Annotated in this window: 36 protein-coding genes, 1 other RNA gene and 1 pseudogene (2 of these 38 cut by a window edge); 14 read left to right on the forward strand and 24 right to left on the reverse strand. The window is 42.2% G+C overall.

What is annotated here, in order from left to right:
• On the reverse strand, window positions 1–60 hold the 5' end (the start) of the coding sequence (locus tag H6G97_RS09080) for a hypothetical protein (protein ID WP_190940299.1). The gene continues 207 nt to the left of window position 1, outside the view; the window shows 60 of its 267 coding nt (coding positions 1–60); its start codon is at window positions 58–60; its stop codon lies off the left edge, out of view.
• A 140-nt stretch (window positions 61–200) separates the two neighbouring features.
• A pseudogene (locus H6G97_RS09085) lies at window positions 201–2,168 on the reverse strand (sensor domain-containing protein).
• 468 nt (window positions 2,169–2,636) lie between these two features.
• Between H6G97_RS09085 and H6G97_RS09095 the strand changes: the two are divergent.
• Window positions 2,637–3,182 carry a PEP-CTERM sorting domain-containing protein gene (locus tag H6G97_RS09095; RefSeq protein WP_190940300.1) on the forward strand — a complete coding sequence of 182 codons (546 nt, stop codon included), beginning with the start codon at window positions 2,637–2,639 and terminating at the stop codon, window positions 3,180–3,182.
• 277 nt (window positions 3,183–3,459) lie between these two features.
• Here H6G97_RS09095 and H6G97_RS09100 read toward each other — a convergent pair whose 3' ends face one another.
• Window positions 3,460–5,622 (reverse strand): PhoX family protein, encoded by a 2,163-nt coding sequence (locus H6G97_RS09100; RefSeq protein ID WP_190940301.1) that lies wholly within the window; start codon window positions 5,620–5,622, stop codon window positions 3,460–3,462.
• A 649-nt stretch (window positions 5,623–6,271) separates the two neighbouring features.
• Window positions 6,272–8,611, reverse strand: coding sequence for a PhoX family protein (locus tag H6G97_RS09105; protein WP_190940302.1), 2,340 nt, complete (start codon window positions 8,609–8,611; stop codon window positions 6,272–6,274).
• A gap of 445 nt (window positions 8,612–9,056) precedes the next feature.
• Here H6G97_RS09105 and H6G97_RS09110 point away from each other — a divergent pair, with 445 nt between their 5' ends.
• The gene (locus H6G97_RS09110; protein ID WP_338421642.1) at window positions 9,057–10,001 is read left to right on the forward strand and encodes a glycosyltransferase family 2 protein; all 945 of its coding nucleotides are present in this window, start codon (window positions 9,057–9,059) and stop codon (window positions 9,999–10,001) included.
• Between the two features lie 327 nt (window positions 10,002–10,328).
• Here the strand turns inward: H6G97_RS09110 and H6G97_RS09115 are convergent, their stop codons facing one another.
• From H6G97_RS09115 to H6G97_RS09130, 4 genes are all read right to left on the reverse strand, one after another.
• On the reverse strand, window positions 10,329–10,604 hold the full coding sequence (locus H6G97_RS09115; RefSeq protein WP_190940303.1) for a ubiquitin-like small modifier protein 1: 276 nt from the start codon (window positions 10,602–10,604) through the stop codon (window positions 10,329–10,331).
• Between the two features lie 95 nt (window positions 10,605–10,699).
• Window positions 10,700–12,004 (reverse strand): threonine synthase, encoded by a 1,305-nt coding sequence (gene thrC / locus H6G97_RS09120; protein ID WP_190940304.1) that lies wholly within the window; start codon window positions 12,002–12,004, stop codon window positions 10,700–10,702.
• A gap of 385 nt (window positions 12,005–12,389) precedes the next feature.
• A complete protein-coding gene (locus H6G97_RS09125; protein ID WP_190940305.1) occupies window positions 12,390–13,556 on the reverse strand; it encodes a GNAT family N-acetyltransferase in 1,167 nt (388 codons plus the stop codon).
• 123 nt (window positions 13,557–13,679) lie between these two features.
• Window positions 13,680–14,420: a RibD family protein gene (locus tag H6G97_RS09130; protein WP_190940306.1), complete on the reverse strand. Its 741-nt coding sequence runs from the start codon at window positions 14,418–14,420 to the stop codon at window positions 13,680–13,682.
• Between the two features lie 293 nt (window positions 14,421–14,713).
• Between H6G97_RS09130 and H6G97_RS09135 the strand changes: the two genes are divergently transcribed.
• The gene (locus H6G97_RS09135) at window positions 14,714–16,843 is read left to right on the forward strand and encodes an ATP-binding protein (RefSeq protein WP_190940307.1); all 2,130 of its coding nucleotides are present in this window, start codon (window positions 14,714–14,716) and stop codon (window positions 16,841–16,843) included.
• Here H6G97_RS09135 and H6G97_RS55895 read toward each other — a convergent pair.
• From H6G97_RS55895 to groL, 7 genes are all read right to left on the reverse strand, one after another.
• A complete protein-coding gene (locus H6G97_RS55895; RefSeq protein WP_422394175.1) occupies window positions 16,739–17,053 on the reverse strand; it encodes a transposase in 315 nt (104 codons plus the stop codon). The two genes, H6G97_RS09135 and H6G97_RS55895, sit on opposite strands and share 105 nt — an antisense overlap.
• Window positions 17,054–17,082: 29 nt before the next feature.
• Complete coding sequence (locus tag H6G97_RS09140) at window positions 17,083–18,147, reverse strand: Gfo/Idh/MocA family protein (RefSeq protein ID WP_190940308.1); 1,065 nt, start codon at window positions 18,145–18,147, stop codon at window positions 17,083–17,085.
• Between the two features lie 101 nt (window positions 18,148–18,248).
• Window positions 18,249–18,968: a ribonuclease III gene (rnc, locus tag H6G97_RS09145; RefSeq protein WP_190940309.1), complete on the reverse strand. Its 720-nt coding sequence runs from the start codon at window positions 18,966–18,968 to the stop codon at window positions 18,249–18,251.
• Window positions 18,969–19,085: 117 nt separating this feature from the next.
• Window positions 19,086–19,513: RNase P RNA component class A (gene rnpB, locus H6G97_RS09150), an RNA gene on the reverse strand.
• A gap of 45 nt (window positions 19,514–19,558) precedes the next feature.
• Window positions 19,559–20,254, reverse strand: coding sequence for a hypothetical protein (locus H6G97_RS09155; RefSeq protein ID WP_190940310.1), 696 nt, complete (start codon window positions 20,252–20,254; stop codon window positions 19,559–19,561).
• A 64-nt stretch (window positions 20,255–20,318) separates the two neighbouring features.
• Window positions 20,319–21,461, reverse strand: coding sequence for a magnesium/cobalt transporter CorA (gene corA, locus H6G97_RS09160; RefSeq protein WP_190940311.1), 1,143 nt, complete (start codon window positions 21,459–21,461; stop codon window positions 20,319–20,321).
• 279 nt (window positions 21,462–21,740) lie between these two features.
• The gene (gene groL / locus H6G97_RS09165) at window positions 21,741–23,423 is read right to left on the reverse strand and encodes a chaperonin GroEL (protein ID WP_190940312.1); all 1,683 of its coding nucleotides are present in this window, start codon (window positions 23,421–23,423) and stop codon (window positions 21,741–21,743) included.
• A 157-nt stretch (window positions 23,424–23,580) separates the two neighbouring features.
• Here groL and H6G97_RS09170 point away from each other — a divergent pair, with 157 nt between their 5' ends.
• Window positions 23,581–24,663: an MraY family glycosyltransferase gene (locus H6G97_RS09170; RefSeq protein ID WP_190940313.1), complete on the forward strand. Its 1,083-nt coding sequence runs from the start codon at window positions 23,581–23,583 to the stop codon at window positions 24,661–24,663.
• Window positions 24,664–25,191: 528 nt separating this feature from the next.
• On the opposite strand, the gene fabG is transcribed toward H6G97_RS09170, so the two are convergent.
• Complete coding sequence (gene fabG / locus H6G97_RS09175) at window positions 25,192–25,938, reverse strand: 3-oxoacyl-[acyl-carrier-protein] reductase (RefSeq protein WP_190940314.1); 747 nt, start codon at window positions 25,936–25,938, stop codon at window positions 25,192–25,194.
• Window positions 25,939–26,592: 654 nt separating this feature from the next.
• On the opposite strand from fabG, the gene trxA reads away from it, so the two are divergent.
• Window positions 26,593–26,910 carry a thioredoxin gene (gene trxA / locus H6G97_RS09180; protein ID WP_190940315.1) on the forward strand — a complete coding sequence of 106 codons (318 nt, stop codon included), beginning with the start codon at window positions 26,593–26,595 and terminating at the stop codon, window positions 26,908–26,910.
• A gap of 217 nt (window positions 26,911–27,127) precedes the next feature.
• Complete coding sequence (locus H6G97_RS09185) at window positions 27,128–27,295, forward strand: hypothetical protein (RefSeq protein ID WP_190940316.1); 168 nt, start codon at window positions 27,128–27,130, stop codon at window positions 27,293–27,295.
• 212 nt (window positions 27,296–27,507) lie between these two features.
• Here the strand turns inward: H6G97_RS09185 and H6G97_RS09190 are convergent, their stop codons facing one another.
• The 3 genes from H6G97_RS09190 to H6G97_RS09200 all read right to left on the reverse strand — a co-directional run bounded on the left by H6G97_RS09190 (window position 27,508) and on the right by H6G97_RS09200 (window position 31,269).
• Window positions 27,508–29,433 carry an iron uptake porin gene (locus tag H6G97_RS09190; protein ID WP_190940353.1) on the reverse strand — a complete coding sequence of 642 codons (1,926 nt, stop codon included), beginning with the start codon at window positions 29,431–29,433 and terminating at the stop codon, window positions 27,508–27,510.
• Between the two features lie 335 nt (window positions 29,434–29,768).
• Window positions 29,769–30,029 carry a hypothetical protein gene (locus tag H6G97_RS09195; RefSeq protein WP_242054862.1) on the reverse strand — a complete coding sequence of 87 codons (261 nt, stop codon included), beginning with the start codon at window positions 30,027–30,029 and terminating at the stop codon, window positions 29,769–29,771.
• Window positions 30,030–30,477: 448 nt separating this feature from the next.
• A complete protein-coding gene (locus tag H6G97_RS09200; RefSeq protein WP_190940317.1) occupies window positions 30,478–31,269 on the reverse strand; it encodes a DUF1868 domain-containing protein in 792 nt (263 codons plus the stop codon).
• Between the two features lie 165 nt (window positions 31,270–31,434).
• On the opposite strand from H6G97_RS09200, the gene holA reads away from it, so the two are divergent.
• Both holA and H6G97_RS09210 read left to right on the forward strand, forming a co-directional pair.
• Entirely contained in the window at window positions 31,435–32,424 is a 990-nt protein-coding gene (gene holA / locus H6G97_RS09205) for a DNA polymerase III subunit delta (RefSeq protein WP_190940318.1), read from the forward strand.
• A 109-nt stretch (window positions 32,425–32,533) separates the two neighbouring features.
• Window positions 32,534–33,016, forward strand: a complete 483-nt coding sequence (locus H6G97_RS09210; protein ID WP_190940319.1) for a DUF4168 domain-containing protein — start codon at window positions 32,534–32,536, stop codon at window positions 33,014–33,016.
• Between the two features lie 43 nt (window positions 33,017–33,059).
• Here the strand turns inward: H6G97_RS09210 and H6G97_RS09215 are convergent, their stop codons facing one another.
• The 3 genes from H6G97_RS09215 to H6G97_RS09225 all read right to left on the reverse strand — a co-directional run bounded on the left by H6G97_RS09215 (window position 33,060) and on the right by H6G97_RS09225 (window position 41,238).
• Window positions 33,060–33,671, reverse strand: a complete 612-nt coding sequence (locus tag H6G97_RS09215; protein WP_190940320.1) for a helix-turn-helix transcriptional regulator — start codon at window positions 33,669–33,671, stop codon at window positions 33,060–33,062.
• 629 nt (window positions 33,672–34,300) lie between these two features.
• A complete protein-coding gene (locus H6G97_RS09220; protein WP_190940321.1) occupies window positions 34,301–38,686 on the reverse strand; it encodes a PAS domain S-box protein in 4,386 nt (1,461 codons plus the stop codon).
• Window positions 38,687–38,877: 191 nt separating this feature from the next.
• Complete coding sequence (locus H6G97_RS09225; protein WP_190940322.1) at window positions 38,878–41,238, reverse strand: glycoside hydrolase family 31 protein; 2,361 nt, start codon at window positions 41,236–41,238, stop codon at window positions 38,878–38,880.
• A gap of 941 nt (window positions 41,239–42,179) precedes the next feature.
• On the opposite strand from H6G97_RS09225, the gene H6G97_RS09230 reads away from it, so the two are divergent.
• The 3 genes from H6G97_RS09230 (at window position 42,180) to H6G97_RS09240 (ending at window position 47,359) form a co-directional block, all read left to right on the forward strand.
• The gene (locus H6G97_RS09230; protein ID WP_190940323.1) at window positions 42,180–43,709 is read left to right on the forward strand and encodes an FAD-dependent oxidoreductase; all 1,530 of its coding nucleotides are present in this window, start codon (window positions 42,180–42,182) and stop codon (window positions 43,707–43,709) included.
• Between the two features lie 844 nt (window positions 43,710–44,553).
• Window positions 44,554–45,384 (forward strand): squalene/phytoene synthase family protein, encoded by an 831-nt coding sequence (locus H6G97_RS09235; protein ID WP_190940324.1) that lies wholly within the window; start codon window positions 44,554–44,556, stop codon window positions 45,382–45,384.
• A 373-nt stretch (window positions 45,385–45,757) separates the two neighbouring features.
• The gene (locus H6G97_RS09240; protein WP_190940325.1) at window positions 45,758–47,359 is read left to right on the forward strand and encodes a serine/threonine-protein kinase; all 1,602 of its coding nucleotides are present in this window, start codon (window positions 45,758–45,760) and stop codon (window positions 47,357–47,359) included.
• Window positions 47,360–47,848: 489 nt separating this feature from the next.
• Here H6G97_RS09240 and H6G97_RS09245 read toward each other — a convergent pair whose 3' ends face one another.
• Entirely contained in the window at window positions 47,849–48,166 is a 318-nt protein-coding gene (locus H6G97_RS09245) for a hypothetical protein (protein ID WP_190940326.1), read from the reverse strand.
• Between the two features lie 1,387 nt (window positions 48,167–49,553).
• Between H6G97_RS09245 and hetF the strand changes: the two genes are divergently transcribed.
• From hetF to hemB, 3 genes are all read left to right on the forward strand, one after another.
• Complete coding sequence (gene hetF / locus H6G97_RS09250; RefSeq protein ID WP_190940327.1) at window positions 49,554–52,097, forward strand: cell division protein HetF; 2,544 nt, start codon at window positions 49,554–49,556, stop codon at window positions 52,095–52,097.
• A 659-nt stretch (window positions 52,098–52,756) separates the two neighbouring features.
• Window positions 52,757–56,284, forward strand: a complete 3,528-nt coding sequence (metH, locus tag H6G97_RS09255; RefSeq protein ID WP_190940328.1) for a methionine synthase — start codon at window positions 52,757–52,759, stop codon at window positions 56,282–56,284.
• Between the two features lie 163 nt (window positions 56,285–56,447).
• Complete coding sequence (gene hemB, locus H6G97_RS09260) at window positions 56,448–57,476, forward strand: porphobilinogen synthase (RefSeq protein WP_190940329.1); 1,029 nt, start codon at window positions 56,448–56,450, stop codon at window positions 57,474–57,476.
• Window positions 57,477–57,490: 14 nt separating this feature from the next.
• On the opposite strand, the gene H6G97_RS09265 is transcribed toward hemB, so the two are convergent.
• On the reverse strand, window positions 57,491–57,671 hold the final stretch of the coding sequence (locus tag H6G97_RS09265) for an RNA-guided endonuclease TnpB family protein (protein WP_190940330.1). 1,031 nt of this gene lie beyond the right edge of the window; the window shows 181 of its 1,212 coding nt (coding positions 1,032–1,212); its start codon lies beyond the right edge, outside the window — the gene reads right to left on this strand; it ends in the stop codon at window positions 57,491–57,493.

The raw sequence follows: 57,671 nt of genomic DNA on the forward strand, positions 1-57,671 counted from the left end.
AATAGTCGCCATAAACATGGGTGTTATAGCCCTAATTATTTCTGGGGTGAGAGATTTCATAAAAGTAAGTTATAGAATTGGTTCTGTTCATGAGGTAAATACACAGCGTCAAATTCTCATTCCAGAATTGTGAACCAATTTAGCTTTAACCTTGACTATGACAAATAAATCAAAAAATCCCTTAACGTATCTTAGACTCATCACCACTGAGGATTTGTCATAATTAATTCCGCCGCCTGAGAGCTATCTAGTGGATGGGAGAAAAAATATCCCTGCCCATATTCACAGTTCAAGTTTCTCAACAGTGCTAGTTGCTCTTCCGTCTCCACCCCTTCGGCGGTCACATCCACACCTAATTTGTGTGCCAATGTAATAATTGTCTCAACAATATTTAAATTTTCATAATCAATAATGCCCCGGCTAACAAATGAACGGTCTATCTTCAACTAATTAATTGGAAAGTCGTGGAGACGACCTAATGAGGAATAGCCCGTACCGAAGTCGTCAATTGCCAGCTTAATTCCTAAATTTCTCAGTTGCTTTAGCCTGATGATGGCTTTATCGTTGTGTTCCATAATTACGCTTTCTGTAATCTCCAGCGTCAAACTCGCTGCGTCTATTCCAGTGTCTTCTAGGACTTTATTGATCTGCGATAGCAAGTTTTCTTCACTGAACCTACTACTACAAAGATTGACACTAATACTCAAGCGCCACTTATCCAGATCCCCAAAGACAGAGGATAATTGCTCTTGCCACTGCTGTATCTGACTACATACCTCATGCAAGACCCACTGCTCAATAAGGATAATTAGCCCGGTTTCTTGGGCAGTTGACATGAAATACTCTGGCAAAACAATGCCGTGTTTTGGATGTAGCCAGCGTACAAGCGCTTCAAAACCAATTATTCTGCCACGACTAAGTGACACTATTGGTTGATAATAAATGCGAAACTCTTGAAGCTCAATGGCTCGGCGCAGTTCGTTAACCAACTGCAAGCGTGTCATTGCTTGAATATGCATATCTGTGTCAAAAATCTCATAGCACGCCCTGCCTTGTGTCTTAGCTCGGTACATGGCAATATCGGCATCACGCAAGAAGTCTTCTGGTTGTTCACAATCTTTTGTGCTTAAGGCAATGCCAATACTCGCTGTAATAGAAACTTCTTGCTCGCCTAGAACTACCGGAAGTGCCAGTTTCTTTTGTATTCGCTCAACAACCCCGATCACTTCTACTACATCTTTAATTCCCACCAGCAAGATGATAAACTCGTCTCCTCCGAGGCGTGCAGCTATATCTATAGAACGCAAGCATTCTTGAAGCCTTTGAGCAACGGTAAGCAGTAATTCATCTCCACATGTGTGTCCTAGGCTGTCGTTGATCAACTTGAAGCGATCTAGGTCTACAAACAAGACAGCAAATAAATAATCTGAGTGCCGTTTGGAATAATTGACCGCATGTTTTAAGCGGTTCATAAATAAAGTGCGGTTGGGGAGACCCGTCAGTACATCGTGAAAGGCAAGATGCAGCAGTTGTGACTTGGCTCGTTTACGCTCTGTAATTTCACTCAGCAATTGCTGATTTGCTTTCGCCAGTTCCTCTGTGTGTTTTGCCACTTGTTCTTCAGCTTGTTTAGCTTCGCTGATATTACGCAGCAACCAACGCCAGCCTACCAACTTTTCTTGTGAATCATACACTGGAGATACCCTGATACTAGCAGGAAAGGGTGTACTGAAACGTGGCTTTAGGTCAATTACGCAGTCCTGCATCTGCTGCGAATTATTTATCAGGGAGCTAAATATCTGGCGGTCTTGTTGAGCAATAAACACAATTAATGGTTTACCTACCAGATATTTTTGGCGCACACAGAGCATAGTTGCTGCTGCATAATTAGCCTCTAGGATCTTCCCTGCGGTATTAGTTACCAAATAACCATCTGGCGCAAAATCGAATAATTCTTGGTAACGCTGGCGTTCTTTCTCTGCTACCGCTCTTGTTGCCTCTAGCTCTTCGGAGGCAACCAATAGTTCTTCCACTGCTATTTGGAGTTCCTCGAAAGCCACTATCATTAGCTCTTGTTCTGAGTTCGGTTCAGTTGCAGTGCGCTGCCATATTCTCCGTACCCGTGAGCGCAATTCGTTTATCTGTTGGCTAAATTCATCTACGTCCATATTGCTCAAGCTGCAAAATTAAGAACCGTGGGCGTAAGTGGTTATACTATCAATGTATAAGAAGTATACCCATCTATAGCAGGATATAGTTTTCTTTAGGATAATGTGAAAGATTTAAAGCCCTAGAGAAGTTTGTTGTAGAGAAGTGTTATTGAAGAATTCAGGAGTCACAATCAAGACGCGTAAAGCAGGCAGACTTGCTAACGCTACACGCTTTTTTATTCAGAATTCATGCTGAATTTTAACTCGTGACTCCTGAATTCTGTTTGGAATTCACCTTCAAATATCAACATAATCTGTTATAAACATTAAAATAAGTTTACACAAAATTTATATAGAGCTAACAAACTTAAAGGTTTAACGAAGATAATCTTTTGTTTGCTATTTCTTAACCTACATACATTGGTTGAAAGCTTATTTAAGTGAAATTACAAAATTATTCATTTTTTAGCTTCGGAGCATTTTCTGATGAAATTAGCCAAAAATATTAGCATTGCTGCTTTTGCTGTTGCTATCTCGGTTGCTGCTGTTGGTAAACCGACGCAAGCTGCCTTGGTTAATTATGGTTTCACTGTAAATGCGACATCTGGCGATAATCCCGGTCAGTATTTCGGCTCTTTTCAATACGATGACTCAGCCTTAACCAATACAGGTCTTGAGACATTAGGAGTTGAAAATGGATTAGCAGTTGCATTCAACTATTTAGGTACTAATTATACACAGGTAGATGATACTGATTTCGACAGTTTTCCTATAGCCAGCTTTAATAATGGCGAAGTTTTGGGACTAAGCTATTTTGTTGCAGACCAGTTTGCGATCGGGAGTGATCCAAATACTCCAGATGTAGGAGGAAACAATTTTTATCTCATTGACCAATCTGTAAACACAACACAGGTAGGTACTGTAAGCTACGCTAAAGTACCCGAACCGTTAGCTGTTGGTGGTACGGCTATTGCTGCTGTTATGGGATTGTGGATGCAACGTAAGAAGAGAGCAACGAAAGTTGTAGGTTAATAACTGCAAGTAATATCATATCAGCTCGATTAATCAAGTAGGCGTGATATAAATCCAATAAAGTACTCTTCACCTCTGATGTGGTCTGAGAAAAGGGTAAGAGATGAATTTAAACCCTTCCCCTTTCTCTTTACCCTTTAACTGAGAAGTATTTTAAGCAAACAAATCACCTTAATCCTCACCCATGTTTAGGGTTAAGGATCAAGGTGATTTAAAACTATTTAAGATACTGTAGCGACAAAGGAGCGATCGCTAAATAAATCTGTTCCTATCGTCTTTAAAGACCACCAACAACGCCACCATCATTACGGGTAATTACTACCACTGATGAACGTGGGCGACCTGATGGGCCATAACCTTGACTGTGAGGCCAATTGCTGGCGAGCGTGGGATTCGAGGCATCCCCGCGATCGCCTGGGTGCTGGATGTTGATAAACATCGCTTTGCCATCAGGTGTGCTGGTAATACCAGTTACCTCACAATCCGTAGGGCTAGTTAAGAAGCGCCTAACTTGTTTGGTGTTGGGGTCAGCACACGACATGGTGTTGCTACCGATGTTTACTAAATCACCGATACCATCGCCTGAGTGGTCGGTCTGAATCCAAAGGCGACCGAAGTCGTCGAACCACAAACCATCTGGTGAACTTAAATCGTCACCTTTAATGTTGCCTTTGAGATTTGGTTCGGGTCTAGTTTTGTCGCCAGCTTCAAAGAAAATATCCCATTTGAAAGTTGTAGCCGTAACACTGTGTCCATCTTCGCGCCAGCGAATGATGTGACCGTAACGGTTGTCAGGGCGTGGGTTGGGAGGATTCACAGGAGGACGCGCACCACCTGCTGCTGTTGTGCCGTCTGGCTGGTTGGAGGAAACTGGAGTTGTGCCCCGACGATTATTGTTGGTCAATGTGCAGTAAACTTCAATCTCCTTATATCCGCCGATGCGAGGACGTACAGCAACCCACTCTGGGCGATCCATCATAGTTGCGCCGACGCGATCGCTAGCTTGTCTTGTCTTGATAAGTACCTCAGCTTGACTTCTGAAACCATTTTCTGGTGTCAAACCACGCTGACCGTAGACTAAAGGAATCCACTCACCAGTACCATTGTCATTAAATTTGGCAACGTACAGAACACCGTTGTCGAGCAAATCACGGTTAGCAGAACGATTTCCGGGATTGAAAGGTTGGGTACAAACGAACTTGTAGATATACTCGTTGCGCTCGTCGTCACCTTGATAGAAAGCAACACGGTTTTTGTCATCAACAACAACTTGAGCGCTCTCATGCTTGAACCGACCAAGAGCAGTGCGCTTGACTGGTTTGCTTTGTGGATTGTAGGGATCAATCTCGACCACCCAGCCGAATAAATGGGGTTCAAGTGGGTTGGTGCTGGCATCGAAGCGTGGATCAACCTCCGGCCAGCGATAGCTAGATGATGTTGAAACGCCGTACCGATTTTGTCCTGCCAGGATATCAGACTTTTCGATGCCTGGAATTGCAACTACATCTCGTGTAGGGTTGGCAAAGTAGCCGTTCCAGTTCTCTTCACAGGTCAAGTAAGTACCCCAAGGAGTGTAGCCATTGGCGCAGTTGTTGAGCGTACCATAAGCGGTATAGCCGTCGTTCAGTATCCCAGTGTCAACAGAGCCAGTTGGCTGAATTGAAAACTTCTTCGACTTTAACAGTGCATTGCCAGCCGCAGGCCCCGAAACTCGCATCTCCGTGTTGCCCGTAATGCGGCGACCATAAGGCGAATTGCGATTGAAACTCCACTCATTACCCTTTTTGGAAATTTCTACAACAGACACGCCATGAGCAGCCTGAGACTTGCGTACCTTGGCAATAGTGACTACATCCAGACCATCGGGATGCAAAATTGATTCTTGGGTATACTCATGGTTGACGCACAGTAGACCAGTATTGATGGGCTGGTTTAAAAAGCCTCTTAACGATCTTGTTTGTGAACTTACTGTCCGACCAACAACCTTCCCTGGCTGTAAAGGGAAGTAGTACATCCCGTCATTGTGCATACCAAACTGCTTTTCTTGAGCAGCTGCATCTTGGGAGACATCTGCTAACCAAGTCGGGCCACCAGGTGCGATCGGATCTCCCCAAGCAACTAATACTTTAGCTGTATAACCTTCAGGAACACTGACAAGATCCTTTTGCAGGAGTCCTGTAGCTGGGTTGAGTAAATTCGGTGGGATGCTCTTAAAGCCTATGCCAGCAAATCCCGTTCCTTTGGGAATTGGAGCTGCATCAACACTTTGGAGAAAGCCACCGATAGAAACATCGCCCATAACAGTTAGCACCGATGTACCTACAGCAGTCATGATGAACCGCCGCCGACTCAAACTAACGCGGTCAATCACATCACGAATTGACTCGTTACCGGATGTGTTGAGGGTCAAATTGTTTCTAGGGTGAAAGCGTCCTTTCATTCTTTGTTCTCCATTTAAGACTTAAGAGGTTGCTATTCAGTCCATCTCTCAATAACATTAGTAATTTGGTAAATAAAAACTTTATATATTTACAACAATTACTTAGATATTTCTTGAGATTTGACACATTTTTAACAGCCAATAAATAGCAGTGAATAACAAATTAAGACTGGCTGATGCTGCTTACGCAGATTAAAAAATCATATTTTCCTTAATTTAAGTACTAAATATTAACATTAGGTTATATACTGATTAATTTGAATTTATCAACAATGTTTTTGATGAAAATAGGCTTTTGATAAATAAGTAACAATTTTTTCATGAATACGCATGGTCAGATGAAACCGAAATTTCAGCAAGCGATAATCGTAGGATGAACGCTGCCAAAAATATAAAGTTAAGGTTTTCGCCAGCAATAGACAGGCTTTATTCTCGAAAATTGATTTATAAAAAAAGATGCAAGATGTCAGGCTAAACTAACATCTTGCATGAGTCGTAACAACCGCTTAGTAATTCATTACTCAGCTAATACCTGAAGTCGTCTTTAGACGATTTGTAAATAGTTTGAGTCCACTCAATTGGACTTTAGCTAGCATTGCGCTCAAAGTGCAAAACGAGCTAGGATGTCAATCAAAAATAAGGTTTTAAATTAAATAAACCTGTTGCGAGGATTTTTAGGGCGGATACCAATTACAGATGGTCGGGGAACACCTGTAGATTGTTCCTTACCACCATCAGATTTTGAGATATTACTCGGCCAACTACTGCCACGAGGTAAACTCCGAGTTTGATTGAATGTAGTACCATTCAAATCTAGTAATTCAATGCTGCGACTCAGCATTGTGCCATCGTTAATTGGACAATCTTCACCAGGATGTTGTATTGAAATAATCAGTGTATTTCCAATAAAAGTTGGCCCTGTCATTTCACAACGCACTGGCCCATGAGCAAACGGTGTTACTTGTCCCGCATTAGCACCACTAGTAGGGATAAAAAATAGCCAGTTATTACCAAATACTCCTGTAAAATCAGAAACGTTACCACTAGTAGTGTGATCGATTTTGGTTTGCTTACCTTCAGCACCAACATCAAAACCATTGTGAGTGTCGGTAGACATATCTGTAACACCCCAAACATTTCCCTGATTGTCAAACACTAAATTATCGACATTAGCAAAACCAGCACCATTAACAGACCCGGCTTCGCCACCTTGGGCAAATCTCTGCCACCGGAAGGTTAAACCTGTTGCATCGGTACTATCTTCAATAATCTTGTACAATCCTCCTGATTGCTGCGTTGCGTTCGCATCCGTGCTTAACTTAGCAACTTGAAAAATTCGGGAATCAGGATAACCATCGCTTCCCGGCGCACCATCGGTATAAGCAATGAAAACTTCTTTGGTCGTTGGATGCACTTCTATATCTTCAGGACGTGCTGTGGGAGTTCCGCCAACTAAGTTTGCAGCCAAAAAAGCATCACTAAGTACAGCACCTTGGGTAGAATAAAAGTCAGATAGCTTTTTATTTTGATAATCAGGTAGTGCTTTTGCTTCGTTAGTGCGATCGCATTTAAAAGTACCACCATCTTTGGTTTCACCTGCAATGCCATTACGTTTCGGTAGCGGTAAAAGTCCTTCTTTTTGTACTTTCTCCAACGCAGCAAATTCTACAGAAGATAGAACTGTCGGCGTAATGGGATTGGTAGCAGTAGTTAAGAGTAACGGTATCCATTTACCTGTACCGTCTGGATTGTAACGGGCAACATACAAAGTCCCGTTTTCCCATAAGCTACTGTTAGTTTTACTGCTGGGTGAAGAAATAGTGCTGGTACTGACAAATTTCCAAGTGTGTCCCCCGCGTCTGTCATCACCCAAGTAAGCAACTAATTTCTTACCTTTTTCAACGCGCAGGGCAACATTTTCATGGCGAAAACGACCTAACCAAGTGTGTTTCCGGGGACGAAATTTCGGATTTTTCGGGTCAATTTCGACAATCCAGCCGTATTTTTCGCCAACCAAACCAAAAGTCTTGCCAATAGTTTTCTCTGTGTAATCGGTCTGAGTACCATTAGCTTTGACTGCTTCTGTAACGCTATTTTGGAAATTCTCTTCCGCAGTTAAAATCGTTCCCCAAGGAGTTTTACCACCAGAACAGTTGAAGGCAGTACCAATAATTTTGTTACCCAATTCATCAGAAGAAAGATTAAAAACTTGGGTTGCAGCTGGGCCAGTTCCGATTAAATAATTTTTGTCACCTTTTTGGTGATTGCGACTTCCCCAAGCAGTGATATTTTTGTAATCATCATTGCGTTGGCTATTGATTGCCAACCCAGAAAGACCATGAATGCGGCGATTTTTGGCATCTTTAACCACAGCAAAACGTTTGTTGGCGTTACGGCGAGAGATGCGGACGATCGAGCCGCCTTGATTATATAAAAATTCTCCTTCAACTTCAATATTTTTGCTGGAGGGTAAAGCCCAACCAATTACATTTTCAAATGCGTCGGGTAGTTCTTTCAGATCAGAGGAATCTCCCACAACTAAAGTAGAAAATGGAAAACTAACGTATTCATGATTTACCCATAAATACCCGACATCATTAGTTTTTCTCAGGGGAATAAAGCCAGTAAAATCATTGTTGTAACCAAAGTAATCATCCTTGTTAGAAAAGACGCGATCGCCCCAACTGACAATTACATAACGTTCGTAGTCTGGCGGCACTACCACATCATCAATAACGTTATAGCTACCTAACTTAATATCCGCAGCTGCATCGACTATTTCTCCTTGACCAATTCCTGTTGGCAAGAAATTTTTCTGCTGCTGATAAATTGGTAGGGGATGTGGTAAGCGTACAGGTGTAAAGGTAAGTGGCGCGGTTTTTATTTCTGCACTGCTGACAACACTGTTTAGGAGTTTATCTCTCAAAATAGCAGCACCAGCACTGCCGACAAAAAATATTAAAATTTCTCTACGACTTAATTTAGACATCAAACTTTCCTCTGATGTGACAGAAAAAATTTAGTAGAGGGAACTCCAAGAAATAATTTACTACTACTTGTAGGGTGGGCATCTTGCCCGCTCAGTTTATATGGCGGGCGAGACACCCACCCCAGAAGAAATAATTAAATATTTTTTATTTGTAAGTCCCAGAAACAAATTCTATTTAATTAACATAAAAAGATATTAATTTTAGGAAAATCGCTGTATTTTAAATTTTTAATGACAAATTAAAGATAAATTGCCTTGTTTATACACGCATAAATAATTAGTTAGGTACTAATTCTAGTTTTTGAAGATTAAGCTTAGATTATATATTGATTAACTCCAAATTATTAAACCTTCCATTCTACGCAACCAGAATCAGCTAAGGAACAGTGTCAGCGCCCCATCTGTCCTATCCTGGAGATGGATAGATAGTGTTGTGGGTGAGACTGTGTTTTTCAGCGTTGTGATACCGACTTATAATCGCCAACCGATTTTAGAAAAGTGCCTCCGCGCCTTAGAGGTGCAGGAGTTAAGCCAGGGAAGTTTTGTTACTGATTACGAGATTGTCTTGGTGGATGATGGTTCTACTGATGGCACATTGGAGTGGTTAGCAGCACACAAAGAGGAGTTTCCTCATGTGCGCTGGTTTCAACAAGATCATGCTGGGCCGGCTGCGGCTCGGAATTTGGGAGTAGAACAGGCACTGGGAGACACAATTATCTTTATTGATAGTGATTTAGTAGTGCTGAAAAATTTCTTGCAAGCTCATGCTAATGCATTATTGCAGGGACAGGAGAAATTGGGGAGCGATCGCTTCTTCACTTACGGCGCAGTTATCAATACTTGCAATTTCGACAATCCAACGGCTGAACCCTACAAAGTCACAGATTTTTCCGCAGCTTTTTTTGCTACGGGAAATGTAGCAATCTCTAAACATTGGCTAGAGAAAGCCGGACTTTTTGATACTAGCTTTCAACTCTATGGCTGGGAAGATTTAGAATTAGGTGTGCGCTTAAAAAAACTAGGTTTGACACTAATTAAATGTCCAGAAGCCGTAGGATATCACTGGCATCCAGCATTTAAATTAGAGCAAATTCCCCGATTGATTGACCAAGAAATTCAACGCGGACGTATGGGAGTTTTGTTTTATCAAAAGCATCCTACATGGGAGGTGCGAATGATGATTCAAATGACTTGGCTGCATCGCTTACTTTGGGGAATTCTTTCACTCAATGGCACACTGAATGAACGGACGATGGCTCCTTTATTGCAATGGCTAATTAATTTAGATAAACCGCAATTAGCTTTAGAAATTGCCCGAATTTTCCTCAACTGGTACAACGTTAAGGGTGTTTATGAAGCCTATGCTCATATTAAAATGAGATCCTCGTAGTCTTTGTAGGTTGATTATTCTTGATGTACTTGATTATAATGCAATGTCAAAATGTGAAATAATCAGCAACAAAAAAGACGGGGGTTAGCCCGTCTTTTGTATAATAAGTAAAAACATCTTGGTAATTTCTGCAATATATCAGGATACTTTACTTGCCATCTGCCAAATTGCCAACTACTTATTAATAAAATACCAATATTACTTTTTATTTTATTGGATATTCTTAGCCGCTAAAATTTTTGGGCATTCCCAGCCGAAGACTGGGAACGAAGTAATCTTTCAAGGGGTTGTCTAGTCAGGCTTCTGGTGTATTTTGTGTTTTCTGCATTAACCACCAGCGACAGCTGGGACAATACTTACTTCGTCGCCATCTTTAAGAGTTGTGTTAATACCATCTAAATGGCGGATATCTTCGCTATCTACGTAAAAATTTACAAATCGACGTAGCTTGCCTTCTTCATCGCACAACCGCGATTTAATACCAGGAAAGCTTTGTTCTAAAGATTCCAACAATTCAGCAATGGTGCTACCGCTGGATTCTAGAGTAGCTTGATTATTAGTAAAACTCTGAAGAGTCGTAGGAACTAAAACTTTTACAGCCATAGAAGTACAAAGTGAAGAATGAGGAGTGAGGAGCTAGGAATAAACTTAAGAGTTATAAATCAAAAAACTTATAACTCTTAACTGATAACTCTTAACTAAACGAGAACTTGTTGCCATTCCAAGCGATCAAGAGTACGCGATCGCTCTAAGGCACGTTCAAAACTATCGAGTTTGGCATCAATAGTCAAGGGTTCGCCAACGTAGCCTTGAATTGCCTCTTGGGTTTTTAAACCGTTACCAGTGATGTAAATTACGGTAGTTTCATCTGGATCAATTTTGCCAGCTTCTACCAATTTCTTCAGCACGGCTACAGTTGTACCACCAGCCGTTTCGGTGAAGATGCCTTCAGTTTCTGCCAGTAGCTTGATGCCATCAATAATTTCTGCATCATTGACTGATTCAATGTTACCACCAGTCTTCTGAGCTAACTCTACAGCATAAATGCCGTCTGCTGGATTGCCGATCGCTAGCGATTTGGCAATTGTATTCGGTTTAACTGGCTTAATAAAGTCGCGTCCTTCTTTGAAGGCTTGGGCGATGGGTGAACAACCTTCAGCTTGAGCGCCGCTGAAACGGACTTTTTTGTTTTCTACCAAACCAACTTCTATAAATTCTTGGAAGCCTTTATAAATTTTGGTAAACAGAGAACCAGATGCCAAAGGAGCAACAACATGATCCGGTAGTTCCCAACCCAGTTGTTCCGCAACTTCAAAACCTAGCGTCTTAGAACCTTCAGAGTAATAAGGACGTAGATTAATGTTGACAAAACCCCAACCATGTGTGTTGGCAACTTCTGAACAGAGGCGATTTACTTGATCGTAGTTACCCTTGACGGCCATCAGCGTGGGACTGTAAATCAAGCTACCGATAATTTTACCGGCTTCTAAATCTGCGGGAATAAATACACAGCAGTCTAAACCTGCATGAGCTGCGATCGCAGCTGTAGAATTTGCCAAGTTGCCAGTGCTAGCGCAAGAAACAGTAGTGAAACCTAACTCCCGCGCTCTGGAGAGAGCGACTGACACCACCCGATCCTTAAAACTTAGGGTGGGCATATTAACGGCATCATTTTTTATATAAAGCTTATTTAGACCCAGGCGACGGGCAAGACGGTGAGAACGAACCAACGGTGTCATCCCCGTTCCCACATCTATAACATTGTCAGTTGCGACAGGCAAAAAGGGGCGGTAGCGCCAAATTGAATTAGGCCCGGCTTGAATTGTTTCACGAGTGACAGTTAGACGCAGAGCATTGTAGTCATACTCAACTTCTAACGGCCCAAAACACAACTCACAAACATTACTGGCTTTGAGTTCATATTCCGCACCACATTCCTTACACTTCAAGGCTTGAAAGTAGGCAGTGCTGGCTTTGGTTTGGGTTGTGATTGCCTGAGTCATAAACTAGCTTTCCCTGTTTTGTCTGTCACTGTCGCCTGATACTAACACGAGCAAAAATACCAGTCAAACATACCCGATAAAAATTGTCGGGTATAGGTAGTACTGAAAGGAATGATCCTTGTAAAACTTTAATATCAGTAATTTCTGTATTGACATTAGAGATATGAGCCAAAATGAATGTAGGGACGTAGCACTGCTACGTCCCTACAAGGGTTTCAGGCAACGAATAATTAATTTCTGGAGATGTCTATTGAGCCAAGATCGGTGTAAAGACGTAGCTAGAGGCTAAAAACCTTTTTCTATATAGCTTTCAGCTTTTTTCCTCTCCCGTTTTACCCAAACAGAGTAAGGCTTTGGCAAAAAGTAAGCGAGAAGCTTCGTAGAGCTAGCTAAATGGTAAATCTGCATTAATTGCCTCAATCTCCTGCTGTTCGAGTTGATTCACTTCCTTAATATAGGGACGTAAAATTTGTCCTAAACGATTATTGTAAAAGCGGTGCAGACTGTGATTAGGCATAGCGGGGAAACCACGGCGTTTTTTATGGCGGCCACCCGCGCCAGGATCAAAAATTTGGATTCCGTTAGCGATCGCCCACTCAATTGGCGCATAATAGCAAGCATCAAAATGTAAACAATCTATTTCTTGAAAACTTCCCCAATAGCGTCCATAGAGTTTGTCACCTTTAAACAAACAAAACGACATTCCTAAAGGATGAGAATTATCTTGTTCACTATATGCGGCGAAAAACAAGACTCGATGACGATAATCGGCCTGTAGCTGCTCAAAAAACCGCTGTGTGAGATACTTGCTACCCCACCAGCCAAACTTATCACAGGTGTCAGCATAGAACTGGTACATCAAGCGAAACACAGACTGAGGAATTTCATCGCCAGTCAAAGGTTGTAATCGTAAACCTGCTTTTTCCACAGCTTTGCGTTCCCGCTTAATATTACGGCGCTGATTGGCGTTAAACACCTTTAAATAGTCATCAAAAGTTTTAAAGCCAGCATTTTCCCAGACATAGCTGTGGTGCAGCCAAGTTGTAAAGCCATGCCGTTCCAGCATCGGACGCCATTGGGGATCGACGTAGAGAAAATGACACCCAGAAATTCGATTTTTTGAGCAAAAAGTGTCAATTTCATGCACCATCAGCGCTGTAATTTCATCCTCATCTTCTCCTGGGGCGATTAAAAATCTATAGCCTTCAGCAGGAGTAAATGGTGTCATTCCCAGCAATTTTGGGTAATATTGGACTCCGATGCGATCGGCTAACTCTGCCCATTGGTGATCGAAAACAAATTCACCAGAACTATGTCCTTTAAGATAAAGTGGCGCAGCAGCAATCAGCGTTCTATCTCGCCACAATGTCAAGTGATTTGGCAACCAACCAGTTTTAGCCGTAGTACTCTGGGAGGTTTCGAGATTATTTAGCCACTCCCATTCTAAAAATGGCGTTTTGAGTGGCATTGCCAAAGCATTCCAGGCATTTTGGGGTACTTCAGCGATTTTGTTCGTCCAAACGACAGAATAGCGAGGCTTAAGTTGTTCCACTTTTTAGGGACTGGGGACTAGAGACTGGGGACTGAGGACTGGGGACTGAGGAGTAGGAGAATAAGGAGAATACACCATACCCGATGCCCAATACCCAGTACCCAATCCCTTATTTAGCGTAATCTAATCTACTGGTCGTTGCAGGCGATAGTGCAAAAACACTTCTTGCTCAACTGTATGAACTTCTATAAGTTGCAACTTGGGAGCTAAATCGGGTAAAAATCCTTTCCCTTCGACGGGCGTGGGTGCAGTATTACCACCTAAAATCAGCGGACAGATAGTCAGCCATAATTCATCAATTAAATCTAATGCCAGTAAAGAAGCTACTAATTCACCTCCACCCAAGATGACTAAGCGTGTTATATGTATAATGGCTAGATGCTTCAAGGCTGCGAGAATGTCAATTTCTCGCGTTGGTGTTTCAAAAACCAGAATCTGCTCAAATTCTGGAGGGCACTTCTGTTCTTCGGTTCCCAGAGTTGAGGCAAGCGTCTGTAAGCGTCCTTTCCATGAAAGCGCTCCTGCTGTTGTCGTGAGTAGCCAGCGTCTAACTGGTTGCTTAAAAAAGCGAATTTCCGGATTAAGATTTGCAGAGCTTGTAATCACTATATGAACTGGCTGCGGAGGCTTCCCTTCTTGCACCCGATGTTGCACCAGAGTTGGATCTGTAACGGTAAGCGTTGTTCCGTAGGCACTTAAAGTACCAGCACCAAATAAAACGGCATCAGCGGCAGCAATTTGTTTTTCTAAGTGGGCTTTATCAACCTTGGAACCAAACCGAGCAGGCGATCGCCTAAAATCTGCTATCTTGCCATCTGCACTCATTGCTAAAACAACTGTAGTATTAGGACGATGTTGCAACATTAAATTGATTTGATAGTTTTATCATTTTTTTACTAGTATGTAGATTCTCTAATAAATCTATGCTTATAAGCTACTCTTTCGCTATTCCACCACTGTATTTGTATGCAACACAAGTCGCTTTTACATTTACTAAACAAGGGTTTTGGTATACTACGTTTCTTTTTAAATTATATCAATTTGTTATTTTTAAACATTGAAAATAAAACTCTCATAAGTTAATAAAATGTCTCATCTAGCTCGTCTAATTGCATATCTTCGCTGTAGTGGTTTGCAGGTGCAAAGTGAGACACTTGATGACTAATTCCCGCCAATCTTCCTTTCGTCGAATTTTAGTAACGAGAATATTGCTTCTGTTTGTCCCAGTTTTACTTATAGGCGAGATTGTTGCCTTGAATAAGGCACGTTCTAGCATATTAGGAACTGCACGTCAAAATTTAACAGAAAGCGCCATCAGTAAAGGGGAGAGAATTGGAGATGCGATCGCTATCTTAAAAGCTAATTTGCTGAGTGTAAGTAAAACGACGATGATTCCGTCGGGTTCGCCTATACAAGAACAAGAAATTCTCACGCAGTTTAGGCAACAACTTCCAGCAAGTATTGAGTGTATCCAATTAACAAATCTCCTAAACCAGAAAATAATTGCCAGTAGCTGTGGGGATCAACCTATCAAAGAAGTGACATCACCTTCGTCTAATGAAGGAATTGATGTCAAAACAATCTTTCCCTCAAAGACAGGAAGAACTGGCAAAAGAAACACACAAAATCAACTGCAAGTAGTGTTATCTGCACCAGTCTCCGATAACCGAAAAAACTCAGTTTATAGATTAAGTATTCAGTCTGCATTGTACCAACAAACCAGAAATGCGCCGGGATCGCTCACAGGCGCTATGGTAGTGATTGCTGAAGATGGCACAATTTTGGCGCACCCATTCACAGAGTGGGTGGGAACTAATATCAATCAGCACCCTTATGCTTCTCAGTTCAAAAGCATAATTAAAAATGCCATCGCCAGACGAAACGATTCGATAAATTTGTCTTTTACAGATGGCAAAGAATTAGTAGCTGGCTATACAGCTATTACAAATCCACTTAGTCAACAGCAGCAGGAAAAATGGATAGTTTTAGCTGTTACTAGTGTCGAAAATGCGCTTTTTGGTTTAGAGGAAATAAAACTAATTCTCATCGTTTTGACAGTTGGGTTGATTGGTGCAAGTTTGTTAGCATCTCTATATTTAGCTCCTTACTTGGCACGCCCTGTAGAAGAACTGCGAGATTACGCTCTCAATATTCACTCTCACCACGCTGCACAACCAGTTCCACACAATTTTCAAATCCGGGAATTCAATCAACTGGCCCAAGCCTTAGATCAAATGGTAGAACGGCTCAAAGCTGGGTCAGAAGAACTAGAAATAGCTTGGAAAGAAGCAAAAACCGCTAACCAGATTAAAAGCCAGTTTTTGGCTACGACTTCCCATGAATTAAGAAATCCATTAAATATTATTATTAACTGTATTCGCCTGGTTGAAGATGGCTTATGTGATGATCGGGAAGAAGAAATGGACTTTCTCAAGCGTGCCGATGAAACAACGATTCACTTGCTAGGTATTATTAATGACTTACTCGACATTTCTAAAATCGAAGCAGGTAAGCTTTCAGTTGTTTCTACACCTATTGACCTCCGACAAACATTGTTAGAGGTGATTAATTTACAATCAGTTAATGTTCAACAAAAAGGCTTACAGTTGAAATGTGAGTTAGATCCCCAACCGATACCAATTCAAGCAGACGCGGCAAAACTGAAGCAGGTACTGATTAATGTTATCGGCAACGCCACTAAGTTCACCGACACAGGAAGTATCAGCATTAGTACAGAGATTCAATATAGTGGTGGTAAATCTCAGGTAGTAGTCGCTGTTAAAGATACAGGTATAGGCATTGATCCAACTCAACAGCACAAGCTATTTCGCCCCTTTGTAATGGTGAATGGCACAACTACGCGCCAGTTTGAAGGTACTGGATTGGGATTAGCAATTTCACGAAACTTAATTGAACTCATGGGAGGCAGCATTACTCTTGAAAGTGCGGGGCTTTATCAAGGTACAACACTGAAAATTACTTTACCTTTGATTGATATCTCGCTGTTAGCTGTTCCCAAGAAAGAAGAAAATGTAGGGGATCTTGACTTTTCCTCTGAGAATGAGGGCGTAAAAGCAAGCAATTACCCTAGCCAACAAGAGTCTGGGGTAAGTCCTCCTTTGGGGAGCAATAAATCTGTGAAAGCAGGGGTAGACAAAGAGATGTTGCCGAAGTCCCTGGTGTTACTTGGGAAGGAGACTTGTGAGATTCGTCTTTCGCCGTTGCAAACTATCTTGGTAAGTCTTCCAAAAGGGGGAGTTTGTGCGAATGGGACTGTCAAGAGGTAAGAGACTTACAAACTCACAGTCCCATTTTTTCAGGGTATCCGTGATTATTTCTCTGAGTTTTTTTAGGATCTCTGCGTCGATAGCTTTTCTCCGATATACAACCAATACGATGTGAGCGTTAAGTTTGTAAATAGACCGTGAAGAAGCAGTAAGACTCGTTGGTACTTGTACCAAAAAGCGTGTTTCTGAGAAACAAGAATCTCCCGCCACACCGTAACCTTGGCGGCATAGTGTCAAATTCAAGAGTCACTGAAACTATCGTTTAAAAAAACAGGTTTGCCACCTTGCTCAAGAGATGCTGTTAGAGCAGCAAGAATTTCTACTAACTCAGTGCCTACCCAGCCAGATGAAACCTCTGAGGGAGTATTGTTAAGAATAGAGGCAACAAAGCGATCGCAAACTCGCGCCAATGGTTCCCCTGGCTCTAATTCCAGCACCACCTGCTTTTGATTAACAGGAATAAATTGATTACCCTGCTGTTCAAACTCCCCATGTAGCAGGGTGAGAGGTGATGATAGTGACATTTCATCAAAAATCAAACTGCCAAGGCTCCCGACAATCCCCAATCGTCGCTGTTTATCAGGATTCAGCCAGCAGAGGTGAATATAAGCTTGAAAGCCATTTGGGTATGTTAGTGTCAGCCATACTAAATCAGCTAGTCCTTGAGATGGGGAGTAGGTCATTTCCCCACTCCCCTCCCCTTGTAGCCACACTGTACCCGTCGCTTGTACTTTCAGAGGAATTTGACCCAGCCAAGCGTTAAAGATAGCAATATCGTGAATTGCTAAGTCCCATAGCGCATCAACATCTTGCCGGACAGGCCCTAAATGGGTGCGGGTGGCGTAGCCATAGCGTAAATCACCTAATTTACCCGCCTGTACTACAGTTTTTCCTCGCTCAACTGCTGGGTGAAATAAATAAGTATGGTCAACCATAAGTATTAAATGATGCTGCTCTGCCAACTGGCAAAGTTCCCGACATTCAGCGGGATCGAGAGTTAAGGGCTTTTCAGCTAAAACATGGTATCCCTGTTGAAGAGAGTCTTTAATTAAAGCATAGTGGGTGGTAGCTGGAGTTGCGATCGCCACTCCTATCAACCCTGGCACTTTCTTTAACTCTTCCCATTGTGTTGTTAATACAACATTATTATCTAAGTTAAACTGCTGCTTTATCGCCACTAATCGCTCTGGATGCGGGTCTATTACAGCAACTACATTTACCAGAGGATGTGCTAAGAAATTTCGCAGCAGATGCACTCCCCAACGCCCAACTCCGATGACAGCAATTTTAATTTGATTTGTCATTAGTTATTAGTCATTTGTCATTTGTCATTAGTATGCAAGGGACTAGGACAAATGACCACTGACAATTAACTGATTCTCAGTTTATTAGCCGTATTTTTGGTTTAGGGTATTTCCGGTTTAGGAATTGCTAAAAAAGCTACCTTAGCCGCGGCTTGTTCAGCAGTTTTGATCGAGCGCCCTTTACCAACTCCTAGCTTGTTTCCGTGCAGCCACACTTCAGCCATAAAACGTTCTTGATTGCGATGCGGTTGACTGACTTCCACAACCCGATACTCTGGTAAAACTTTAAATTGTGCCTGAGTCCATTCTTGAAGAGCAGCTTTGTAATTAAGTCTGGCAGGATCGAGGCGAATTTCTGTTGCTAGTTGGTGGAAGTGGGGATCTAGCCAAGAGCGGATCAATTCCAGATTTTGAGTACTTAAGTAAAGCGCACCCAAAACTGCTTCAAAAGCATCTGCCAGTCGTGACTCTTGACCAACTTTATCGGCGGTAGCACTGCCAGCGACTAGTAAGTATAACTCTAAACCATAAACTCTGGCTAATTGGGCGAGGATGCGATCGCTCACCAACACCGAACGAATTGCCGCAAAATCCCCTACTGGACAATCAGGATAATTTTCCCATAACACAACAGCCGACACCAGCCGCACCACAGCATCGCCAACAAACTCAAGTTGTTCATAATTTGCCGAATCAGAGACAGTGGGATGAGTTAGCGCTAAATCCAGCAGTTCCCACTTTATAGGTGCTTCTAGGGGCAAACCTAATTTTTGGATTAAACTTTCGAGTTGCCGCTGACGGCGTGGATAAGCAAGGGGCATTACATGACGAGGGGGAGGGGGCAGGGGAAGCAGGGGAGGCAGGGGAAAAATACTAACTTCTAACTTTTGTACAGACGCGATTAATCGCGTCTCCTAACTCAGCATAAAAAAGGGGGGGGAGAGAGCAGGACATAAGCCGGGTTCTGTTCTCTTGCGAGGGCAGTTATCTATCTGGGACGTTTGTTACCAAACGCCTCAAGCGGCTCTCATTGAGCGGAACTGGTAAAAGACCAACCGTAGTTCCTATCGCCTTGCTCCCAACCGGGGTTTACCGAGCCAGCACCTCTCGATACTGCTGGTGCGCTCTTACCGCACCTTTGCACCCTTACCAGATCAATTAAAAATGTAAAATTAAAAATTAAAAATTGATTGCTCATTTTACATTTTTAATTTTTAATTTTTAATTGTCCTGGCGGTATCTTTCTGTGGCACTATCCTCACGATCGCTCGCACTGGACGTTATCCAGCAAGTTTGGTCTTTCGGGAGTCCGGACTTTCCTCAAACCAGTAACTATGACTGATCTGCAACCGCCTGCGCCTACTCTCTCCTTAGATCCAGTGTACTGTTGACGTAGCATGTTGACATGGCATTACTTTTTTTTATTCCAAGGTAGAGCGTAAGTCCAAGGTAGTTTCCTGACTGTGAAAGGACAATTGATAATGCTAATGGGAGGAAAATCACGACCTGGGGCTAGACCTAAACGTACCTCAGATATCCTTAGTACCAGTTGCAGCGAAAAGTCCAACTCTTTTTTTCTGTTAATAAAATCGTTGTATAACTTTTTTTGACCTTTTTGTAGCCCGTTGATATCAATTAATGGTTTTTTAGCTGAATAGGTTCCAGCTACTTGATCGCGCTCGAATACATCTTCTGCTGTCACCGTTTCCGAAAGTGTTTTTTTAGGCGCAATCAAGCTAGGACTTTGAGGTACTGCTAAGTCGCGGGTTAAGTCTGGTGATTTCCGAATTACGCGGCGCGATTGTTTGCTATGTTCAACGACTAAAGAGCTATTGTCCCAGTCAACGTATACGGCAACATTATCCGATTTATTTTCAATGCTAATTCCTAAATCTTTCAAATCGTCAATTGGGTATGAGGATTTGAGTTTAAAAGAAATCCCAATTTTATCGTCGAGGTTGTTTTCTTTTAGTTGCTCATCAACGATCCCTTTTTTAAACTCAAACTTAATTTGATCATCAATGGATTCAATCATGCGGTTAAAAATGTATGAAACACCGATAATATAAATTGTCAAAACTACTAAATTCTGGTCGCTACTCTTCATCACTCAGAATCTTAACTCCCGGTGCTAATGAATATATATCTGACTCATAGCTCATCTACAATTTTTAATTTTGCTTGATTACTACAGAATTTTGTAGCCAGCCTCTTCGCCAAAAAAAGAATAGTAAACCAACTGCGATCGCTAACATTACTGCCCAGCAAAGTGGATAACCCCAATACGAATTTAGCTCAGGCATATTATATGGCGATTTTTCAGTATTGAAATTCATACCATATATTCCGGCAATAAAAGTTAGTGGAATAAAAATTGTTGAAACTATTGTTAGTACCTTCATGATTTCATTCATTTTATTACTCACTGCCGAAAGATATACATCCATTAATCCAGATGCTAGTTCTCGGTAAGTTTCCACCATGTCCATCACTTGCACCGTATGGTCATAACAATCTCGCAGGTAGATTCGCACTTCTTCACTAATCAAATCGGGAGCATCTCGAATTAAAGAATTAATTGCATCTCGCTGGGGCCAGATAGCACGACGTAGTTGCAGTAATTCTCGCCTAATTTGATAAATGTTTTGTAGTGTTTGTGGAGTAGGTTTAACTATTACTTCCTCTTCTAACTCTTCGATTCGCTCTCCATAAAGCTCTAGTACTGGGAAAAAGCCATCAATAATCGCATCTAACACGGCATAAGCTAAATAATCGGCTCCCTGTTTGCGAATGATCCCTTTGCTTTTTTCAATTCGCGATCGCACTGTTTCAAAACAATCATTTTCTGGTTCCTCTTGTACTGTTAGCAAATAGTTTTTCCCTAATATCAAACTCACTTGCTCGCTGTGAAAACCACATATTCTTTCCTTCGGTACTACCATGCGGGCAATGAATAGCAATTGGTCTTCATAATCCTCTGTTTTGGGACGCTCTGGCACATTAACTATATCTTCTAAAACTAGAGGATGTAATTCAAAAACCTGACCTAATCGTTGTAGTATTTCTTGACTGCCTAAACCTTGTACGTCTACCCAAGAAATCGATTCCCCATCCAGATATGGGATACATTCTTCTGGAGTTGCTATTTGTTCACGGATAAAATTAGTTTGGTTATAGTCAATCAAGAAAATTATCGGTGGTGGAGCATCTGCATCAATAAAAATGGTTCCAGGTACAGCCCCTGGTTGATGATAGAACTCATCTTCATACGGTCTTGTGATTAATTTGGGAAGGCGACTCAGTTTTCGTGCCATGCAATATTACCTAATAGTCATTAGTCATTTGTCATTTGGAAATAACAACGGAGATAAAAATAACTTACACGTTATTTTACAAAAAATAATATAAAGACGGTAGTTTCTAAATTATGCAATTATTTAGGTTACTAATTTAATCATTAGTCAGATTTAATTTCACGAATCTTAATTACGAATTGGTATAGCATATTGCCTCTGAATCAGCAATGCTACAAAAAAACAGTTTGCCTTAGTAAGACAAACTGCTGAAAAAATATTTATCTGGGTGAGCAGAAGTTAGAACATGCCCATGCCGCCCATGCCACCCATGCCACCCATGCCGCCCATACCGCCCATGCCGCCCATACCGCCCATATCAGGGGCAGCAGCTGCGGATTTCTTCTCCGGCTTTTCAACAACGATCGCTTCGGTAGTTAAGACCAAACCAGCAATGGAACCAGCGTTTTGCAAAGCTGAACGCACGACTTTGGCAGGGTCGATAATACCAGCAGCAATCAAGTCTTCAAATTCGCCAGTAGCGGCATTGTAGCCAGTGTTGATGTCGCTCTCACGGACTCTAGAGACGATTACAGAACCTTCAGCACCAGCATTGTCTGCTATTTGGCGCAAGGGGGCTTCTAGCGCTCGTTCGACAATATCAGCCCCAATTCTTTCTTCGTCATTTTCTAGGGTCTTTTTAATCTCTTGTACCTTCTTAGCTAAGTGAATTAGAGTTGTCCCACCACCAGGAACAATACCTTCTTCCACAGCAGCTTTAGTAGCGTTCAGCGCGTCTTCAATCCGCAGCTTACGGTCTTTGAGTTCGGTTTCGGTTGCCGCACCCACTTTAATCACTGCCACACCGCCAGCGAGCTTGGCGATGCGTTCTTGCAGTTTTTCTTGATCGTATTCAGAATCGGTTTCTTCCAACTGTCTGCGAATTTGACCAATTCGCTTTTGTACTTCTGGCTTGGTGACACTGCCAGCGACAATTGTGGTGCTTTCTTTGTCAATGGTGATTTTACGGGCAGTTCCCAGCGCTTCTAGAGCAGCAGTATCCAGACTTAAGCCGATTTCTTCAGAAATCAACTGTCCATCGGTGAGAATAGCAATATCTTCTAACAAAGCTTTGCGGCGATCGCCAAATCCAGGCGCTTTAATTGCAGCTACAGCTAGTACACCCCGCGCTTTGTTCACTACCAAAGTTGCCAAAGCATCACCCTCGACATCTTCAGCAATAATCAACAAGGGCTGACCAGAACGGGCGACTTTTTCCAAAATCGGCACTAAATCTTGAATGCTGCTGATTTTTTTATCTGTCACCAAGATTCGGGCATTTTCAAACTCGACGATTTGCCGTTCGTTGTTGGTGACGAAGTAGGGAGAAATATAACCCCTGTCAATCTGCATCCCCTCAACTACTTCTAGTTCGGTGGTTAGAGATTTAGATTCTTCAACGGTAATGACACCATCTTTGGTGACTTTTTCCATTGCTTGGGCTAACATTTGACCAACTTCTTCATCGTTACCAGCAGAGACAGTGGCAACTTGAGCGATCGCACTTCCTTCTACTGGCTTGGCTATCTTGGTAATTTCTAGTACCAATGCCTCAATAGTTTTGTCGATCCCCCGTTTCAAGCTAACTGGGTTACTACCCGCCGCGACGTTCTTCAAACCTTCTCGAATCAAGGCTTGTGCTAAAACTGTTGCGGTGGTTGTACCATCCCCAGCGACATCTTTCGTTTTTGAGGCCACTTCCTGGATGAGTCTTGCACCAGTATTTTCCAAAGGATCTTCTAATTCAATTTCCTTGGCAACAGTGATACCATCGTTGACAATTTGAGGTGCGCCAAATTTTTTCTCTAAAAGGACATTGCGACCTTTGGGCCCCAAGGTGATTTTTACGGCATCGGCAAGGGCGTTAACACCCCTTTCTAGAGCTCGCCGCGATTCCTCGTCAAATGCAATAATTTTCGCCATGTTTTATTTCTCTAGCGCTTCCATTAGACAATTTAGCACTCACAGCGCCAGAGTGCTAATCTCCCAAGCGGCTCAACTTACAAATGGAAATAAAAAAATTGATTAATATACAGGTGATGCTCATATTAGATACAGGCAGTAATGCTTGAATTGGGAGATGAATCTAGACAACTCCCTTAAGTTCCTTGGTATTGCCGAACCTAGCGGCACCGGCTGGTTGGCAGTAGTATTTACGTTCCTCTTGGCTTGGCTAGTAACTTGGCGTTTAATTCCGACAGTACGCAAATTCGCCTTGCGGGTAGGTTGGGCTGATCAACCCAACGCACGGCGACTCAACCGAGAACCTTTACCCAACGCAGGGGGGTTGGCTATCTACGCGGGTGTAATTGCCGCGCTGGTATTAGCTAGCCTCTTACGACCTATCGAACTGCAAACCGTATTGGCTCAGGTGCTCACTATTCTGTTAGGGGGTTCTATATTAGTCCTTGTAGGCTTTATTGACGATCAGTTTGGCTTACCGCCCTCTGTTCGATTGTGGGCACAAATTGTCACGGCACTGTTGCTGGTAGCAAATGGCATCAGCGTCAAAGTCCTGTTTGGCACGCCCATCGACTCGTTCCTGTCCATATTGCTAACAGTACTATGGGTAGTAGGGATTACCAATGCCATCAACTTGATGGATGGCATGGATGGGTTGGCAGGAGGGATCAGTTTTATTACCGCCATGAGTTTGTTAGCTGTTGCAGCTCAATTTAACAACCGTGCAGCGGCAATCTTGGTACTCGCAGCCTTAGGAGGTGCTGCACTGGGCTTTTTACGCCATAACTTTCATCCTTCACGAATTATTATGGGTGATGCCGGAGCATACTTTTTTGGCTATGTGCTGGCAGCAACTAGTATTTTAGGCAAACTGCAACAAAACACAATTTATGCGCTAATTCCTACGGTTTTATTTCTGCTGTTACCAGTGTTAGATACTACTCAAGTATTTGTGCGACGGCTATTAGCAGGAAATAACCCTCTGAGTACTCCTGGCAAAGACCACTTGCACCACAGCTTACTTGCTTGGGGACTCTCCCAGCGCCATGCTGCGTTCACGCTTTGGTCAATTACCTTAGTTTTCAACTTGCTGGCGATGAGAATACAAGGTATGAGTTTGGCTGTGATGGTGACTACCGCTAGTAGCATTATTATTCTTTTGGGCTTTACTATCTGGCAAAGGATACGTCAACAGCCTTAATTGCTTGTAGGGTGGGCATTGCCATGCCAGCCCTACTATGGTTTATTCTCCGCATGGAAGCGATATTTACGAGAGCTAGTACACAAAACCTATAACAATACTTGTCGGTTAAAAGAGAAAGGGGAATGGGAAAAGAGAAAGAAAAAACCCTTAACCCTTACCCAAAACTAAACTTTGAGTTCAAAATGCAAAACCCGAGTAGTATTGAAACCTATAAAACTTGAGTAAAGCTTACAAAAAAATTTATTCAACTATAAAGCATATTAAATTTACCTGAATTGGCGGGTTTCGGGGAAAAGGGGAAAGAAAAAACCTTTAACCTTTACCCTTTCCCCAAATCCAATGCCGAGTTAAAAATGCAAAACCCGAGCAGTATTGTAACGCACCCTACTGGTGTAACACAGCTAAAATAGTGCAATTAAAAATCTCTGGAAATTTGATTTGAGAAACATAATCTAATTTTTCTATTGCAACATTTTAGCCTTGCCACGCCATGACAAAAATCATTAACTCCTAACTCAGCATTATTTACGCCATGACCATGCCACCATCGACGTTAAAAACTTGTCCAGTGACGTAGGCGGCGGCGGGATCGGCAGCGAGGAAGCGCACCATCCCAGCGACTTCTTCGGGTTGACCGAAGCGGCCGAGTGGGATGTATTTGAGAATATCTTCGGGGTTGTTGAGATCGCTGGTCATATCGGTGGCGATGAATCCAGGGGCAACGGCGTTAACGGTGATGCCACGAGTAGCTAGTTCTTTGGCAACGCTTTTGGTGAAGCCGATTACACCAGCTTTGGCGGCGCTATAGTTTGATTGCCCTGGGTTGCCCATTTGCCCCGCAACGGAGGTAATGTTGATAATCCGCCCTGATCGCTGCTTAAGCATGATTTTACTGACGGCGCGTGTACATAAGAAAACACCAGTTAGATTTAGGTCTATCACAGCTTGCCAATCTTCTGGCTTCAAACGCAAAAGCAGGGTATCGCGGGTAATACCTGCGTTATTGACTAAGATATCCACACGGCTAAACTTTTCCATAACGGTGTTAACTAATGCGTCTACTTGATCGCCTTTAGAAACGTCTGCTTGGATAGCGATCGCCTGACCTCCCGCACTTGTAATTTCTGTAACAACTGCCTCAGCAGCTGCACTGGAACTGGCATAATTGACAACTGCGATCGCTCCTTGTGAGGCTAATTCAATTGCGATCGCACGCCCAATTCCTCGTGATGCACCTGTAACAATTGCAACTTTATCTTGTAATAATGTCATTCAATGTTCCTCAATCTTAGAAATACCGCGCTAATTATCTTATGGTGATTTCGGGAACATCTGAATATTGTCTGAATAAAATCTAACTCTTGCGGGATGACAATCTTGCCGTCATGTTGCAAATTAAATAGCTAATAGATAAAGTTATACGTCGTATTTAGCTAAATATAGCAATTCCAAGCCATTTGTGAAAAATAAGATACCCCACTTCTTAAAAAAAGTCGAGTATCTGGGCGTTGCAATTCTCACAAATCAAATAGCATTGTTATATAACTTGAATAACACGAATTAAGGTTTTACTATAATTAAATATCTATAGTTATTTGTCTGTAAATGGATGAATAACTTGAAATAATATATTCGCTTGACAGGATAGGCTAAGAACTTTTACAGCTAGTCTCTTCGTAAACATCACTCTTGTGAACGTCTCTATAATTATTTGCCTGGTCAGGATAGGTTTAAATACATATCTAATACAGATGCATAACCTAAAATAAAATACATATTTTATTATAATTATTTAAGATTGTGGGCTAGAAATCAGTTTATATTAACTAATCTAATCTTTTCCCACCAAAAACCCATGAACCTATACCGCTTTTATTTTCTAAGAATTACTATTGAAACAAACAATTGAAAATCGGTGTGTGTCACATGGCAACTAAAAAGCAATTTAATAGCTTTGAAGAGATGCTATCTGCTTCTGATGTACCTGTATTAGTAGATTTTTACGCTGACTGGTGTGGCCCATGCCAAATGATGGTGCCAATTTTAGAGCAAGTCAATATCCAACTTAAAGATCGCCTGCGGATTGTCAAAATCGACACAGAAAAATACACAGATTTGGCTACTCAGTATCAGATTGCTGCTCTACCAACTTTAGTACTATTCAAGCAGGGTCAGCCTGTGGATAGGATAGAGGGAGTAATGCAAGCACCGCAGTTGGTGCAATATCTACAAACAAAAGTTTAAGCTAACACTTAAAATTTGAATTTTAGGTGCCAGAGGCGCGGAATATCGCGTCTTTTTTAGTAGGGTAGCACAGCTAGCTGTTGCCCTACGAATCACTGTGTAAAATCTTAAGTAAATATTAAGCATATCTACTTATATGTCTAGAGAAAGTAGTTTAGAAATTGAGATGGCTATATTGTATAGATATAACAAAATATCTTGACAAGTAAAGCAATATATGGATTACAAGCAGCAAAGACCTGACAAAGCTTATATTTGGGTGAATATTGATTTTGACAAGGTTAAATATAGAATAGATGCGGTGACTTGCCAAATTGAGCGGGTTATACAAAAGCACCAAATTTCAAATCAAACTGGTCAATCAGGCAAAAGAAATAATTACTAATTATGTCTTTTGCCTGATTGACACTCATTTTCACGAGTGTTATTTCTGCGAGGATATCTGCTTGCTAATTATGCTGTGAAAACGTGTGAGGAAATTATGGGATGGCTATTTGAGAGTGTAGCTAAGGAGGTTGTAAGAGAAAGCAGTAACGGAAGTAGCTAACTTGTTTGATTATGTTTTTGGTACGTCAGCCGCTCCCTACTCTCAATCTCTTAAAATGTAAAAGTAGTTCGAAGTACACCTACAGTCGTAGTCTCATTGTTGCTGTTACCTTCTGGGTTAAAGAGAACAAACGCACCAGGGGTAATGCTGATATTATCGGTAACTTGAAGGCGGTAATAGGCTTCTAAATGGTAAGGAGTCGCCCGATTCTCGCCTGCGGGGGTAAGTTGAGCAGAACCACCAGTATCACTACGAAAAAGCGGCTGACCAAAAAGAAGCCCGGCACTGTTCCCTGACTTGAATAAATCTTTGAAGTGAACTCCCGCCATCCAACTTGTAAAGGTGGTGGAAGCATTCACGCTATTTGAAGCAGCATCAACAAATAGTGCTGCACCGTAGCCAGATAAGGCTATCTTGGGAGACAATCGCCATGTTACCGTACCCCCAACAGAGTTGAGTGTAACCGGTGTTTCTGCTCCAACCCCTGCTAAAGCACCGATATCACCACTAATTAATCCTGTACCCAAAATATTGATTTCGTGATAACTGTGGGCATAGTTTAAACCAATATCCAGAGCAGTACTTGGCTTGAAGGTTAACTGTGTGGCAATAACACTACTACCACTAAATAAACCTGCTCCCAAAGGTGTAGTAGAAACTCCTGGTAGTCCCTGAACCTCACTTGCAGATTTTTGGCTTAAATTAGCATTTGGATTGCCGTATAAAGCTCTTAAATCCAAATTTGGCGAAATGTTAAAAATAAATCCCGCCGCCGATGCTAAACCAGTACCCGAAGTCCCACCAGAAATCCGTACCACAGGATTCAAGCCGCCAAAACGAGAAATTGACTCTTGTCCTTCACCATAAAAAGGCGTAATTGCTGGGAAAGCATCTGATGTTTCCGCCGCAGTTCCCGCAAACAAGGTTAATTTATTAGCGACGGGAAAGATATACACCAATTTGTAAAGCTGAACACTGTTTGCGCCAACACTGGACAAAGTATTGACATTTAACCCCGGAAATTGTGGCTCAAAACTGGTACGAGCGCTACTTGCACTTAAAATCGGCGAAGCTAATCCTAAATTTTGTTGCAGGCTACCTTGTCCATCGGCTCCACCCAAAAAATTATAGGCTTGCAATCCAGTAATCAATAAATCTTTACCAGTAAAGCTAGTGGTGAGATTTAACCGCACTCTATTGACTAGGATGATGTTCGAGTCGCTGTTATTAGGAGCGCCACCGCTAGCACCAACACCAGCAATAATTACCTCTCCATTAAGTTTAGTGGTCGTAGAAAACTGATTTGCCTCTAGTTCTGCTGTGCGAGCTTCTACAGCATCTACTCGACCCCGCAATGTTGCCAATTCCGCCGCAAATTGTTCTTGTAGTTTCTGCAACGTGGCTAAATCTTCCTTCTTGACCAAATCACCAGTTGCAGTGGCAATCAGTTCGTTGATTCGGTCTAAACAAGCATTTAAGCCAGCAGCAAATTCATAGCGAGTCATCGCCCGATTACCGCGATAGGTTTGATTGGGATAACCTGCGATACAACCATAGCGCTCGACTAAAGATTGGAGTGCCTGAAAAGCCCAATCGGTCGGCTGTACATCAGACAACTGGGATACGGATGTTACTTGTGCAAGTTTGTATGAGGATGGAGATGAACTTGCAGATTGTGGTATGATTGGCTGCCAAAATTTAACAGCAGAATCTACTTCTAAATCTTGATTTTTTTGCTGTTGATTGACTGAAGATAAATTTTTTTGACTCTCATTAGCTATCAGCAATTTACTGGAGATATTATTCGCTAAATTGCTTTGATGAAAATCATTTTTCTGATAGCTGTCATCATCTTGATTAACAACTACGTTTTTATCTGCAATTTCTAGACTAGGAAGGGCTTGCACAGGTGATAACCCGGCAATTAAACATAAAAATCCCATCCCACTAGCAGAAGCTAGTAGATATTTTGCCATCATAACTCCCAACACCTATAAAATAGTGCAAAAATTAATTGCGATTTCAAAATAGATTGATAAGTAAATTTAAAGTAGATTTAGCAAGAGAATCTTGTTAACTTTAAATTTTGCATTTCAGGATTTTTCTGAATCTGCTTACCAGGAAATCAGCTTATATCGCAAGTATTAAATTATAGTAAATACTATTTTTAGAGAGAATTAACAATAATTATTATTGATAGTTTCTATAGTTACTATTGTAAATACTAAATGGTTTGTGAACAGTATGTTCCGTAGGATGCCTGATCCATAAGCCTTCCAAATTTTCTCTGTTCAAATTTAAAATCGAATTGCTATATTGACAAAATAATAACCATGCCACCAAAGCTTAAACCGTTTTCATCTGGTGCAAAGATTGGTTTTGTGAACAGAAAGCTTGCCCATAAATTTCTGTGGCTGGAAAGGTCAGTAATAACTTCTTCGCCATCAAACTCATTAAACCGACGCTGCCAAACCAAGGCAGCAAAGAGTTCTTGAGGAGAATAGGATTCCGCAATCGATTGGATTTTGCCTAAATCAAGCATCACATCTACGGTAAGTAATATTTTTAACAAAACATTTGTAACTACCCTTGCAGTTTATTTACCCAGTGCCTGCTATTCTTATAGTTACTTCGGTCTGTCATAGCAGATAGATTATCCTCGATAATGTTTTTATTTATGAGCGCTCATATACCATCGTGGTAATATGGGTGCTTTTACTTTATTCAAACAGAATAAAGGTGTCAGCCGTCAGAATACAAGAAGAGTATTCTGTACGACTGATGGATAGCGGATAGATTTTTCCCTAGTTTTAAAACCTGTCAAAAAGAGGAAAAGGGGCAGGGAGCGGGGAGCAGGGGGAAACCCTATAAATTCAGGGGATTGAAACCCTTATAGCAGAGGAATCATGAATCCTCTCCCAGCTTTTGGTTGGACAGGAAGCCTACAGTGGCGCTTTGCGTCACTGTAGGTAGTTCACTAAACCCAAATTTAATGTTGCTTAGATGATACGCAAAGCAGGTCAAAAATCTAAAATTGGCCAGTCTGGTTCACGATAATAGCGTGTCATGTTGTCAAACTTTCGCAATTCGACGCGATTGATTAAAAATTCTGGCAAATTCAATAGCCATTGTTCATTCAATTGAGAAAGCATTGTACTGAAGCCTGTGCGGTCTAAGTCAGATGAAACCTCCCCAAAATAGGCTAATGTAACATGGGCTGTGAAATGATAATGCTGCTCAATACCCAAGGCAATTAACTTGGGATTTTGATAAATTGTTCGGCGAAATTTAATAATTTCCTCGTAACAGCGTTCATCTTGGGGTACTAAACAAACGGCTATAGCTCTTGGCATGAGTATCAGCCCCAGTATTTGCCATTTAATCGGATGACTCCTGTTTGTCATCAATTGTTGATATTGCTGAAATATTTCGGCTAAACAAGAGTGTAACTCTTCGTCAAATTTGGGATTTTTTTCGCAGGCATGAAGATAAGCACTGTCCCAAATTAAATCTGCTAAAGTCAAATGGAAGCTAGCAGAAGGTACAGGTACAATCAAATTACGGTTTACAGGCAACTGCAAAAGTTCCTGTTGGTAAGTCTGTAATTTGCTATAGAAAGCAGAGTTTTCTGATTCTTCTTCTGCCGCAGGCGGGGTAATTAACGTATATCCAGGAAAGGATGCTGCTTCTCTCAACCCAGAATTTGGCTGAAATTTAGAAGATTCCTGAATATGCTGGACTTGGGATCTGTAAGTTTCTGGCAGCGTCAGTCGCGCTAACCGATTTAAGTAAGTTTGATAGTTGTCGTCCAATCTTCATAGCCTCACGCTCTCACTTGATAGATTTTAGGGAAAATTACCCCGATTAACAGAATGATTTCAAAAGTATTTAATTTTTGGGAGGGGGGCTGGGGGAGAAGAACTATTAATTATTGATAATGCCCCATGCCCAATCCCTATCTACTAAGAGGTTTATCTATGCCAGTTTATGTTTACTGGGGTGAAGATGATTTTGCTATGGAAAAAGCGATCGCTATGCTGCGCGATCGCGTCCTCGATCCCCAATGGATAAGTTTTAATTACACTGCATTTTCCCCAGATCAGGCTGATGCTGCCATTCAGGGGTTAAATCAGGTCATGACACCCACTTTTGGCGCTGGTGGGCGCTTGGTATGGCTGATAAATACTACTCTTTGCCAGCACTGTCCAGATAATGTGTTGGCAGAATTGGGGCGATCGCTACCTGTGATTGCCGAAAATTCATTTTTATTACTCACTAGTCGTAACAAGCCAGATGAACGCCTCAAATCCACGAAATTGTTAAAACAGTTTGCCACTGAATTCCGAGAATTCCCCCTCATTCCCCCTTGGAAAACAGAATTACTGGTGCAATCTGTTAATCAAGCAGCCCAGACTGTAGGCGTAAAGCTGACTGCCAATACTGCTCAGTTGTTGGCAGATTCTGTAGGCAATGATACACGGCTTCTCTACAATGAATTAGAGAAATTGCGGCTATATGCCCAAGGTAATAATAAGCCTTTAGACACAGATACCGTTACCAAGTTAGTAAGAAATACTACTCAAAATAGCTTACAATTAGCAGCAGCAATCAGAACAGGAGATACACCTAAAGCTTTGACAACACTGGCAGATTTGAGCAATGCTTCCGAACCAGGATTACGGATAGTTGCCATGCTGATTGGACAATTTCGCACGTGGCTGTGGGTGAAGATTATGATGGAAAGTGGGGAGCGCAATCAACAAGCGATCGCCCAAGCTGCTGATATCGGTAATCCCAAACGGATCTACTTCTTACAGCAAGAAATCAGGCTGCTTTCTGTGCAACAGTTAATCTCTTGCTTACCTCTACTACTAGAGTTAGAAGTGAGTCTCAAGCAAGGATCATCACAAATGTCAACACTCCAGACTAAAGTAATCGAACTTTGTCAAGTTTGCCGAGGAAAGTGACAATCAAATATAAAAGCTTGATGTATTGAGCAGTTGCTGGAACTTCCAACTCCGAAAATAATTCAAAGTCCTTATAATATCCCTGATGTAGTTTTGTGTCACATACTATATGAAGAAAATTTCCGATTTATTTTCCCGTTCCAGCCGAAAGCGAATTCTTTGGCAATCATTCTTTTTCGGCGCGATCGCTTCTGCTAGTCTGATTTCTAATTCTTTTTTATTGAGTTCAAAAGCTGACGCTCAAACTCCAGCACCAATAGTTAACAATACTGAAATTAACAGTTACGCTCAAGCTGTACTAGCAATGGAACCAGCCCGTCAAAATGCCTTTGAAGAAATTAAAAAACTTATTGGCAACGGAGAAATTCCTAAAATTGTTTGTAACGATTCAAACAGCATAAATGGTCTTCCCCGGAAGGCTCAAGATATCGCGGTAAATTACTGTACTCGCTCTCAAAAAATTGTCGAAGATAATGGTTTAAGCATTGATCAATTTAATAAAATTACTATAGAGTTACAAAACAACAATATGTTAAAACGGCAGGTTTACAACACCCTATTACGCTTGCAACAGACTCCTGAATCTCCGTAAGGAGAAGGATTAATTAAATAGATTCTGATTGCAGTAATACTATTTAAGCTACAAGATATGCTTGTCGTTTGGTGTGAATATTTTTCATGTGCTTTTTCACTGTATTGATTGTGATGTAAAGCTTAGTGGCAATTTCTTTGTAGCTGTAGTTGTTTCTATAGAGAAACCAAATTTCAGCTTCTCGCGGTGTCAAGTCAAATTTTTTAACTTCAGTGATTGCTAAACTTTTCAAAGACTCATATTGATTTTCGATAGTCAGTAATAAGCAAGGCACTTGAAACCCATCTATATGTAGCAGTCTTACCTTGATACGAAAAACATTTGACTTATCAACTACAATTTCATCCGACAGAAGGATCAGTTTATCAGAAAACAAATACCCACTGCTAAGTAACGATTCACAAAGATTCCAGATGACTGGCGGTACAAAATTTTGGTTGAAATTGCCTTGCTTGAATTGGCAACATAGGCGAAGAGCAGATGCATTAGCATGAATGATTTCACCTGTTTGGCTTAAAATTAATATCCCCTCTTCTAAGCCTTCAATCACTTCTTGTAAAAAATCAGCCCGCTTCGAGTCATGTAATTCAATAGCATCTAGCTGTTGTAATTCAACTACTGTTTCTTTCACTAATGTCTTTGTTAAAGCAATCATAGGAGGTTTATTAATGTATAAAATATTGTTTATTGGTGAAATTCATAATATTTGAAATATGCGCTATCTATTTTTTACATAATTAATGCGTTAAGGAGATTAAAAGGCAAACAAAAAGTGTCTTAACAACGTTATGCAAGGAGTGAATAGTACAAACTAATTACGCTCGCTAAGGGAAAGGAAAGTCTAATTTTTACAATTAATCTCCTAAAGTACCTAAGTTCCAGTTGATGTAGCCTAGTTGAATTGTTTTAGGCTACATAATTTAAATACAACTCTGAAATTGCCTATTTCGGAAACCTCATTGAAGATGTTTCTGCTCATATCTCCGTAGCTATGTCGACCTCTTTTTTAAGAGCTTAAAAGAGGAAAAGAGCAAGTTTTTTAAGAGAGGTTAAGGGAATATTCTCGTAATAAACAAGCTAGCCGAACTATATTGAAGCCGCTGATACTAAGTACTCATCACCCTAATAGACAATAATTATTTACATTGAAATAAAAATACACACATCAATATTTATATAGTGTAGGTATTCACCAACTACGCTAAATTGCAAATAAAAAAACTGCTTTTTGGTGAGGGACTTGCAAAAAATAAATTATCCAAAATTTCCCAATACCCATTCTCTCTAAGTCCGTCCCACAAGGCTGGCGACTACTGTAGCTAACTCAGCAGCTTCAATAGGTTTAGGTAAATGTAGCTGATAACCTTCTTGTATAGCTCGCATCCGATCTTCTGCGTTAGCATAAGTTATCAACGCGGCGGCGGGAATATTCCCCCCTAGTTCTGGTAGTTGCGATCGCACTTTACGTATCAAAGAGTAACCATCTTCCTGGGGCATACTGATGTCGCTAACTAGAGCATCTGGCTTCCACTGTGTAATTACTTGCAATGCTTCTTGAACTGATACTACAGCTTTAACTTCGGCTTGGCACTGTTCGAGTACTGTGGTTATGAATTCACGGGTATGGGCTTGATCATCTACCACTAGCACGCGCACGCCAAGTAGAGAAACAAAGGGAGAGGCACAAGGATTGAGGGGTACAGGAAGAGGCGGGGAAGCACTCTTTAAAAGCGGTAGTTTGACTGTAAACGTCGCTCCTTGCTCTTTACCTGGACTATCTGCGTCGACAGCCCCACCATGTAATTCTACTAAATGACGGACGATCGCTAATCCTAACCCTAATCCACCGTATGTTCTAGTACTAGAACTATCAGCTTGACGAAAGCGATCAAAAACGCAGGGAAGAAAATCAGGACTGATACCAATGCCTGTATCAACCACCTGAATTTGGGCATATTTATCCGTTGTCTGTTGTTTTTCTTGTCCAATGACCACTGACAATCGCACCTCTACCCTTCCGCCGACGGGTGTGAATTTGATGGCATTGGATAGCAGATTCCAGATGATTTGTTGCAAGCGGTCGAAATCACCAGAAACTAAGAATTGAGAATTTTCGCCCAGCTTGCTGTCCTCTGAGTATTGATTAGTTTGAGATTGTGCTTCTGGAAATTCTAGATTTTCATGATTAACTCCTAATCCCAAATCGGAATTTGGCGCGAAAGTTACCACGGGGAGTATCCCTGGTGGCGCATTTCGCGTTTCTTTTGAGGGAATGAGGGAAAATCTCAAATCGATTTCCTTAGACTGGGCGGCTAGACTAACAGTGTCAATGGCTGACTCAATTATCGGAGCTAAATTACAAGTACTGACATTGAGGCGTAACTTGCCCCTAATCATCCGCGATATATCCAGCAAATCTTCAATTAACTGGGTTTGCGCTTTAGCATTGCGTTCAATTGTCTCCGTAGCCCTGGCCATTTGGATATCACTGAGCTTGCTTCGTTGTAATAATTGCGCCCAGCCAAGGATGGCATTGAGAGGCGATCGCAATTCGTGAGATAATACACCCAGAAACTCATCCTTCATGCGGTTGGCCTGTTGCAACTGCTCTGTTTGTTGTTGCAAAGAAGCAATTAAGCTAGCCCGTTCCATTGCGATCGCTATTTGGTCGCAGACTGCTTGCATCATCCCCTTTTGATTCTCGGTGAAGCTTAACAGAGTGCGGCTGCCAAAACAAAGAGTGCCCAACAGCCGTCCTTGGGCGAGCAATGGGTAGGTATAATAAGCAGTAATACCTAACGAGCGAATCAATTCTGTTTGCGGGTCAGTGGATTGCTGTACATTCTCTACAGCGATAGGATGGCGTTTTTGGGCGGCAGCACCACAAACCCCTTGGCCAAGTGCTAAACACTCAATTTCCTTTACCATCTCTTGGGTAATGCCAGTGTAAGTTCCTAAGCGCATTACCTGAGAGTTATCCTCAACCAAATAGTTAAAGTAAATATCTAAATCAATTTGGTCTCTTAGTTTTCGGTAGACGCTATCGATTAGTGCTACTGGTTGCTGACTCAATAGTAAATCGTTAGCTGTATCAAATAGTAGTTTTAGCCTTTTGTAACCTAACGAGAGTGCTTTTTGTGCCTCCTTGAGGTTGCTGATTTCTTGGAACACCAAAATACAGGTAGCCGGATGACCATGCATTGCTGGCAAGGTATCAGCAAATATTAATAGAGAACGCACACCACCGGGAGTATGCCAGTCTACCTCCACTCCATTCAGGCGTTCGCCACGGGCAACCCGCACTCCTGGCATAAGTTCATTGGGGATGCGATCACCAGCCGCATTTGTGTAGTGATAAACTGTGTGATACTCTGCGGCTGGTACACCTTTGGGAAATTCGCCCCCAGCTAATTCGTTAGCAGAGCGATTGGCAAAAGTTACCCGCCCTGTTCCGGGTTCGATAAATAGCAACGGTCTTGGCATCAGATTTAACACATCCTCTAGCCATTTTTGTTGATTCCAGAGAACTTCCTCTGTTTGCTTGCGCTCCGTAATATCTAAAAATGCACCAACGCTTCCTCTGGTTTTACCCTCTTCGTCAAACAGGGGTGCAACGTACTCCAAGAGCTTGACGATTTTGCCATTGTCATGAACTACATCAACTTCAAAATCCAAAACTTCAACACCATGAGCAGCAGAGTACTGCATTGGGAGTTCTTCTGTTGAGAGTTCCCTTCCTTCTTGGTAGATTTTAAAACTTGTTGGTTTTTCGTCCAACGCAGCACTGAGGGAGGCATTTGTATTTGGGGATATTCCTAACTGTTTGGCAAAAGAAGGGTTGACTTTGATATTTTGGCATTCTGGATCTTCAGCAATACCAATTCCAATCGGAATTACTTCCAACAAAGTTTGTAACTCAGTAATGCGGCGCTGTAGATTCCTATTTAGTTGTAATATTTGTTCCTTGGCCTGTTTTTGTTCGCTGATGTTGCGAGTTACAGTTGCTAAGGCAATTGGCTCACCTGTCTTCTTGTCTGTAACAGTGAAGATGTTGTAATCAACTGGTATCGGTTTACCTGTTTGAAGATGGCAAAAGCAGAATTCTCCCTGCCAGCGCCCTTGTAAAAGCACAGTTGGCAGTATATGTTCTTGAAAATAGGGTTTGTCTTTGGGCATGACGTAATCTAATACTGCCTTTTGCCTCACTTCTTCAAGGTTGGCAAGCCCTACCAGTTTTTGACCTGCATCATTTATGTAGAGTAATTCACCCTCAAGAGTGGCAATACTGATAAAGTCAGAGCTATTTTCTACCAGCGATACTAATTTTTGTTGCTCTGCTTCTGCTTCCTTGCGTTCGCTTAAGTCGAGAACAAACGCTACTGACTCTTTCCGGTTTTCTCCTAGTAGCACGTAACCAACTAAAACCGGGATGCGGCTACCATCCTTGCGGATATATTCTTTTTCGTAGGGTGTACAAGCAGCGTTGGTATTTTCTTGTGCTTCAGCAACACTTCGCTCATCCAAGTATAGATACTCTGATGGTGTGATATTGCTCCAATTTAACTTACCTGCTAACAAATCCTCCCGTGTGTAACCAATCATCCTCAGAAATTCGTCGTTTGCCTGCTCGATACCGCCAGATACGTCGCCAAACAGAATGCCGATAACGTTAGCATCGACAAAACTCCCCAGTTTAGCTTCGTAGGTTCTCAGTGTTTTTTGAGCGTAGTCGCGTTGATTGCTAAGACCTTCAATAACCGCCGCGCTTTGCCAAATTAAAATAGTAAAAATTACAATCAGGACGATCGCAAATATCGATATTGCAAACGCCGGATCGTATTGTTCTGCTCGTTGACCTTCAACAATTACCCAGCCTAATACAAAAGGTACTGCGATCGCAGCAACTAATAAACGACGTGCAAGTAAGCCACCGTAAGTATCACTTGTAACTACTTTCATTAACCCCTGTTCTGTCCGCGCCCATAAAAGGCCCATACTTAGTAAGCTGAACAATACCGCTGTATGTAAGGTCATTGAGGTTGTATAAGGGGCAAGTCCATAGAGAACTTTCACTTTGTAGACATAGCTCATCAGTGCTTGAAAAGAAATTAAGGTAGCTATCAGAGTAATAATCTGGGCATACCAATAACTGCGGTGGGTTTTTGGATGAATCAGAAACTGTAGGGCGACGCTGATTAGCATCAAGTTTAGTGCTGTGTTCGCCCCCATTCGCCCCGGATGCGATATCGCTATACTAGTTGGCACACGAAACACCAACTCATCAATACCAAGATTCCAGCCGAACAGATATTGACAGAGTGTGAGTGTCGCAATTGTGGTGACAGCTATTGCACAGACGCTGGAAATTAAAATAGAGGGAAAGTGGGGGGAAATTTTTGAATTGTTTTTTCCTGTTCCCTCCTCCTTGCCCTTTTCTTTTAAAAATAGCCACAGCGACACACCACACAGCAAAAAACACAGCGCTGTGTTGACTTTCATTGTGGCAGGACTATCGTTAAAGCCGCGCTTGAGAACTTCAATGTCAAGCCACCAGCCAACTAACACCAAACTGCCAACCATTATAGAAATTGCACTTGCGACTTTTGCCACAAGTAAATTTGTAGAGATTTTAAATCTATCTTGCAGCCGCAAGCGGTTAACATTTAACATTTAGTGTTCTCTAACCGCATCTATCTAGCGTAGTAAACTTTTGTATTTCTTACGGGTTAATCATTAATACTATTTGTATTTTATGTTACCTATTGACTTGGTTTTCATCTATCTCTGTGCATATTTTTTTAGCACAATCAATTTTGAGTAGGAAATAATGGTGGCTCAAACAACCACCTTTGCGAGTATTTTCAGAATTGCAGGCTATGTCGCTTACCATCATCCTGAAAACGCTGCTCTCCAACACCAACAAGTTCTACAATTACTTCACGCGGTGGAGGTGTCCATTCCCCAACTCTGGCTCCAATTTCCACTACTGTTTGATTAGAGTCAGTAAATACGCTGATATTTGCTAGCGAAAACTTTTTATCTTGATACTTGTTTGTTTGTCCATCATCTTCAAATAGTTGATATTCGTTATTACCAGGCCAAATCCGTAACCGGATCTCGTCTAGTGGGGCTTGATCAACGTATTGCTTGACAGGTTGCATAGGAACGATCGCACCACCACGGACATACAGTGGCATTTTTTCCAGTGGTGCATGGGCCAGAATGTGAATCGGGCCTTCATAGCGATCGCCAGTCCACCAATCATACCAAGTGCCAGCGGGTAAGTAGACAGCTCGATGCTCAACTCCAGGACGGTAAATTGGTGCAGCCATCAGCGACGCACCTAGCAATACTTGATCGTAGAGGCTATAGGTTTTCGGATCGTTAGGGAAATGGTACAATAATGGTCTTAAAATCGGTGCGCCCGTCGTTGCCGCTTCCCAAAAAAGACTATAAATGTAGGGAAGTAGCTGATAACGTAGATTAATGTATTCTCGACAAATATTTTCAACGCGATCGTCAAATACCCAAGGTTCATGACGAGCAGTAGACATTGCCGAATGACCGCGCATCAATGGGTAAAGCATTCCTACCTGCATCCACCGAGCGAATAATTCAGCTGTGGCGTTACCAGCAAACCCGCCAATATCGCAACCCACAAACCCCACACCCGAAAGTCCCATATTGCAAAGCATCGGCAGAGACATTTCTAAATGCTCCCACAACGATTGGTTATCCCCCATCCACACAGAAGACCAGCGTTGCACACCAGCATAACCCGATCGCGTTAACACAAACGATCGCTGTGAACTTCGATGCCGTTCCAACCCTTCATAGCAAGCTTTAGCCATCATTAACCCATACAAGTTATGCACTTCTGTATGAGTAGAACCAGGCACAGAGAATTCTTTCCCCCCTGCCTCCTCACCCCCCTGCGGTGCATCTAAGGGAAACCAAATCTTTTCACCATCATCACCGAAAGGGCGATCGTTTATGGCAGGTTCATTCATATCATTCCAAATTCCTGCCACACCAATATCAGTTAAGCTTTTGTGTAAATTACCCCACCAGTTAGACACATCAGGACGTAAAAAGTCAGGAAAAACAGCTTTTTCTGGCCAAACATACCCGTGAAACAACGTACCATCAGCTTTACGCACAAAATAGTCGTTTTCTATTCCTTGGTCAAAAACATGATAATTACCTTCTGGTTCATACTTCACACCAGGGTCAATGATTGTGACTGTTTTGAAACCATCCTCTGCTAAATCACTAATGAGTTTTGCTGCGTTGGGGAAACGTTGAGGACTCCAAGTAAAGACTCGATAGCCCCGCATATAGTCAATATCCAAGTGAATAACATCGCAGGGAATGCGGCGTTGGCGAAATTCCTTTGCTAGTTCCCGCACAACGGTTTCTGATTCATAACTCCAGCGACATTGATGATAACCTAGCGCCCATTTCGGCGGTAATGACATTCTCCCAGTTAGCTGAGTGTATGTGTTCAGGATTTGAGCAGGTTCGGGGCCGTAGATAATGTAATAATCCAATTCACCGCCACGAGTTTCCATCTTCCAAATACCTGGTTGTTCAGCGCCGATATCGAACTGACTCCAAAAAGAGGTGTTGAAAAAGATGCCATAACCTAACTCTGGGCGCAAAGCCATAAAAAATGGAATTGCTTGGTACATTTCATCAGTGAGTGAATCATAATCTAGAGCATCCGTTGTCCAGTTGGTTTTCACTTCGCTGAGTTTATCCAGAAAGCCTGTGCGTTCACCAAAGCCATAGAAATGTTCATCAGCTGCAATTTCTTTCCACCCTGCAACTGCACCCATCCGCCAACCTATACCCATCTCTGCATCTTGGGCAAAAGGGCGATTAGCTTTATCGAAACAGGCAATGCGACACTTTTCTCGCTGGATGCACACACGAATCTGTGCTGTTTCAATTTCTATTGTTGCTTCAGTTTCCTGCACTGTAAAAGGTGTTGTTGCCCATTCTCCATCATCTAGCGTCACTGCCCAAGGACGGCGAGGCATAAATTCCCCAGTCGGTGCGAAACGCACACGGAGTAAATTGGGCGCAAGTACGCTGATAGTAAGGCGTGAGTCGCCACAGTCAAAATTAACAATATTATTGTTCCAGGTTACAGATTTTACATTACTAACAGTTGTCCAAGGTTGGTTAGTTGTGGGTAGTTTTCCGAAATATTGGGGCATATCAGTTATTGAGCAGGTTAATACTTGTCCGCATTCATGATTACAGAGATAATCAGCCTTAAACTCTTTCTTTCGCTAGAAGTTGGGTTAAATATGAGCAGATATTTTTTGCTTAAGGTTCGCTTTTCTGCTGCTAATTATCCTAGTTTTTGCCGTACCTTTGAATAATTTTTTCTGGGACACATCTCTGGACATTCAGTCCGTTTAATTTGCTAACAGTAAAACTTCACCTAGTAGTACTGACTTCTGACGTTTACTTGCATCTTTAGATAACTTTATTTTGTTGATTTTATTTTTTTTGCAGTTATTTCTAGTTTTTTCAATGTTTGTTCAGCATATTTATTTGGCATAGCGCAGCATATCCAATTTTACCACTGCAATAAGCTAACAATGTCAGTATCAATAAACAGATCCCAATTTACTAGGATCTGGCATTTATAGACTCGCCATAGCTAAGAAAAAAATATTTTTTTCTTATCCTGCCAACAGCCCACATCTCTCTAACGGAAGATTTTATTAGATATAGCTTCAGGTTTAATATTTGTTTTTCAGAATGTGTTGTATCAATAGAATTAACTTCAAAAACTCTGATAATAGTTTCATTTTTAGTGATAGGAGAATCTGCCTTAAGAGTCAAATATTTTACAAGATAATCTAATTGTTTTCAAGTATATAAAATTTTTGCAATTTCATCCCCTAATAAGCATATTTTTACGTCTATCATGATGCAGATACGTTATTTACAATAAATCGTCTAGGCTTATACAATAACAAGCTGGAATACACATTTTAGCTTGGTTGTGGCAAGGTTGAAAGACACACAAAGGCACAATCATAGAAGGGAAAATATTTTGATATTTTTCCTTCTTATTTTCCTATCCCCTTTACCTCCATAACCTTCTTTCCAGCAGAATAAGTTAGGCTTGAGACTCTAAAAAAATATGCAAAATGACTCAGGTAAAACTATTTCTATTTGGATGACAACGGCAGAAGTCCCAGATCAACCAGTGCTTACCGAAAATACCCATGCAGATGTGTGTGTTATTGGTGCTGGGATAGCGGGGATGTCAACAGCCTATATGTTAACGCGCGAAGGTAAGTCAGTAGTTGTACTAGATGATGGCCCTATTGGTGGCGGTCAAACGGCAAGAACAACGGCGCACATATCGGCTGTGCTAAGTTATCGCTACTACGAACTGGAGCAAATGCACGGTAAAGAGGGTGCAAAACTTGTTGCTCAAAGTCATACAACAGCAATTAATACTATAGAGGCGATCGCTATCCAAGAAAATATTAACTGCGACTTTGAGCGAATTAACGGCTATCTCTTCCCACCAGACCTCAAATCAATAGATGAAATTCAGCATGAGTTAGAAGCGGCACACCGGGCTGGACTCATTAATGTTGAAATGGTGAAGAAAGCTCCGTTGACTGGCTTTGATACAGGAGCGTGTCTACGCTTTCCACAACAAGGGCAATTTGACCCCCTGAAGTATCTAGCTGGACTTGCAGAAGCCATCCAACGCCGTAGGGGTAGAATTTATACGGGGGCGCACGTAGAAAAAATCAAAGGTGGTTTACCCGCCCGCATTGAGACAAGCAGTGGTAAAGTCGTAACAGCTGATGCTGTAGTAGTAGCGACTAACTCACCCATCAGTAACTTGGCTACTATGCACTTCAAGCAGGCTCCATACATCACCTTTGTCATCGGTGCAAAAGTACCTCGTGGTTCTGTTACTAAAGCACTTTATTGGGATACTCTCGACCCTTATCACTACGTGCGAACGCAAAGCATTGACGAACAACACGATCTATTAATTGTTGGCGGCGAAGACCATAAAACCGGACAAGCTGACGATGCCTCCTCACGATATGCCAGACTCCAAACCTGGACGCAAGAACGTTTCCCGATGGCAGAGAAGGTTTTATTCCGCTGGTCGGGTCAGGTAATGAATTCTGATGATGGCATTGCCTACATTGGCAAAAACCCCTTTGATGAGGAAAACGTTTACATAGTTACCGGTGATACAGGCATAGGAATGACCCACGGCACGATCGCAGGGATACTCTTAACTGATTTAATTTTAGGGCGAAAGAATACTTGGGCAGAGCTTTATGAGCCATCGCGTGTGAGAATTGGGGGAATAGGTGACTTTATCTCCGAAAATCTCAACGTTGCTGCCCAATATTTAGAGTGGGTCAAACCAGGGGATGTTGATTCCGTCGAAAAAGTCGCTCCTGGTACAGGTGCAGTCGTGCAGCGTGGTTTGACAAAAGTCGCAGCTTACCGAGACGAAGACGGCAAATTGCACGAGCATTCTGCAATCTGTACTCACCTCAACTGTATCGTCGCCTGGAATTCTTCAGAAAAGACCTGGAATTGTCCGTGCCACGGTTCCCGGTTTAATACACAGGGACAAGTAATCAGCGGCCCAGCGATTAATGGGCTGACACCAGTGGAAAACAATTAAAAAGGTAGGAGGCAGCAGGCAGGAGGAATCCCCATAAATAATTTTAGGGATTTAATAAAGACACTCCATTTCTTGCGCTGCGCGTCACTACATACATCTTTTTTGTTTTTCATAAATAAATTTAAGGGCTTTATAAAGAAAGTGGCAGAGAGCAAAAAATATATTTTCTTCTTCCTGCCTCTTGCCTGCTGCCCTCTACCTTCCTTTGGTAAAAATATTCACAAATGTTTTTTGAGTGGGCAACAGCCTACTTTTTTATTGTCAATCAAGTAAATATACGGGAACTTCGAGTTCTACGTTATGGTCATTTGATGTCACTATCTAATTACGCGTAGACATAGCCCGACGCAGTGCTTTGTGTCCAATTTAACTTACCTTAACTCTTCGGCAAGCCACTGTACGAACATTGAGATGCGTACAAATGCTGTTATCCGTCGTCATATCTTCTTAGATTGTCTTTATATATACAATAATTACACTTTGTTAGTCAGATTAACGCAGACTTTAAATACTTTCAAATGCCGAAAACGGCTGTTTGCTTATAGAAAAAATTCGCAATATTCAACCAAATATTAGCATAATTCTTTATATATATCCTAAAAGTTTATGAAAGCTATATCAAACGACACCTCAAACACTTTTGCACCTAAAAACCTATATACTAGACTAGACTTTGATAAATTTGAGAGCTTTGTTAATTGCAACACCAAAACTATTAATTTTTAGATGAAATACTAGCGTATCTTATAGTCTATAGTTTTTAAAGTTTAGTCAAAACTATATCCAGTATCATCAAAAAACTGCAAACTTCATGTGGTGCAAAAATCAATCGGGGAGTGAAAACATGAATTTACGTAGAGATGCATTGCAAATCCTCAAAGAAACTAGCCGAACTTTTTATATTCCAATTAGTCTTTTACCGCCAGGATTACAAGAGGCAGTAGCATCAGCATATTTGTGTATGCGTGCCATTGATGAAATTGAAGATCATCCCGAATTAGATAACGCTACTAAAGCGAAGCTGTTAAAAACAATTAGCCTGACATTACAGGCAGGGGTAGATGGCTTCCCGCTAGATGCTTTCTTAGCAGGATTTAGTGGGTATGAGAATTCATTAGAAGAAGTCACTTTGAGCATTAGAGAATGGTCACTGCTAGCACCAGACACCATTGCACCTCGAATTTGGGATGCGACTGCTGCAATGGCAGACCGCATGGCTTATTGGGCAGAAAGAAACTGGAAAATTTCTACAGAATCTGATTTGGATCGCTATACTTTTGGGGTTGCTGGTGCAGTGGGATTGTTACTTTCGGACTTATGGGCTTGGTATGATGGAACACAAACGAACCGTACCCAGGCGATTGGATTTGGTCGGGGTTTACAAGCAGTTAACATCCTACGTAACCATACTGAAGATTTAGGGCGTGGGGTAGAATTCTTCCCAGAGGGTTGGAGTGCAGAAAATATGCAAGAGTATGCCCGGCGAAATTTAGCCTTGGCAGAAGCTTACGTTAAAGACCTTCCTACCGGCCCAGCCTTAGATTTTTGCCAAATTCCCTTAACCTTGGCTAATGGCACTCTTGATGCCCTTGCTAATGGTAAAGAGAAACTTAGCCGCAGTGATGTTTTTGCACTTATCGAACAGCTGATTAGTGTGAACATGAAAGCCAGCTAATGGTCTCTTAACGAATAACGGAGACGATTTTAAATTGCCTCCAAACTTGGACATCCAAATTCTACAGCGATTTTCTGTAGGGGAGCCAGTGGGTGAGGCTGTGTGATCTTAGGGATCTCTCCCGTTCGCGCAGCATCCCGTTGGCGCAGTCTCTTGTAGAAAAAGAAAGAGAATAGGATAAACACTATTTTTAAATGTTGAGTATAATAAATTATCTTTTTCTAGCGATCGCTTTACGTAATATCAGTTAAACTTTAAGAAATCTTCACACGATTCCCAGCAAAAATTACCTGGCAAAAGTTGATCAATATCTAAATAATTGAAAGAGAGTATAACAGTCCCCGTGATTATTCGTGCAGCGAGTTAACAGTGCATGAGCTACTGCTTAAATCCTACCTGTCCCAATCCAGAAAATTTGGTATATAGCCAAAGGTGTCAGTCTTGTGGCTCGCAATTACTGTTGCGCGATCGCTATCAGGTGATCAAACCATTAGGTCAGGGTGGCTTTGGAGCAACCTTCTTAGCCAATGATCAAGGCTTACCAGGAGAACCGAGTTGTGTAATTAAACAATTACGCCCATCAGGAAGCGCCCCACACGTTTTACAGATGGCCAGAGAACTCTTTGAGCGAGAAGCCAAAACTTTAGGTAAGATTGGCAATCATCCCCAAGTACCAAGGTTGTTAGACTATTTTGAAGATCAAGAGCAATTCTACTTAGTTCAGGAATACATCAGTGGTGATACCTTGCAGGAGGAGGTCAAACTTAACGGCATCTTGAGCGAAACTGGAGTCAAGCAATTTTTGAGCGAGATTTTGCCACTGCTGCAATATATCCATGAGCAAAAGGTGATTCACCGTGATATCAAGCCAGCCAACTTAATTCGCCGCACTCAAGATGCCAGAATGGTACTCATTGATTTTGGTGCCGTTAAAAACCAAATCAGCCAAGGTACGACAAGTCCATCAGGACAGACAGCATTAACTGCTTATGCCATTGGTACTCCTGGTTTTGCACCGCCAGAGCAAATGGCTATGCGTCCAGTCTACGCTAGTGATATTTATGCACTGGGAGTCACATGTATTTATTTACTGACTAGCAAAACTCCTAAAGATTTAGATTACAATCCCAATACTGGCGAGATGATGTGGGAGCAGCTTGTGCAAGTGAGCGATCACTTGAGCAATGTATTGCGAAAAATGTTAGAGGTGTCTGTACGTAATCGCTATCAGTCAGCAGCAGAAGTTCTCAGAGCATTAGAAATAGAACCGTACTTAGATAGTTTAGCCAAGGGTTTACTAATTAAATCTGATAGTGGATCTAAAGAGCGAACACATAACCACCTAGAAAATTCTGCTGTTTTATGTAATAACCCTGCTACTGCTACCAGTACAGGAGTGGCACAAGTAGCGGCAGCAATTCGTGCTAGAAGAGCCAAAGCAGCAGAAGCGGCTGGATTACACCAGGGTTCTGGGATGGGCAAATCAACTAGTTTAGCCAATAGCAACAGTAATAGTTCACAAATTCAAAATTCTAAAGTTGAGCGTAAGTTAGATACCCAAAGTTTATTAACCGCCTATCTGAAGGGAAGACGAGATTTTGCCTTACACAATTTAAGTTTGTTGAATCTGCAAGGCGCTGACTTATCCCAAACAAATTTCCATTCCGCTCAATTGCAAAAAACCAATCTTCAAGGAGCTAATCTCCACAATAGTGACTTTGGCAGAGCCAGTCTAACTCGAGCAAATCTTAAGGATGCTAATTTGAGCAAAGCATACTTTAACCATGCCGATTTAGAAGGGGCAGACCTCCGAGGTGCTGACCTTAGCAATGCTTATCTCAACAATGCTAATCTCCGAGGGGCTAATCTGTGTGGTGCTAATCTCACCAGTGCCAAAATTTCTGATGAACAGCTAGCATTAGCAAAAACAAACTGGATGACCGTGCGCCCCAATGGTAAACGAGGCTTGTTGTGATTTGAATGTTTAAATTTGGAGGTCACATCCTTGCTCTAATTCCATCTTTAAAAATGATGGAATTAGAGCAAGGTTTTTGAAGGGTTTTCAACTCACCAAATTTTTTTGGATTGATTGCAGTAAAAAAAAATAATATTTTAGGTTGTTGTGTGGGAAATATAGAGCCATATTATAAAAGCGATTATTTTTATTTGAAATAAATGTTCGTATCTGTTAAATCCTAAAGAAAAGGAGTCGGTTGTCAATGGATGACATCCTTAAAAGAACATCTTGAAATAATCAATATTAAGACGGGACTAAAATCACGGCTAACCACTTTTTAAACAACCTCTCAGGCTCTTAACGAGAAATTATGATGTAGTTGATGATAAAGCTCGGCTCTAAATTTGACAACAGGATTGTTGGTAAATAAATAGTTAAAAGTCAAAATATAGAAAAAAAATTAAGAATGTGATTAAATATCATAGCAATCATTTTGCAGTGGCATCTTTAGATCACAATAAAAAGAAAGCGATTCAGAGATTCAGTGAGCAGGTTATGCTCTATGATGGCAACAGGATGACACTCAAGGTCTACCAGCACTAGCAACAATAGTGATCCAAGTGGTTCATTGCAGTGATGTAGGCAAGAAATACGAGCAATGTCTAACCACAAGCCCTGATGCTCGAAAACTCCTTCGTCGCTAACGCAAGAGGCTAGTTCGTCTTTGACATATCTCCTTTTCCGAAAGGAAGAAGCTAGCGCCAAGAGAGAAGACTCGCTAACGACAGGAAGCGCCCAAACTGCTACCCCTTCACCACAAAGCATCTATGCCAAAAAAAACCCCCAGTGAGCGTTAGCCAACCAGGGGAGTTAGTTATCAGGGTGCATCTACCAATTAAATGTTCTTAAGTTGAACACCATACTCCGGATGAATTTGTCCAAAGGCTAAGTTATTTTTTTAAATAAAAAAACCCCAGTTGGTGTTAACCTACAAGGGGAGTTAGTTATCAGGGTGCATCTACCAATTAAATGTTCTCAAGTTGAACACCATACTCCGGATGAATTTTTCCAAAGGTAAGTTATTTTTTTAAATAAAAAAACCCCAGTTGGTGTTAACCTACTAGGGGAGTTAGTTATCAGGGTGCATCTACCAATAAGCTTTTCTAGGGGCAACCAGTATTTTCCGGAAAAAATGGTTAAAATCAGGGTTAATGGCAGTGTCTACGAAGGGCTACGCCTAAGCAACTAGAAAAAACCCCCAGTTGGTGTTAACCTACTAGGGGAGTTAGTTATCAGGGTGCATCTACCAATAATCTCTTCTAAAGTGAATGGGTGGCTACCGGATAAATTAGCAAACGTTAAAGGTGTTACTGTTTGTTTATTCAGAAAAAAACCTCAGAGGGGTTAGTTATCAGGACAGACTTACCAATTAAGTGACCAGTGTGCTGCCTTACAAAATGCCTGTGTCAGGGTTAATCAACATACCCGCATCTCCCCTTATTTACATCAAAGCGTCTTTCTGAGGCTAAGAGTTATGCAACTTAGGGACTTCTAGTTAAAAAAACATCCCATCCCTGCGGGACGCTCCGCGAATGTAGAGGCGCAAGACCTTGCGCCCCTACAAATCTACAAGTAATTGGGATAATTTATTTTTTGTAAGTCCCTTAAAAACGGATTGGCTTACTTCCTGCATAAAAAAACCCCCCAGTGGGCGTTAGCCAACCAGGGGAGCTAGTTATCAGGGTGCATCTACCAATTAAATGTTCTAGGCTTAACCACCATGCTCCGGATAAATTTATTGGAAAATTAATTGTTGTAGTGTGTGAAAAAAAAACAAGAGTGGATGTCAACTGAATTAGGGAAGTTAAAGATCAAGGGACATCCATCTATATAATCAAGTATTCTAGAATTAAGCACTATTTTCTGGTAGAGAATATCTGCGTCAGAAGTTGCTGTCGTTTGCCAAAATAAAAAAACCCCTAGTGGGTGTTAGCCAACTAGGGGAGTTGAAGATCAAGGTGCATCTACCAATTAAGTGTTCTAGTCCCAAGTAATCTGATCCGGATCAAAGTTGTAAAGGCAGGAAAAACCAAAACAGCACCGAATCAGAAACATTCAGGGGCGCGATGCATCTAAATTATCAGAGGGAGCGAAAAATCGACTTGAAACTTTCGCGTTTCAAACCAGATTTAGGAGGCGAACACGAGAAACTGTGACCCAGGAATTCCACATTTCGGTAACTCCTGTAGGGCAAAATGACTACTTGGTGCGGACGGAACAAGTCGCGCCTGGGGTACCATTGGCAGAAGAATTGGTGACTTGGCCTATAGCGGATTGGTTGATGGCTGCTGGGCATTTAATGAATGACCCGTTGAAGTCGGTTTTGCAAGGAGATCCCTATGCTTCTGGTGGGCATGAAAGCGACATTGCCAGAAACTCTGTTAATTTGGTGGCGTTGGGTCAACAATTTTATAACGCCCTATTTCAAGGCACTCTCAGAGATAGTTGGATTACTGCCCAAGGTATTGCCCAGAACCATCAACAAGTACTACGCCTACGTTTGGGGCTAAAAGACACTAGGTTAGCTCGTTTGCCTTGGGAAGTGATGCACGCAGGCGATCGCCCTTTGGCTACTGGGCCTTATGTGGCTTTTTCTCGCTTCCAAAGTGGAATTTTGGGGGCTTCGCCTTTGCGATCGCATATACCCACACCACGAGCAGAAGGTGGTGTAAAAGTATTAATGGTAATTGCTTCTCCTTCAGATCAAGTCCGTCTTGATTTACAAAAACAGGAAGCTATCAAACTGCAAGCGGAACTTCACCGTCAAACATCACGACTTGCTGAAGGTAGCAGTCGTTTCCCAGAAATTGAACTCACTGTATTAGATCAACCAGGACGGGAAGAACTGACGCAAGCCTTAGAACAAGGCAGATACCACGTTCTACACTACTCTGGTCATAGTAACTTAGGCACTAATGGCGGAGAAATTTATCTTGTTAGTCGCAGAACTGGCTTAACGGAAATTTTGACTGGGGACGATCTGGCTGGTTTGCTTGTCAACAATAATATCCAAATGGCAGTGTTTAATTCCTGCTTGGGGGCGTACACAGCTGCATCTAATGCCTCTGGAGATACTGGCGAACGAAATCTCGCAGAAAGTCTGGTAAAGCGGGGAATTAGAAGCGTTTTGGCGATGTCAGAACGGATTCCAGATGAAGTGGCGTTGACGCTTACACAATTGTTTTACCGCAATTTGAGCCAGGGATATCCAGTAGATTTGTGTGTCAGTCGGGTGCGCCAAGGATTAATTTCTGCTTATGGTTCTCACCAGATGTACTGGGCATTACCGATTTTGTATCTCCAGCCAGAATTTGACGGTTTTCTGAGCCAGGAAACTGAGTTATCTCAAAGTGCCGAGTCGCTGAATCAATATAGTTCGCCTTTAGGCATAACTTCCACAATGTATTCTGCGATGTCTACGACGGGCTACGCCAACGCTGATGATACTGAGATGGCTTTAGGAATGGAGGATATGATTCCTTCTGGTTTGACGCGTGATTCTTCTGGGTTCGACTGGCTGGGTGAAGATACTTGGGGCGATCTGGTTGATGAAATTGAGTATGATGACCCAAGCTATGAAGAAGATTGTGCCATAGTTTCGGATTTGTTTCGTCAGCTAGATAACCAAAAAGTCTCAACTGAACCGGATCAACAAATCCACGAAAATAGTCTTTACCAAAGCCAGGTTTCAGAGGAAATGACTTCTTTGCCAGAGGAAGCAGATTTGTGGGGCGAAGTTCCACCGCCGCCACCTGCAACTCCTGGGAACCTTGAAGAAAATTGGCAAAATTCTAATTTTTTGCGTAGGCATAGCCCGCCGCAGGCATCGCAATCACCCCCACCAAGAAATCGTACTCGTCGCCGCAAGCTGTGGCCGATTGTCGGTATTGTGGGGATCAGTGCGATCGCAGCTGCGATCGGTTTAAATTGGTGGTGGCAAAATCGACCCCAAGCAATGCCGAAAATACCAGTAATTCCTACCCAGTCTCTACCAGATTCTCGACCGATTCGAAAGCAGCCGAACATCGATTTAGAAACAGTAGCTACTGGAATTGTCACCGTTACTGCTACGGAAAAATTGAGCCAGGGTGAATTGCAAGGTGGGTTATTGGCTGTAGAAGAATTACTCAATCGGGGCGCACTGGCTGCGGCTGAAACTTCCTTAAAACTAATTCCCAATAAGCAAGCTGACGATCCATCTGTGAATTTTTACAAGGGACGATTGGCGTGGCAGTCTATCCAAACTGGAGACAATAACTATAGCGTCGATGATGCCCGCCGTTACTGGGAAACTGCTGCCAAAGCTAAACCCGAATCGCTTTTGTATAATAACGCCTTGGGATTCGCCTACTACACAGAAGGCAATCTGAATCGCGCCAATGATTCTTGGTTCAAAGCTTTGAATTTAGCTCTCAAAGAACAGAATACAAATTCAACATCCAGAAATACAGTAGTGCCTCAAGATGCTTTAACTTCTTATGCTGGTTTAGCTCTTGGATTGTATAAATCTGCACTTAGTCAATCTAGTGGCAAGCAGACGCAATATCTGAATGAAGCGATCAAATTGCGGCAAATGGTTCTCAAGTCCGATCGAGAAAATTTCCAGGTAGATAAATTAGCTAAAAATTGGCTGTGGACGGAGAAGGCGATTGAAGATTGGCGATCGCTCCTTAAAGAAAAAGGTGAAGAACAGTAATATGTTGTGGTGGTGCGATCGCTTCGCTCTGTTGATTCACGCTGGCGATCGCCGTGATGGTTGTGTTCGCATCTGAAATAGGCTTGGACTCCATAAAAGAATAGAAGTAATACAAAAACAAACGCTGCAAATGCCCCTGTAGCTTTAATAGTTCTACTCAAAGGTACGTGTGCTTCTAAATACTGAATCACCTCAATTCCCTTCGTTGAGTCTTCTTCTCGGAGTTGATAATTTTGGTTTTCAATCTTCTTTGCCAATGATTACTTCTAGTAGTGTCGTTAAGGGACTTCCAGGAAATAAAATATACAAGTTGTGAAAATTATAATCGAGAATTGTTTTCTCCTCCATTATCTTGATTATGTGCTTCTTGTACCCTGCGAGAAGCTAACGCAACAACTGGGGTGGTCACTGAGCATAGCCTAAGTGTCGAATCCCAATTCTTTTCTATCCCCCCTGCTCCCTTGCCTCTTGTTCAAGTGGCGCTTTTGCATAATTCTGTCGTCGGCAACCTTGAGAAATCAGGTCAAAATAAGCCAATGCTGAGTTTCTGCAAAACAGACTTTATTAAAAGATGCCGAAAATATCACAATCTTGGAAAATAATAAAGTAAGTCGAGTATCACATGACTCACTTAATATCCTCATTTCTTCTAGGAAAATATGACTCATCCTTTCCTTGAACGCCTGCGTAGTCCAGATAGCCCAGTCCTCGTTTTCGATGGGGCGATGGGAACCAACTTACAAACCCAAAACCTGACTGCTGAAGATTTCGGCGGCCCACAATATGAAGGTTGTAACGAATACTTAGTTCACACGAAACCCGAAGCTGTCGCTAAGGTTCACCGTGACTTTCTCGCTGCTGGTGCAGATGTCATTGAAACCGATACCTTTGGCAGTACGTCCCTTGTGCTGGCAGAATATGACTTGGCAGACCAAGCTTATTACCTCAGCAAGACAGCCGCAGAATTGGCGAAGCGTGTGGCGGCGGAATTTTCCACACCAGAAAAACCCCGGTTTGTGGCAGGTTCCATTGGCCCTACAACGAAACTCCCAACTTTGGGACATATTGACTTTGACACCATGAAAGCTACCTTTGCCGAACAAGCAGAGGCGCTGTGGGATGGTGGTGTCGATTTATTTCTAGTGGAAACTTGCCAAGATGTGCTGCAAATTAAAGCGGCGCTGAATGCCATTGAAGAAGTGTTTGCCAAAAAAGGCGATCGCCGTCCGTTGATGGTGTCTGTGACAATGGAAAGCATGGGCACAATGTTGGTTGGTTCCGAAATCAGCGCTGTGCTGACAATTTTAGAACCTTACCCAATTGATATTCTCGGTCTAAACTGCGCCACAGGCCCAGACTTGATGAAACCACATATCAAGTATCTGGCAGAACATTCACCTTTCATCGTTTCCTGTATTCCCAATGCGGGTTTACCTGAGAACGTCGGCGGTCAAGCGCACTACCGCCTGACACCGTTAGAATTACGTATGTCATTGATGCATTTTGTTGAAGATTTGGGTGTCCAAGTGATCGGGGGTTGCTGTGGGACACGTCCAGAACACATTCAACAATTGGCAGAACTTGCTAAAGGTCTGAAACCAAAAGTTAGACATCCTAGCTTAGAACCAGCAGCAGCATCAATTTACACCACTCAGCCTTATGACCAAGATAATTCCTTCTTGATTGTTGGCGAACGTCTCAACGCCAGTGGTTCCAAGAAGTGCCGCGATTTGCTAAATGCAGAAGATTGGGATGGACTCGTTTCAATGGCGAGGGCGCAAGTAAAAGAAGGCGCACACATCCTCGATGTCAACGTGGATTATGTGGGACGCGATGGCGTGCGTGATATGCACGAATTAGTTTCGCGCATTGTTAATAATGTGACATTGCCTTTAATGCTTGACTCCACCGAATGGGAAAAAATGGAGGCGGGTTTAAAGGTTGCCGGTGGTAAATGTTTGCTTAATTCCACCAACTACGAAGATGGGGAATCGCGCTTTTTGAAAGTGCTGGAGTTAGCGAAAAAATACGGTGCTGGTGTAGTCATTGGTACTATCGATGAAGATGGAATGGCGCGGACAGCCGAGAAAAAGTTTGCGATCGCTCAACGCGCATACCGTCAAGCTGTAGAATATGGCATACCACCCACAGAAATATTCTTTGATACCCTAGCGTTACCCATTTCCACCGGGATTGAAGAAGACCGAGAAAACGGTAAAGCCACAATTGAATCTATCCGGCGGATTCGTCAAGAATTGCCTGGATGTCATGTGATTTTGGGTGTTTCTAATATTTCCTTTGGTTTGAATCCAGCCTCGCGGATGGTGCTAAACTCGGTGTTTTTGCACGAGGCGACGACGGCGGGAATGGATGCAGCCATTGTCAGTGCTAACAAAATTTTACCGCTCTCGAAGATTGACGAACGCCATCAAGAAATCTGTCGGCAGTTGATTTATGATGAGCGGAAATTTGAGGGTAATGTTTGCGTTTACGATCCCTTGGGAGAGCTTACCACAGCGTTTGCCGGGGTGACAACTAAGCGCGATCGCTCCTTAGATGAAAGTCTCCCCATCGCAGAACGTCTCAAACGCCACATCATCGACGGCGAACGCATTGGCTTAGAAGAACATCTGAAAAAAGCCTTAGAAGAACATCCCCCCTTGGAAATTATCAACACCTTCCTGCTAGATGGCATGAAAGTTGTCGGGGAACTATTCGGTTCTGGACAAATGCAGTTACCCTTTGTCTTGCAATCTGCGGAAACCATGAAAGCGGCGGTGGCGTTTCTAGAACCGTTCATGGAAAAATCAGAATCAGGCAACAATGCCAAGGGAACCTTTATCATTGCCACAGTTAAAGGCGATGTCCACGACATTGGTAAAAACTTGGTAGATATCATCTTGTCCAACAATGGCTACAAGGTGATTAACCTGGGAATTAAGCAGCCAGTGGAAAACATCATCAACGCTTACGAACAGCACAAAGCTGATTGTATTGCCATGAGTGGTTTGCTGGTAAAATCCACCGCCTTCATGAAAGAGAACTTGGAGGTATTCAACGAAAAGGGAATTAGTGTCCCCGTGATATTAGGTGGTGCGGCGTTGACTCCCAAGTTTGTCTATGAAGATTGCCAAAATACCTATAAAGGTAAGGTTGTTTATGGCAAAGATGCCTTTTCGGACTTGCACTTCATGGATAAATTAATGCCAGCAAAGGCTACTGGTAAATGGGAAGATTTGCAGGGATTTTTGAACGAAATCGAAACGGCTGGAGTTTCGACAAATGGTCACAAAGAATCAAAAGCTACAACTGCTGAAGAAACATCTGCTGAACCAAAAGTAGTAGATACGAGACGTTCCGAAGCTGTGGCTGTAGATATTGAACGTCCTACACCGCCTTTCTGGGGAACGAAGTTATTGCAGCCTAGTGATATTCCCATCGAAGAAATATTCTGGCACTTGGATTTACAAGCTTTGGTTGCTGGACAATGGCAATTCCGCAAGCCAAAGGAACAATCTAAGGAAGAATATCAGGCTTTCTTAGCTGAGAAAGTGTACCCAATTTTAGAAACTTGGAAGCAGCGAATTCTTGAGGAAAATCTGTTGCATCCCCAGGTGATTTACGGATATTTCCCTTGTCAAGCCGAGGGAAATTCTCTACATATATATGATTCAGAGAACCAATCACAGCAAGTTACAACTTTCGAGTTTCCCAGACAGAAGTCTTTAAGACGGCTGTGCATCGCAGATTTCTTTGCACCGAAGGAATCAGGAATTATTGATGTCTTCCCAATGCAGGCGGTGACTGTAGGGGAGATTGCAACAGAGTTCGCCCAAAAGCTGTTTGCTGCCAATCAATACACCGATTACCTGTATTTCCACGGTATGGCGGTGCAGGTAGCGGAAGCTGTGGCTGAGTGGACACACGCCAGAATACGCCGAGAGTTAGGCTTTACTGCTGAAGAACCCGACAACATTCGGGATATATTAGCACAACGCTATCGTGGCTCACGATATAGTTTTGGATATCCAGCTTGCCCGAATATCCAAGACCAGTATAAGCAACTCGAGTTATTGCAGACTGACAGGATTAATTTGTATATGGATGAAAGTGAACAACTTTATCCAGAACAGTCTACCACTGCGATTATTACCTATCACCCGGTAGCAAAATACTTTAGCGCGTAGAATCCTACCCCTTATCCCAATACGCTTGGCGTTAGTGATATTTTGCCTCTGAAGAACCCCCCTTAAAAAAGGGGGGTTTCTAATATCTTCATAAGGCTCGGTATTTCTCAGACATACCTATGAAGCTTTACAATAATGATTATCATTTTAACCAAAAAATTCTATGTTGCCTGCTTCTTCAACTACCTACAAGCCGTTGAACCCGTTTCAACGCCCTCGTCGTTTACGTCGCACTGCAACCCTGCGGCGGATGGTGCGGGAAAACACTCTGACTGTGGATGACCTCATCTATCCCATGTTTGTCACCGAAGGCGAAGCACAAAAAGTAGAAATCGCCTCCATGCCAGGATGTTATCGATATTCTTTAGATTTATTGCTCAAAGAAATAGCAGAAGTGTTTGAGTTAGGAATTAATGCGATGCCTACGGCGGTAAACTACGCATTATTCCCCGTTATCCCCGAAAATAAAAAAGACGACACAGCCACTCAAAGTTACAACCCAGAGGGATTAGTACAGCAAACCGTCAAAGCCATTAAACAGGCAATCCCAGAAATTGTAGTCATTGCCGATGTTGCCCTTGACCCTTTTACAACTCATGGTCACGATGGTTTAGTTGATGAAAAAGGGACTATCCTAAATGACCCGACTGTAGAAGTGCTAATCAAAATGGCACTCTCTCAAGCCGCCGCTGGGGCAGATTTCGTTGCACCCTCCGACATGATGGATGGTAGAGTCGGCGCGATTCGCAAAGCTTTAGATACAGAAGGTTATATTAACGTCGGGATTCTAGCGTACTCTGCAAAATACGCCTCCGCTTACTATGGCCCCTTTCGTGATGCTTTGGATTCTGCGCCGAAATTTGGTGACAAAAAGACCTATCAAATGGACGCAGCTAACGCCAGAGAAGCTTTAAAAGAGATTGAACTGGATATTGCCGAAGGTGCAGATATCATCATGGTAAAGCCTGCCCTAGCTTATTTAGACATCATCTGTCAGGTAAAAGAAGCTACAAATTTACCAGTTGCAGCCTACAACGTCAGTGGCGAGTACGCGATGATTAAAGCCGCAGCCCAGATGGGTTGGATTGACGAAAAACAAGTAATTTTGGAATCCTTAACCAGTATGAAACGGGCTGGCGCTGACTTGATTTTGACTTATTTTGCCAAACAAGTAGCTCTGATGTTGATTTGACACTCCCCGAATTTCTAATTCGGGGATTCTTGCTTCAAAGGGATTCCAATGAATTTACCCTCAGCAAGCATCTTGACCGTATGCCCTACGGCTGCAAGCCCCCTTTGGAGAACTACTTGAGCGGCTGCAATGTCTCTATGAGTTGTATAGCCGCAATTTGAACAAATATGAGTACGTTCTGAAAGTTTTTTTTTA

The sequence above is a fragment of the Nostoc flagelliforme FACHB-838 genome (assembly GCF_014698065.1).
GTDB classification, from domain to species: domain Bacteria; phylum Cyanobacteriota; class Cyanobacteriia; order Cyanobacteriales; family Nostocaceae; genus Nostoc; species Nostoc flagelliforme_B.

Coding starts and splice junctions, on each gene's coding strand:
- H6G97_RS09095 (WP_190940300.1), top strand. CDS start 2,637: ATGAAATTAGCCAAAAATATTAGCATTGCTGCTTTTGCTGTTGCTATC.
- H6G97_RS09100 (WP_190940301.1), bottom strand. CDS start 5,622: ATGAAAGGACGCTTTCACCCTAGAAACAATTTGACCCTCAACACATCC.
- H6G97_RS09105 (WP_190940302.1), bottom strand. CDS start 8,611: ATGTCTAAATTAAGTCGTAGAGAAATTTTAATATTTTTTGTCGGCAGT.
- H6G97_RS09115 (WP_190940303.1), bottom strand. CDS start 10,604: ATGGCTGTAAAAGTTTTAGTTCCTACGACTCTTCAGAGTTTTACTAAT.
- thrC (WP_190940304.1), bottom strand. CDS start 12,004: ATGACTCAGGCAATCACAACCCAAACCAAAGCCAGCACTGCCTACTTT.
- H6G97_RS09130 (WP_190940306.1), bottom strand. CDS start 14,420: ATGTTGCAACATCGTCCTAATACTACAGTTGTTTTAGCAATGAGTGCA.
- H6G97_RS09135 (WP_190940307.1), top strand. CDS start 14,714: ATGACTAATTCCCGCCAATCTTCCTTTCGTCGAATTTTAGTAACGAGA.
- H6G97_RS09140 (WP_190940308.1), bottom strand. CDS start 18,147: ATGACAAATCAAATTAAAATTGCTGTCATCGGAGTTGGGCGTTGGGGA.
- rnc (WP_190940309.1), bottom strand. CDS start 18,968: ATGCCCCTTGCTTATCCACGCCGTCAGCGGCAACTCGAAAGTTTAATC.
- H6G97_RS09155 (WP_190940310.1), bottom strand. CDS start 20,254: ATGAAGAGTAGCGACCAGAATTTAGTAGTTTTGACAATTTATATTATC.
- corA (WP_190940311.1), bottom strand. CDS start 21,461: ATGGCACGAAAACTGAGTCGCCTTCCCAAATTAATCACAAGACCGTAT.
- groL (WP_190940312.1), bottom strand. CDS start 23,423: ATGGCGAAAATTATTGCATTTGACGAGGAATCGCGGCGAGCTCTAGAA.
- H6G97_RS09170 (WP_190940313.1), top strand. CDS start 23,581: ATGAATCTAGACAACTCCCTTAAGTTCCTTGGTATTGCCGAACCTAGC.
- fabG (WP_190940314.1), bottom strand. CDS start 25,938: ATGACATTATTACAAGATAAAGTTGCAATTGTTACAGGTGCATCACGA.
- trxA (WP_190940315.1), top strand. CDS start 26,593: ATGGCAACTAAAAAGCAATTTAATAGCTTTGAAGAGATGCTATCTGCT.
- H6G97_RS09185 (WP_190940316.1), top strand. CDS start 27,128: ATGGATTACAAGCAGCAAAGACCTGACAAAGCTTATATTTGGGTGAAT.
- H6G97_RS09190 (WP_190940353.1), bottom strand. CDS start 29,433: ATGGCAAAATATCTACTAGCTTCTGCTAGTGGGATGGGATTTTTATGT.
- holA (WP_190940318.1), top strand. CDS start 31,435: ATGCCAGTTTATGTTTACTGGGGTGAAGATGATTTTGCTATGGAAAAA.
- H6G97_RS09210 (WP_190940319.1), top strand. CDS start 32,534: ATGAAGAAAATTTCCGATTTATTTTCCCGTTCCAGCCGAAAGCGAATT.
- H6G97_RS09215 (WP_190940320.1), bottom strand. CDS start 33,671: ATGATTGCTTTAACAAAGACATTAGTGAAAGAAACAGTAGTTGAATTA.
- H6G97_RS09220 (WP_190940321.1), bottom strand. CDS start 38,686: ATGTTAAATGTTAACCGCTTGCGGCTGCAAGATAGATTTAAAATCTCT.
- H6G97_RS09225 (WP_190940322.1), bottom strand. CDS start 41,238: ATGCCCCAATATTTCGGAAAACTACCCACAACTAACCAACCTTGGACA.
- H6G97_RS09230 (WP_190940323.1), top strand. CDS start 42,180: ATGCAAAATGACTCAGGTAAAACTATTTCTATTTGGATGACAACGGCA.
- H6G97_RS09235 (WP_190940324.1), top strand. CDS start 44,554: ATGAATTTACGTAGAGATGCATTGCAAATCCTCAAAGAAACTAGCCGA.
- H6G97_RS09240 (WP_190940325.1), top strand. CDS start 45,758: ATGAGCTACTGCTTAAATCCTACCTGTCCCAATCCAGAAAATTTGGTA.
- H6G97_RS09245 (WP_190940326.1), bottom strand. CDS start 48,166: ATGCTTTGTGGTGAAGGGGTAGCAGTTTGGGCGCTTCCTGTCGTTAGC.
- metH (WP_190940328.1), top strand. CDS start 52,757: ATGACTCATCCTTTCCTTGAACGCCTGCGTAGTCCAGATAGCCCAGTC.
- hemB (WP_190940329.1), top strand. CDS start 56,448: ATGTTGCCTGCTTCTTCAACTACCTACAAGCCGTTGAACCCGTTTCAA.